At 64.9% G+C, this 57671-nt stretch carries 48 protein-coding genes and 1 pseudogene (1 of these 49 running past the window's edge); 19 read left to right on the top strand and 30 right to left on the bottom strand.

Annotated elements, in window-relative coordinates; all coding sequences use genetic code 11:
• Positions 1–1126: the 3' portion of an L-arabinonate dehydratase gene (gene araD / locus AC0L3J_RS33130; RefSeq protein WP_473349860.1), read on the top strand. Its footprint begins 614 nt before the window's first position; only the last 1126 of its 1740 coding nucleotides appear in the window; its start codon lies off the left edge, out of view; its stop codon occupies positions 1124–1126.
• A 10-nt stretch (positions 1127–1136) separates the two neighbouring features.
• Positions 1137–1856: a ribonuclease activity regulator RraA gene (locus tag AC0L3J_RS33125; protein ID WP_473349859.1), complete on the top strand. Its 720-nt coding sequence runs from the start codon at positions 1137–1139 to the stop codon at positions 1854–1856.
• 179 nt (positions 1857–2035) lie between these two features.
• Here AC0L3J_RS33125 and AC0L3J_RS33120 read toward each other — a convergent pair whose 3' ends face one another.
• The gene (locus tag AC0L3J_RS33120) at positions 2036–4141 is read right to left on the bottom strand and encodes a S9 family peptidase (RefSeq protein WP_473349858.1); all 2106 of its coding nucleotides are present in this window, start codon (positions 4139–4141) and stop codon (positions 2036–2038) included.
• Positions 4142–4466: 325 nt separating this feature from the next.
• On the opposite strand from AC0L3J_RS33120, the gene AC0L3J_RS33115 reads away from it, so the two are divergent.
• Positions 4467–5903, top strand: coding sequence for an MBOAT family O-acyltransferase (locus AC0L3J_RS33115; RefSeq protein ID WP_473349857.1), 1437 nt, complete (start codon positions 4467–4469; stop codon positions 5901–5903).
• A complete protein-coding gene (locus AC0L3J_RS33110) occupies positions 5903–7015 on the top strand; it encodes a hypothetical protein (RefSeq protein WP_473349856.1) in 1113 nt (370 codons plus the stop codon). Before AC0L3J_RS33115 ends, AC0L3J_RS33110 begins: the two co-directional genes overlap by 1 nt.
• A 108-nt stretch (positions 7016–7123) precedes the next feature.
• Here AC0L3J_RS33110 and AC0L3J_RS33105 read toward each other — a convergent pair whose 3' ends face one another.
• From AC0L3J_RS33105 to AC0L3J_RS33095, 3 genes are all read right to left on the bottom strand, one after another.
• Positions 7124–8311 (bottom strand): pyridoxal-phosphate-dependent aminotransferase family protein, encoded by a 1188-nt coding sequence (locus AC0L3J_RS33105; RefSeq protein ID WP_473349855.1) that lies wholly within the window; start codon positions 8309–8311, stop codon positions 7124–7126.
• Positions 8312–8418: 107 nt separating this feature from the next.
• Entirely contained in the window at positions 8419–9159 is a 741-nt protein-coding gene (locus tag AC0L3J_RS33100) for a thermonuclease family protein (protein WP_473349854.1), read from the bottom strand.
• A 193-nt stretch (positions 9160–9352) separates the two neighbouring features.
• The gene (locus AC0L3J_RS33095; protein WP_473349853.1) at positions 9353–11080 is read right to left on the bottom strand and encodes a hypothetical protein; all 1728 of its coding nucleotides are present in this window, start codon (positions 11078–11080) and stop codon (positions 9353–9355) included.
• A gap of 424 nt (positions 11081–11504) precedes the next feature.
• Between AC0L3J_RS33095 and AC0L3J_RS33090 the strand changes: the two genes are divergently transcribed.
• Entirely contained in the window at positions 11505–12353 is an 849-nt protein-coding gene (locus AC0L3J_RS33090) for a caspase family protein (RefSeq protein ID WP_027515065.1), read from the top strand.
• Between the two features lie 193 nt (positions 12354–12546).
• Here AC0L3J_RS33090 and AC0L3J_RS33085 read toward each other — a convergent pair whose 3' ends face one another.
• The 3 genes from AC0L3J_RS33085 to AC0L3J_RS33075 all read right to left on the bottom strand — a co-directional run bounded on the left by AC0L3J_RS33085 (position 12547) and on the right by AC0L3J_RS33075 (position 15142).
• Complete coding sequence (locus AC0L3J_RS33085) at positions 12547–13434, bottom strand: efflux RND transporter periplasmic adaptor subunit (protein ID WP_473349852.1); 888 nt, start codon at positions 13432–13434, stop codon at positions 12547–12549.
• 330 nt (positions 13435–13764) lie between these two features.
• Entirely contained in the window at positions 13765–14889 is a 1125-nt protein-coding gene (locus AC0L3J_RS33080) for a lactonase family protein (protein WP_473349851.1), read from the bottom strand.
• Between the two features lie 121 nt (positions 14890–15010).
• Positions 15011–15142: a hypothetical protein gene (locus tag AC0L3J_RS33075; protein ID WP_256375641.1), complete on the bottom strand. Its 132-nt coding sequence runs from the start codon at positions 15140–15142 to the stop codon at positions 15011–15013.
• Positions 15143–15280: 138 nt separating this feature from the next.
• Here AC0L3J_RS33075 and AC0L3J_RS33070 point away from each other — a divergent pair, with 138 nt between their 5' ends.
• Together AC0L3J_RS33070 and AC0L3J_RS33065 are read left to right on the top strand one after the other, a co-directional pair.
• Complete coding sequence (locus AC0L3J_RS33070; protein ID WP_155809827.1) at positions 15281–15457, top strand: hypothetical protein; 177 nt, start codon at positions 15281–15283, stop codon at positions 15455–15457.
• 96 nt (positions 15458–15553) lie between these two features.
• Positions 15554–15676 (top strand): hypothetical protein, encoded by a 123-nt coding sequence (locus AC0L3J_RS33065; RefSeq protein WP_256379023.1) that lies wholly within the window; start codon positions 15554–15556, stop codon positions 15674–15676.
• A 70-nt stretch (positions 15677–15746) separates the two neighbouring features.
• Here AC0L3J_RS33065 and AC0L3J_RS33060 read toward each other — a convergent pair whose 3' ends face one another.
• The 5 genes from AC0L3J_RS33060 to AC0L3J_RS33040 form a co-directional block, all read right to left on the bottom strand.
• Positions 15747–16106 (bottom strand): hypothetical protein, encoded by a 360-nt coding sequence (locus AC0L3J_RS33060; protein WP_473349850.1) that lies wholly within the window; start codon positions 16104–16106, stop codon positions 15747–15749.
• 202 nt (positions 16107–16308) lie between these two features.
• Positions 16309–17226, bottom strand: a complete 918-nt coding sequence (locus AC0L3J_RS33055; protein ID WP_473349849.1) for an MBL fold metallo-hydrolase — start codon at positions 17224–17226, stop codon at positions 16309–16311.
• Between the two features lie 93 nt (positions 17227–17319).
• Positions 17320–18525 (bottom strand): NAD(P)/FAD-dependent oxidoreductase, encoded by a 1206-nt coding sequence (locus AC0L3J_RS33050; protein WP_473349848.1) that lies wholly within the window; start codon positions 18523–18525, stop codon positions 17320–17322.
• 101 nt (positions 18526–18626) lie between these two features.
• Entirely contained in the window at positions 18627–18917 is a 291-nt protein-coding gene (locus AC0L3J_RS33045) for a hypothetical protein (protein ID WP_473349847.1), read from the bottom strand.
• A 98-nt stretch (positions 18918–19015) separates the two neighbouring features.
• The gene (locus AC0L3J_RS33040) at positions 19016–19975 is read right to left on the bottom strand and encodes a helix-turn-helix domain-containing protein (RefSeq protein ID WP_473349846.1); all 960 of its coding nucleotides are present in this window, start codon (positions 19973–19975) and stop codon (positions 19016–19018) included.
• On the opposite strand from AC0L3J_RS33040, the gene AC0L3J_RS33035 reads away from it, so the two are divergent.
• On the top strand, positions 19953–20297 hold the full coding sequence (locus tag AC0L3J_RS33035) for a hypothetical protein (RefSeq protein ID WP_473349845.1): 345 nt from the start codon (positions 19953–19955) through the stop codon (positions 20295–20297). The genes AC0L3J_RS33040 and AC0L3J_RS33035 overlap by 23 nt on opposite strands.
• Positions 20298–20308: 11 nt before the next feature.
• Here the strand turns inward: AC0L3J_RS33035 and AC0L3J_RS33030 are convergent.
• Both AC0L3J_RS33030 and AC0L3J_RS33025 read right to left on the bottom strand, forming a co-directional pair.
• Positions 20309–22970: pseudogene (locus tag AC0L3J_RS33030) on the bottom strand (bifunctional diguanylate cyclase/phosphodiesterase).
• 140 nt (positions 22971–23110) lie between these two features.
• Entirely contained in the window at positions 23111–23812 is a 702-nt protein-coding gene (locus AC0L3J_RS33025; RefSeq protein WP_473349844.1) for a hypothetical protein, read from the bottom strand.
• A gap of 183 nt (positions 23813–23995) precedes the next feature.
• Here AC0L3J_RS33025 and AC0L3J_RS33020 point away from each other — a divergent pair, with 183 nt between their 5' ends.
• Both AC0L3J_RS33020 and AC0L3J_RS33015 read left to right on the top strand, forming a co-directional pair.
• Positions 23996–25003: a LysM peptidoglycan-binding domain-containing protein gene (locus AC0L3J_RS33020; RefSeq protein ID WP_473349843.1), complete on the top strand. Its 1008-nt coding sequence runs from the start codon at positions 23996–23998 to the stop codon at positions 25001–25003.
• Positions 25004–25264: 261 nt separating this feature from the next.
• Positions 25265–26554 carry a Spy/CpxP family protein refolding chaperone gene (locus tag AC0L3J_RS33015; RefSeq protein WP_473349842.1) on the top strand — a complete coding sequence of 430 codons (1290 nt, stop codon included), beginning with the start codon at positions 25265–25267 and terminating at the stop codon, positions 26552–26554.
• Here AC0L3J_RS33015 and AC0L3J_RS33010 read toward each other — a convergent pair whose 3' ends face one another.
• The 3 genes from AC0L3J_RS33010 to AC0L3J_RS33000 form a co-directional block, all read right to left on the bottom strand.
• Positions 26555–27382: a hypothetical protein gene (locus tag AC0L3J_RS33010; RefSeq protein WP_473349841.1), complete on the bottom strand. Its 828-nt coding sequence runs from the start codon at positions 27380–27382 to the stop codon at positions 26555–26557. It lies immediately after the preceding gene.
• A 248-nt stretch (positions 27383–27630) separates the two neighbouring features.
• Complete coding sequence (locus AC0L3J_RS33005; RefSeq protein WP_473349840.1) at positions 27631–30078, bottom strand: adenylate/guanylate cyclase domain-containing protein; 2448 nt, start codon at positions 30076–30078, stop codon at positions 27631–27633.
• A gap of 273 nt (positions 30079–30351) precedes the next feature.
• Positions 30352–32430: an AsmA family protein gene (locus tag AC0L3J_RS33000; protein ID WP_473349839.1), complete on the bottom strand. Its 2079-nt coding sequence runs from the start codon at positions 32428–32430 to the stop codon at positions 30352–30354.
• 235 nt (positions 32431–32665) lie between these two features.
• On the opposite strand from AC0L3J_RS33000, the gene AC0L3J_RS32995 reads away from it, so the two are divergent.
• Positions 32666–33340: a Crp/Fnr family transcriptional regulator gene (locus tag AC0L3J_RS32995; RefSeq protein ID WP_007599026.1), complete on the top strand. Its 675-nt coding sequence runs from the start codon at positions 32666–32668 to the stop codon at positions 33338–33340.
• A 3-nt stretch (positions 33341–33343) separates the two neighbouring features.
• Here the strand turns inward: AC0L3J_RS32995 and AC0L3J_RS32990 are convergent, their stop codons facing one another.
• From AC0L3J_RS32990 to AC0L3J_RS32965, 6 genes are all read right to left on the bottom strand, one after another.
• Entirely contained in the window at positions 33344–33709 is a 366-nt protein-coding gene (locus AC0L3J_RS32990) for a DUF5615 family PIN-like protein (protein WP_473349838.1), read from the bottom strand.
• Positions 33706–33945 (bottom strand): DUF433 domain-containing protein, encoded by a 240-nt coding sequence (locus AC0L3J_RS32985; protein WP_456766717.1) that lies wholly within the window; start codon positions 33943–33945, stop codon positions 33706–33708. Before AC0L3J_RS32985 ends, AC0L3J_RS32990 begins: the two co-directional genes overlap by 4 nt.
• A gap of 63 nt (positions 33946–34008) precedes the next feature.
• A complete protein-coding gene (locus AC0L3J_RS32980) occupies positions 34009–37158 on the bottom strand; it encodes an efflux RND transporter permease subunit (protein ID WP_473349837.1) in 3150 nt (1049 codons plus the stop codon).
• Positions 37158–38087, bottom strand: coding sequence for an efflux RND transporter periplasmic adaptor subunit (locus AC0L3J_RS32975; RefSeq protein WP_456766715.1), 930 nt, complete (start codon positions 38085–38087; stop codon positions 37158–37160). The genes AC0L3J_RS32980 and AC0L3J_RS32975 overlap by 1 nt, the downstream gene beginning before the upstream one ends.
• Before the next feature lie 158 nt (positions 38088–38245).
• Positions 38246–38917, bottom strand: a complete 672-nt coding sequence (locus tag AC0L3J_RS32970) for an OmpA family protein (protein WP_473349836.1) — start codon at positions 38915–38917, stop codon at positions 38246–38248.
• Between the two features lie 146 nt (positions 38918–39063).
• Positions 39064–40572: a caspase family protein gene (locus AC0L3J_RS32965; protein WP_473294974.1), complete on the bottom strand. Its 1509-nt coding sequence runs from the start codon at positions 40570–40572 to the stop codon at positions 39064–39066.
• Between the two features lie 372 nt (positions 40573–40944).
• Between AC0L3J_RS32965 and AC0L3J_RS32960 the strand changes: the two genes are divergently transcribed.
• Complete coding sequence (locus tag AC0L3J_RS32960; protein ID WP_473349835.1) at positions 40945–41751, top strand: N-acyl homoserine lactonase family protein; 807 nt, start codon at positions 40945–40947, stop codon at positions 41749–41751.
• Here AC0L3J_RS32960 and AC0L3J_RS32955 read toward each other — a convergent pair whose 3' ends face one another.
• Entirely contained in the window at positions 41752–42294 is a 543-nt protein-coding gene (locus tag AC0L3J_RS32955; protein WP_473349834.1) for a MarR family winged helix-turn-helix transcriptional regulator, read from the bottom strand. It lies immediately after the preceding gene.
• A gap of 110 nt (positions 42295–42404) precedes the next feature.
• Here AC0L3J_RS32955 and AC0L3J_RS32950 point away from each other — a divergent pair, with 110 nt between their 5' ends.
• The 5 genes from AC0L3J_RS32950 (at position 42405) to fahA (ending at position 48054) form a co-directional block, all read left to right on the top strand.
• A complete protein-coding gene (locus AC0L3J_RS32950) occupies positions 42405–44033 on the top strand; it encodes an FAD-dependent oxidoreductase (RefSeq protein WP_473349833.1) in 1629 nt (542 codons plus the stop codon).
• Positions 44034–44046: 13 nt separating this feature from the next.
• Entirely contained in the window at positions 44047–44274 is a 228-nt protein-coding gene (locus AC0L3J_RS32945) for a DUF2783 domain-containing protein (protein ID WP_247396352.1), read from the top strand.
• A 25-nt stretch (positions 44275–44299) separates the two neighbouring features.
• Positions 44300–45259, top strand: coding sequence for an MBL fold metallo-hydrolase (locus AC0L3J_RS32940; RefSeq protein ID WP_473349832.1), 960 nt, complete (start codon positions 44300–44302; stop codon positions 45257–45259).
• Entirely contained in the window at positions 45259–46605 is a 1347-nt protein-coding gene (gene hmgA / locus AC0L3J_RS32935) for a homogentisate 1,2-dioxygenase (RefSeq protein WP_473294986.1), read from the top strand. Before AC0L3J_RS32940 ends, hmgA begins: the two co-directional genes overlap by 1 nt.
• Positions 46606–46782: 177 nt before the next feature.
• Complete coding sequence (gene fahA / locus AC0L3J_RS32930; protein WP_473349831.1) at positions 46783–48054, top strand: fumarylacetoacetase; 1272 nt, start codon at positions 46783–46785, stop codon at positions 48052–48054.
• A gap of 122 nt (positions 48055–48176) precedes the next feature.
• Here the strand turns inward: fahA and AC0L3J_RS32925 are convergent, their stop codons facing one another.
• Entirely contained in the window at positions 48177–48488 is a 312-nt protein-coding gene (locus tag AC0L3J_RS32925; protein ID WP_473349830.1) for a DUF1272 domain-containing protein, read from the bottom strand.
• A gap of 74 nt (positions 48489–48562) precedes the next feature.
• Positions 48563–49042, bottom strand: a complete 480-nt coding sequence (locus AC0L3J_RS32920) for an Lrp/AsnC family transcriptional regulator (protein ID WP_473349829.1) — start codon at positions 49040–49042, stop codon at positions 48563–48565.
• 121 nt (positions 49043–49163) lie between these two features.
• Here AC0L3J_RS32920 and hppD point away from each other — a divergent pair, with 121 nt between their 5' ends.
• Entirely contained in the window at positions 49164–50279 is a 1116-nt protein-coding gene (hppD, locus tag AC0L3J_RS32915) for a 4-hydroxyphenylpyruvate dioxygenase (RefSeq protein WP_473349828.1), read from the top strand.
• Between the two features lie 199 nt (positions 50280–50478).
• Here the strand turns inward: hppD and AC0L3J_RS32910 are convergent, their stop codons facing one another.
• The 4 genes from AC0L3J_RS32910 to AC0L3J_RS32895 form a co-directional block, all read right to left on the bottom strand.
• On the bottom strand, positions 50479–51591 hold the full coding sequence (locus AC0L3J_RS32910; protein ID WP_473349827.1) for a CaiB/BaiF CoA transferase family protein: 1113 nt from the start codon (positions 51589–51591) through the stop codon (positions 50479–50481).
• A 208-nt stretch (positions 51592–51799) separates the two neighbouring features.
• The gene (locus AC0L3J_RS32905; protein WP_473349826.1) at positions 51800–52600 is read right to left on the bottom strand and encodes an FAD binding domain-containing protein; all 801 of its coding nucleotides are present in this window, start codon (positions 52598–52600) and stop codon (positions 51800–51802) included.
• A gap of 13 nt (positions 52601–52613) precedes the next feature.
• Entirely contained in the window at positions 52614–54956 is a 2343-nt protein-coding gene (locus AC0L3J_RS32900; RefSeq protein WP_473349825.1) for a xanthine dehydrogenase family protein molybdopterin-binding subunit, read from the bottom strand.
• Between the two features lie 83 nt (positions 54957–55039).
• Positions 55040–55525 carry a (2Fe-2S)-binding protein gene (locus AC0L3J_RS32895; RefSeq protein ID WP_027515099.1) on the bottom strand — a complete coding sequence of 162 codons (486 nt, stop codon included), beginning with the start codon at positions 55523–55525 and terminating at the stop codon, positions 55040–55042.
• 341 nt (positions 55526–55866) lie between these two features.
• Here AC0L3J_RS32895 and AC0L3J_RS32890 point away from each other — a divergent pair.
• A partial coding sequence (locus AC0L3J_RS32890) for a methyl-accepting chemotaxis protein (protein ID WP_473349824.1) occupies positions 55867–57671 on the top strand: 1805 nt, incomplete at its 3' end.

Genomic DNA, 57671 nt, shown 5'->3' with positions numbered 1-57671 from the left:
GGCTTCCACCATGACCGCGATCGCGGAGGCGATCGGCATGACGCTGCCGGGCGCCTCCTCGATTCCCGCCGCCGATGCCAATCATATCCGCATGGCCTCCGAATGCGGCCGCCGCATCGTCGAGATGGTCTGGGAAGATCTGACGCCGAAGACGATCCAGACCCGCAAGGCGTTCGAGAACGCGATCGCCGTGGCGATGGCGATGGGCTGTTCGACCAATGCGATCATCCATCTGATCGCGCAGGCTCGCCGCGCCGGTCTCGACATCGGCCTCGACGATTTCGAGATTGCGAGCCGCAAGGTGCCGGTCATCGCCAATGTGCGGCCGAGCGGCGATGCCTACCTGATGGAGGACTTCTTCTATGCCGGCGGCTTGCCGGCATTGATGGGCCAGATCAAGCCGCATCTGCATCTCGACTGCATCACCGTCACCGGCAAGACCGTGGGCGAGAACATCGATGGCGCCGAGGTTCACAACGACGACGTGATCCGCTCGATCGACAATCCCATCTACAAGGAAGGCGCGCTCGCCGTGCTCAAGGGCAATCTCGCGCCCGACGGCTGCGTCATAAAACCCTCCGCCTGTGCGCCGCGCTTCCTCAAGCATACCGGGCCTGCGCTGGTGTTCGACGACTATCCGTCGATGAAGAAGGCGGTCGACGATCCGGATCTCGACGTCACCGAAGACCACATTCTCATCTTGCGCAATGCGGGGCCGCAGGGCGGACCGGGCATGCCGGAATGGGGCATGCTGCCGATCCCGACCAAGCTCGTGAAGCAGGGCGTCCGCGACATGGTGCGGATCTCCGATGCGCGCATGAGCGGCACCAGCTACGGCGCCTGCATTCTGCACGTCGCTCCTGAGTCTTATGTCGGCGGACCGCTGGCGCTGGTGCGGAACGGCGACCGCATCACACTCGACGTCGCCGCGCGTACCATCAATCTTGATGTGTCGGACACCGAGCTCGACAAGCGCCGCGCCGCCTGGAAGCAGCCCGAGCGCCGCTTCGAACGCGGCTATGGCTGGATGTTCACCAAGCACATCAAGCAGGCCAATGACGGCTGCGACTTCGACTTCCTCGAGACCGATTTCGGCGCACCGATCGGCGAGCCGTCGATTTACTAGAGAGCGTGACATGACCAAACTTACCGAAGCCACCCGCAACAAGCTCAAATCCGTTTCCACCGCCACCGTCGCCACCGCGTTGTTCAAGCGCGGCCTGCGCATCCAGATGATCCAGGATGTGCACCCGCTCAGTGCCGGTCAGCCGACCATGGTCGGGGAAGCCTTCACGCTGCGCTATATGCCGGCGCGCGAGGATCTCAACACCATCGAGGTCTTCAAGGACCGTTCCCATCCGCAGCGCAAGGCGGTCGAGGATTGCCCGCCAGGCAGCGTGCTGGTGATGGACAGCCGCAAGGACGCGCGAGCAGCTTCAGCCGGCGCGATCCTGGTCACGCGCTTGATGAAGCGCGGTGTCGCCGGTGTCGTCACTGACGGCGGTTTTCGCGACTCGGCCGAGATCGCCAAGCTGGGTATCCCCGCCTACCACCACCGCCCGAGCGCACCGACCAATCTGACGCTGCATCACGCCATCGAGATCAACGTTCCCATTGGCTGCGGCGACGCGCCGGTGTTTCCAGGCGACGTCATTCTCGGCGACAGCGACGGCGTGATCGTGATCCCCGCGCATCTCGCCGAGGAGATCGCCAACGAGACCTTCGAGATGACCGCGTTCGAGGACTTCGTCACCGAGGAAGTCAACAAGGGCCGCGGCATTTTCGGTCTCTATCCGGCGACCGATCCGCAGACGCTGACCGATTTCGCCGCATGGCGGAAGGCGAACGGAAGGTAAAGGGCGACAACTCGTCCCATAACCTCCGCCGTCGTCCCGGCGAATGCCAGGACCCATTACCCCAGGGAGTAGTTTCGCGAAGACCCGCAGTCGTCGTGCTTTCGCGCGGTAGTGACACCGAGCTTCGTCGGATAGATCACGCGGTATGGGTCCCGGCCTTCGCCGGGACGACGCTGGGCCTACACCCCCGCCTCCGCCATCCCTGCCGCCCACAGCGCGAACGCATACACGATCGCGACTTCATCGAGCCGGTTGAAGCGTCCCGAGGCGCCGCCGTGGCCGGCGCCCATGTTGGTGCGGAGCAGGACCGGGCCGCCGCCACTCATGGTCGCGCGCAGGCGCGCGATCCATTTGGCGGGCTCCCAGTAGGTGACGCGCGGATCGGTCAGGCCGCCCATCGCCAGGATCGCCGGATAGTCCTTTGCCGCGACGTTGTCGTAGGGCGAATACGACAGGATCGTGCGGAAATCCTTTTCGCTCTCGATCGGGTTGCCCCATTCCGGCCATTCCGGCGGCGTCAGCGGCAGCGCGTCGTCGAGCATGGTGTTGAGCACGTCGACGAACGGAACTTCGGCGACGATGCCGGCGAACAATTCGCCCGCGCGGTTCGCCACCGCGCCCATCAGCATGCCGCCGGCCGAGCCGCCGTGGCCGACGATGCGCTTTGCGCTGGTGTAGTTCGTATCGATCAGTGCGCGGGCGCTGGCAGAGAAGTCGTCGAACGAATTGGTCTTCTTCTCGCGCTTGCCGTCGAGGTACCAGCCCCAGCCCTTGTCGGCGCCGCCGCGGATATGGGCGATGGCATAGACGAAGCCGCGATCGACCAGCGACAGCCGGTTGGCGCTGAACGAGGCCGGCATCGCCATGCCGTATGAGCCGTAGCCGTAGAGCAGCAGCGGCGCCGCGCCGTCGAGCGTGAGCCCGCGGCGATGGAGGATCGAGACCGGCACCTCGGCGCCGTCCTGCGCCTTTGCCATGATGCGCGTCGTGACGTAGTCGGCCGCATTGTGGCCAGACGGAATCTCCTGCCGCTTGCGCAGGGTGCGCGTGCGCTTGACCATGTCGTAATCGTAGACTTCCGACGGCGTCGTCATCGACGAATAGGCGAAGCGTAAATTCGTCGTCTCGAATTCGTAGGAGTCCATCGTGTCCAGCGAATAGGCCGCCTCATCGAAGGCGATGGCGTGCTCTTCCTTGCTCGTGAGGTCGCGGATCACGATGGACGGCAGCGCATTGGCGCGCTCCAGCCGCACCATGTGGCCGGCATAAAGATCGAGATCGATGATGTAGATGCCCGGGCGATACGGGATCAGATCGCGCCAGTTCTTGCGCTCGGGTGAGCTGAGAGGCGCGGTGACGATCTTGAAGTCGATGGCATCGTCGGCGTTGGTCAGGATGAAGAGTTCGTCGCCACGGTCGGCGAGCGAATATTGCACGCCCTCTTCGCGTGCCGCGACGAGGCGCGGCGGCGCGTCGGGATGGGCGAGGTCGATCAGCCGCTGCTCGGAAGTCTCGTGGTCGCCGCCCGCGATCACGCAGAAGCGGCCGCTGGTGCTCTCCTGCAGATGGGTGAACCAGCCGGAATCCTGCTCTTCGTAGACCAGCGTGTCGTCGACCTGCCGAGTGCCGAGTTTATGCCGCCACACCTGCATCGGGCGGTGATTGTCGTCGAGCTTCACGTAGAAGAACGACGTTGCGTCTTTGCTCCAGACCACGCCGCCGTCGGTCTCCTCGACGACGTCGTCAAGGTCCTTTCCGGTCGACCAGTCGCGCACGCGGATGGAGAAATACTCCGAGCCCTTGGTGTCGGCGCTCCAGGCCTGCAGCCTGTGGTCGTTCGAGTGCCGGCTGCCGCCGAATTTGAAGTATTCATGGCCTTTGGCCAGCGCATCGCCGTCGAGCACGATGTGGCCCTCGCCGCCATCGCGCGGCATACGGCCGAACAGCTCGTGCTGACCGCCTTCGCGGAATTTTCGGAAATAGGCGAAGGGACCATCCGGCGACGGCACGCTGGAATCGTCCTCCTTGATCCGTCCGCGCATCTCGCGCACCAGCGTCTTTTGAAGCGATGAGGTGTGCCCGAGCAGGCTCTCGGTGTAGCCATTTTCTGCGTCGAGATATTTGCGGATGTCGGGATCGAGCACTGCGGGGTCGCGCAGCACCTCCTGCCACTTCTCGTCCTTCAGCCAGGCATAGTCGTCGGTCACGGTGATCCCGTGCCGAGTGAAGGAATGCGGCCGGCGCGGGGCGACGGGGGGCTGGGAAGGTGTTTTGGCTTGTGTCACTCGATCCTCATCATGTCACGTTCGCGCGCGGCTTCTTCTTCACCTCGCCCCGCTTGCGGAGAGAGGTCGGATTGCATCGAAGATGCAATCCGGGTGAGGGGGGCTCTCCGCGAGTCTCGCTGTCACCGTCCTCGTGGAGACTCCCCCTCACCCCAACCCTCTCCCCGCAGGCGGGGAGAGGGAGAAGATGGAGGCGCCGTGTCCCACCTTATATCGTCCCGATTCCACGAATTGCCAGCATCGCTGCGGGCCCGTCGCCGGGTTGTTGACCGGCCGCTTGTATGCTTTAGGGGCCGGGTCTTAGTCCCGTCGCCGGTCCAGCCTGATGCTGTTCAATTCCTACCCGTTCATCCTGCTGTTCCTGCCGGCCGCGCTGGCGGGCTATTTCTGGCTCGGGCGGCGCAGCAATCTGGCCCCGGTGATCTGGCTGGCGGCGGCCTCGCTCGCCTTCTATGCCATCGGCAATTGGCAGTTCGTCGCCCTGTTGCTGATATCGATCGCCTTCAACTACGGCATAGGCCATCTCCTCATCGTGGCGAAGCTTGCTCCGTCGCAACGAAAGGCGGCACTTGCCCTCGGCGTCGCCGGCGATCTCTTCGTGCTCGGCGTCTTCAAATATGCCGGCTTCGTCGCCGAAAACGTCAATGCACTGGCTGGCACGCATTTTGCGGTCCACATCCTGCTGCCGGTCGGCATCTCGTTCTACACCTTCACCCAGATCGCGTTCCTGGTTGACGCTTGGCGCGGGCAGGTCGCGGCCTACGCGCTGCCGCATTACGCGCTGTTCGTGACATATTTTCCGCATCTGATCGCGGGGCCAATCCTCCACCACAAGGACATGATCCCGCAATTCGAACGGGAAGAAACCAAGCATCCGCACGGGCATCTGATCCTGTGCGGAATCATCATCTTTGCGGTCGGCCTGTTCAAGAAGACGTGCCTCGCCGACGGCATCCAGCCGCTGGTCGCACTCTCCTTCGATGCGCGCGCGCCGAGTTTTGATCAGGCCTGGCTTGGCGCGCTTGCCTACACGTTCCAGCTCTATTTCGATTTCTCCGGCTATTCCGACATGGCGATCGGGATATCGCTGATGTTCGGCATTTTCCTGCCGGTCAATTTCAATTCGCCCTACAAGGCCACCAGCATCGTCGAGTTCTGGCGGCGCTGGCACATGACGCTGTCGCACTTCCTGCGCGATTATCTCTACATCCCGCTCGGCGGTAACAGGCGTGGCCGCGTGCTCCGCTACGTCAACTTGCTGCTCACGATGTTGCTCGGAGGGCTCTGGCATGGCGCGGCCTGGACGTTCGTCGTCTGGGGCGCGCTGCATGGTGCCTATCTCTGTATCAATCACGCTTTCAACGCGCTGGTGCCGAATGTTCCAAAGTTGCTCGCGCGCCCGACGCGCGTCGCCGGGGCCGTGCTGACGTTCCTCGCCGTCGTTGTCGCCTGGGTATTCTTCCGTGCCGAACGGGTCGATTGGGCCATGCGGGTTCTTCACGCGATGGCCGATCCCTCGAACATCGCGTTCGGCCGCGAAGAGATTGCGGCGTCGGTGATGGTTGCAATTTATGCCGCGCTGGTGTGGCTGGCGCCGAACACGCAAGGAATCATGGGGTACGACCACGCCAATCGCAGGGTCGGCGACGGCCTGATGGCCGGACGGATGCGGCCGCTGGTCCTCTACGCGGCGTCGCTGGTGCTTGCGTTCGGGATTTTGGGCATCCAGAGCCACAGCGAATTCATCTATTTCCGGTTCTGATGCGGGGCGCGTTCACATATCCAGGGCGTCTTCTCCTCGCGAGCATCGCGTGCGTGATGGGCGCGGCTGCGCTCACCTATGTCATCGATCCCCTGCAGCTGTTTCGGCCCTCGCGTCTCGTCGCGCCGTTCTATTCCGATGACACGCGCGTGCAGAATGCCGGGCTGATCCGCAGCCAGTCGTTCGACACCGCCTTCATGGGCACCTCGCTCGCGATCCATTTCCGCCAGAGCGACATCGACCATGCGCTCGGCGTGCACTCGCTCAAGCTGGCGATGACCGGCTCCAATTCGCGCCAGCAGGGCTTTGTGCTCGAGCAGGCCATCGACCGCGGCGCAAAGCGCGTGATCTGGGCGATGGACGATTTTATCTTTGTCGATGCGGCCGACATCGAGACCGATCCTTATCTCTCTGCCGATCTCTATCGTGGGACAGCAAAGGGGATCGCGTCCTACCTGTTCAGCGCCGCAATGGCGAAGGAATCCCTGTTCGCATTGTTGCGATCGGTTCCGCCGCTGCGGGAGCCGCTGACCCGGGCGGCGCCTTTTCTGCCCGTCAAGTTTGCGCTTGAAGATGTCGACGACATCTATGCGCTGCCGCGGGATGTCGACGTCGCGCGTGCCTATAATGCGAAAAGGACGCTCACGGCCTTCGCCTATATCACCGATCCCGTACGCAGCCGCTTTCTCGGCGAAGGCTATCGTTACGACGCCATGGTGCGGCATTTCGAGCATGATGCGGTCGGCCTGATCGCGCGCCATCCGGACGTGACCTTCGACATCTACTTCCCGCCCTATTCGATCCTGCAATTCGTCGCGATGCGCGATGCTTCGCCTGCGACGCTGAAGATCGTCACCGATCTCACGGCCGTCATTGCGCAGCGCCTGACGCAGCTTCCCAATGTGCGCCTGTATGATTTCCGGGCGATCAAGGACGTGACGCACAACCTCGACAATTACGGCGACGTCATCCACCATTCGCCGGTCGTCGATGCGAAGGTGCTGTCGTGGTTGGCGCGTGGGGAATATCGGGTCGACCCGAAGGCGCCGCTTGCGTCGCTGAATGAGCTGAAGGCGCAGGTCGAGGGATATCGGATCCCGCCGCTGCCGTAGCCCGCATGAGCGAAGCGACATGCGGGGCCTCACGCAAGAATCCCGGGTGTCGCTTCGCTCACCCGGGCTACAAGATAGCTCCCGCAAGGGGAGAAGGAAAAAAGAGGTTTACGCCGCCACCTCTTCGCCGAGATACGCAACCGCTGCCTCGAGCCCGCCTTTGCCGTGCGGGATCTTCAGCGCGTTCAGCCCGACCTCGATCACGCCCAACGTGCCGAGCAGCATCGGGGCGTTGACGTGGCCCATATGGGCGATGCGGAAGGCTTGTCCCGAGAGATCGCCGATGCCGGTGCCGAGCACGACGCCGCACTTCTCCTTGCAATAGCGTTGCAGGATTGCCGGATCATGGCCGTTGCTCATCGTCACCGTGGTCACGGTGTTGGAGCGTTCGCTGGCTTCCGCGACGTTGAAGCCGAGCACCTGGCCTTCCGACCACGCGCCGACGGCGCGGCGCGCGGCCTCGCCGAGCAGGCTGTGGCGGCGGAAGGCGTTCTCCAGTCCCTCCTCGTGCAGCAGGTCGATCGCTTGGCGCAGCGCGAACAGTAGATGCACCGGCGCGGTGCCGGCATATTTGCGATAATGCTCGCTGCCTTCGCGCTCGCTCCAGCTCCAATAGGGCGTGCTCATGTTGGCGGTCTTCTGGACCTCGAGCGCGCGCGAATTGGCCGCGACGAAGCCGAGGCCGGGCGGCGTCATCAGGCCCTTTTGCGAGCCCGACATCGCAACGTCGATGCCCCATTTGTCCATCTCGAACGGCATGCAGCCGAGCGAGGCGACAGTGTCGACCATGTACAGCGCCGGATGGCCGCTCGCCTTGATCGCCTTGCCGATCGCCTCGATGTCGTTCTGCACGCCTGAGGCCGTGTCGACCTGGACGACGACGACGGCCTTGATGGTGTGCTCCTTGTCGCGGCGCAGGCGCTCCTCGACCTCGTGCGGCCGCACCGCGCGGCGCCAGTCGCCCTTGAGCACCTCGACCTCGGCACCCATCAGCGCTGCGGCATGGCCCCAGCCGATTGCGAACCGTCCGCTTTCGAGCACCAGCACCTTGTCGCCGCGCGACAGCACGTTGCTCAATGCTGCTTCCCAGGCGCCGTGACCGTTGGCGATGTAGATGTAGGACTTGCCCTTGGTCGCAAACAGTTTCGAGATGTCGCTGAGCAGGCTCTCGGTCAGATCGGTCATCTGTTTGGAGTAGATGTCGATCGCCGGACGATGCATCGCCCGCAGCACCTCGTCGGGCATATTGGTGGGCCCGGGGATGGCCAGAAATTCCCGGCCCGCGCGAACGGTCATTGCTGTTGGTCCTTGTTGCCTGAGAACAGGATGGTGGGTCGCTGATTCACACTTTTACGCGGCGCTGCGGTGCAAGAAAAGGCCGGAAAACGCAGGTCTGACGTGGGTTATCTCTTAGTCTCGCGGCAGCCCGCATCTTCGGCTTCCTCCACCGAGCAGAACCAGCGCGTGCCCTTGCTGATCTTCATCTTGATCTGCGCATACCAGCGGCTGGTCGGCCGGTGATAGATGCACTCGCCGGCGGAGTTGACGTTGCCCTTGATGGTGCAGTCCGGCGAGGGCGCGACCGGACCCGAGGCCGAAGCGAGCAGGATCGCATGCGCGCCGTCGGGCGGCTTGGTGGCGCCGAGGATGGTGGTCTTCTTGTTGCGCTCGCGCCAGTCCCAGGGCGCGATGAAGGCGCCCTGCCACATGCCGGCCTTGGCCTCCCGCGCGGCCTTCTCGTCCGCCTCATAGTCGTGCGACATGCGGGTGTAGGCCAGCGCCCAGCCTGTGCGCACCAGCCATTTCTGGATGTCCTCGCCGCCGACATCGCAGCGCGCCACGGTGCGGCCGCGCCGGTCGATCGACCTCGCATGGCAGACCCAGTTCTTGCCGTCGGCGTATTTGGCGAGCTCGTCGCGGGCCGCGATGCCGCAGGTCCAGCGCTCGCCCTTGTTGTTGAGGCAGAGCTGGTCCACGGCGGGCGCGTCGATGCCGCCGAGCCTGATCCGCGTGTTGCCGATCATCACGGCGTCGCCGGCGCGAACCTTTGCGGTGCCGGTGATGTCGGCGGCCTCAGCCGGCGACGGCAAGCCGGGCAAGGACAAGCCAAGCAATGACAGCGCAATCAGGAATTTTCGCAACATGCCGGTCCGCGTATGATGAAAATTGCGATAGACCTCGCAATTGTGGTCGGCTTTTGTCCGCCCGGCCAGCATATGCTTGGCAGTTGGGCTTTCAACTTACTGTCATCTTTCGTCTCCACGGCGGCAGAAGTGGTGGGTTACGCCGAGCGGACTGCGCTTCGCGCAGCCGCAGGGCTTACCCACCCTACGAAACCTATCCCCGCGCCATCGCCCGCTTGGCCACCACCAGCCCCATCAGCACGAACGCCGACGTGACCTCCGGACCGCCGACCAAAATCCGCGTCGGCGTCTTCATCTTGTTCCATTCATAGGCGCGGAACGGGCCGCGGCGGCCGCCTTCGCCGAGGCTCGCGACGATCACGTTCAGCGCCGGCGCAAAGGCGCGCGGGTCGGCGCCGAGATGGCCGAGCGCGATCAGGGCGAGCGCTGCGTCGAACACGTTCATCTCGGCGGCCATCAGCTCCCCCTTGACGTAGGAGAGCACGCGGTGGCGGATGAAATCGAAATCGCCGTCGGGATCGATGATCGCCTGCGCCGCCAGCGGCAGCGCCAGGAAGGCGGCGTAGCAGCGGCCGAAATAGGCGCTGTAGAGCTCCGGCAAATAATAGATGTGCGAGCGCGGATTGGCGAAGGCGCCGCTCGCCGCCAGCCGCTTCTGGAAGCCGATGATGCGATGAACGGTGGCAAGCCGCGCCGGCGTCTCCAATACTTTCCAGCGCGCGAGGTTGCGGAAGCTGACCTCGAGAATGTCGAGATTGAGCGTCGGATCGAGATCGTTGCCATAGGGCCGCTCGCCCTTGAGATTGTCGATCCAGGTCGCAACCCCGCCCTCGTAATCGATGTTGTCGTTGAGCGGCACGGTCACGCGCGGCTCGTTGACGCCGGCGCGCACCTGATAGCTGGCATAGAAATCCAGCAGCGGCTGGTCGAGGATCGGATCGGTGCAGCCGGCTTGCGTCGCCGCGGAGATCGAGCACGCCGTGGTGTCGCAATCCGGCACGTAGACGCCAAAACCAAGGTCTTGCTTGATCTGGGCGAAGTAGCGCGAGAAGCGCGGATGCGGCGCCGGCGCGAGCGCGGTGATGACGTTGAACCGCGCGCCGTCGACGCCCTCGACCTCTTCGCGGCTGATGTTGACGCAGAAATCGACCATGTCCGCGACCGCGCGCTCCGCCGCGATCTTGTCGGCCAGCGAGGCCAGCCCGGTCTCGACGTAACTCAACAGCGCCTCGATGAAGAACGCGTCGTAATAGGCCGAGCGGTGGCGGATCTGCACCGGCTCCCACATCGGTTCGGCAACCCCTCGCCAGGGCGGATTGACGACGGCGCGCGCCGGCGATCGCGCGATGAAGACGCGGGCGAGGTTGAACAGCAGCGATGAGTTCTTGTAGCCACGCGCGTTGAGGCCCGTGAGCGCCATGGTCAGCTCGCGTCCGCGGAAATCGGGATCGCCGATCAGGTTGAACGCGGCGTAGGTCGGCAGAAAGCCATTCTTGCGGTACGAGCCCAGCAGATGCTGCGCGCAGTCGCGGATCACGCCGTCGATCTGCGATTGTTGCGGCATGGCGCCGGTGAACATGGCCGGCGGCGGCTTGGGATGATCCAGCGCGATGCTGTCGACGAGATCAGCGACGGGCTGGCCGACCGCCGCCCAATCGGGCTCGGCCTCGTCGCGCGCGCGCACCAGCGCCTGGCGCAGCCGGGCCAGCTTGCCTTCGTCGCGCAGCTCGGGCAGTCCGGCCCGGCGGAGCAGCACCCGCAATGCGGGATTGCCGAGCGCGGTCTTGTAGAACTTGGCCAGATGCGGATCGCCGCTGGCCGCAACAGACAGTACGGGATCGCAGACGTCGTAAAGCGAGGGGCCATCCTTCCGCGCCGTCAGCGCCCGGCAGGCGGCGCCGGCAAAATATTGAAAGCTCATGAAATAACCTGGTCGCGGGAATTGGCCGGGGGGCCGGCCGGCACGCTCCCAGCCGCGTGCCACCCCTGCAAGTCGTTGAAAAAGCTACCCGGATTCGCAGGAAATACAAATGTGATGAAAGTCACAGAAAAAGCCGGCACGAAGCCTGCATAATCAGGCTCCGGAAGGCTACGGGGACGCAAAAAAATCACACTTTTGGCGGTGCAAATTAGCTCGTACTTCCAGTGACTTAGCTCAAATTTTCGGCGATCTATTGCGGGGGAGGCGATATCCGGTTAAGGCTTTGTTTGGTGCGGCGCCGCAAATTGCGCGCAATTCGGGGGCACACCCCCGGCCAATCCCTCAAACCCAAAGACGCTATCGCGCTACTCAAACAGTGTGCGCGTGCTTGGCTGGTCTTTGGCACTGACAGGAATGACGCGAGATGAATGTAACGCAGCTCGACATTTCCCGACGCACGATCGCGGTGGCCGCAGCCCTCATCGGCACGGTCTCGCTCGTGATCGGCGCCCATGCTGCCCTCAACATGCGGGCGCTCGATGCCGCCAAGGCCGTTTCGACCGACCAGGTCACCGGCTCGATCGGCCAGGCCTCGCGTCTCGCCCTCGTCATCGGCAATGGACACTACCCCGACGCCAGCGCGCCGCTGACGCAGTCGATCAACGACGCCCGCGCACTGTCCTCGTCGCTGCGCAAGAACGGTTTTGACGTCGACATGGTGGAAGACGCGACCAAGGACGACATGGTTCGCGCCGTCAATCGCCTGAAGTCCCGGATCAAGCGCGACACCGTCGTCATGCTGTTCTTCGGCGGCTACGGCGTGCAGGCCGGCCGCGAGAGCTACATGCTGCCGGTCGATGCCGTGATCTGGAAGGAAAGCGATGTCCGCCGTCACGGCGTCTCCATCGAGGGCGTGCTCGATATGATGAAGGAGCAGGGCGCCAAGGCCAAGCTCGTCGTGGTCGACGCCTCCCGCCGCAATCCCTATGAGCGCCGCTTCCGCTCCTACAGCCACGGCCTCGCGCCGATCAGCGCGACCGACAATGCGCTGATCCTCTCCTCGGCTTCGCCCGGCAAGGTCGTCGACGACGGCAAGGGCGAGCACAGCGTGCTGGTCAGCGAGTTCCTCAACAACCTCAATGCGCAGGGCAGCGCCGAAAGCGTCTTCAACAAGACCCGCCTTGCCATCTCCCGCGCCAGCGAAGGCGACCAGGTCCCGACCGTCTCCTCCTCGCTGCTCGAGGACGTCCATTTCGGCGAAGCCGGCGGCTAGTTTTTCTTAGCGCTGGTAGGGTGGATTAGCGAAGCGTAATCCACCACTTCTCTCGTCAGCATGGAAAGCAAAGAGGTGGATTACGCCTTCGGCTAATCCACCCTACGATTGACGTGCTCAGCGCACATCTGTCTCTCCACCGTCATTCTGGATTGCTTCGTCGCTTTGCTTCTCGCAATGACGATCGTGGCGACTACTTCGCCGCTTCCGTGGCCATCACGGTCCGCACCGGATCGCCTTCGCGTAGCAGCGCGCCGGCGCGGGCGACGACGATATCGCCTTCGTTGAGGCCGTCGCGGATCTCGATATTGCCGCCCGACATCAGTCCGACCTCGACGCGCTTGGTCTCGACGCGGTTGCGGCGGATCACCTGCACGACGGTGCCGGCGGAGGAATACTGCACCGAAGTCAGCGGCACCGCGACGTTGCAGCTCTGGCCCGACTTGATCAGCGCACGGCCGCTCGCATTGAGCAACAGCCGCTTCTGCGCGGAGATGCCGATATAGACCATGCCCTGCTGGATGTTCGGCTCGACCGTCGGGCCGATGCGGCGCACCTTGCCGTCGATGTCGCCGGCGCCGGCGATGCGCACCGTCGCCACCTGATTGACTGCGAGCTTGCGCATATCGCTGGTCGCGACCAGGGCGACGAGATCGTACTCGCTGCGCGCCACGATCGTGAACAGCGCCTCGCCCTTGGCGGAGGCGAGGTTGCCGATCTGCGCGGTCGACGTCGCGATCACGCCTGCGACGGGCGCGGTGACCTGAAGCGTGCCGCCCTCGGGCAGTGCGAGCCGCGCCAGCACCTGGCCTGCGGTGGTGGTGTCGCCGGCTTCCGCCAGCACCTCCGTCACCTTCAGGCCGGGCCGCTCCGGCCGCACCGAGCTTGCCTCGCGCGCGATGATGGTGCCGGTGCCCTCGACGATGTCGGAGAAACAGGATTTTGCGACCTTCAGCACCGTGACCGCCGGCCCCTTGGGCGCGTCGTCATCGGCGGCGGCACCGGGCTGGGCCGACAGCAACAGCAGTCCGGCGAGCGCAACGAGATGTCTGGAAACAGGACGCGCAGGCAATGAACGCATGGGTCATTCCGGTTGGGGCCTTGACGGCCTCATCGTTAGCAGAAGCGATCGCTGCGAGCCAAGGGCACATCAGGGCCGGCCGGATGAGAATGCCGCCGCAGCACGGGCGGCGCGATGCCGCCCGTTGAATTAGTCTTCGGGGCCGGCGCCAAGGTTCGGTGTCTTCCTCCGTCCCGGCGGCCATTCGAGACGCCCGCCTGCGGCGGGCCCTCAGGATGAGGACATGTTTCGGGACGAGATGTCAGACCCTCATGGTGAGGAGCCCGCCAACGGCGGGCGTCTCGAACCATGCAGGGCGAACTCATCCCGCAGTCTCCAAAGGGAGCCCCCTCACGGCAGGCTCAAGAACTCTACCCAGTTCGGTTTCTTGCCGGTGGCGTAGGATTTCAGCTTGGTGAGCGCGCCGCTGCTCTGGTCGATGGCATAGACGGTCATGCTGTCGGAGAGCTCGCCCACTGCGGCAAGGTAGCGTCCGCCGGGATCGATATGGAAGCCGCGTGGCTGCTTCTCGGTCGGCACGCTGCCGATCGTGGTCAGCTTGCCATTTGTCGCATCGACCTTGTAGGCGGTGAGCGTGCTGGTGGTGCGCTCGGAGGCGTAGAGGAAACGGCCGTCGGGGGTGATTTGGATGTCGGCAGCCCAGGGCTTTCCGGTAAATCCTTCGGGCAGCGCGCTGGTGCGCTGGATCTCGTCCCATGCGCCGCCCTTGGCCTCATAGGCGAACGCCGCGACGTCGCCGTTCAGCTCGTGGAGGAGATAGACCAACTTGCCGTTGGGGTGGAACACGAAATGCCGCGGCCCCGATTTCTCCGGCACCTTGTGGGCCGGCGGATCGCTCGGCGTGAGCGTGCCGGTCGTGGCATCGAACGCGAAGGCCAGGATCTGGTCGGAGCCGAGATTGGTCGCGAACGCGAAGCGGTTGTCGGGCGAGGGCAGGAAGGCGTGTGCGTTCAGCCCTGTTGGGATCACCTGCTTCGGCTCGCCCACGACGCCGTTGGCGAGCAGCGGATTCAGCGCGACCTTGTTGCCGCCATAGGAGGCGCTGAACAGGAATTTGCCGCTACGGTCGATGGCGATATTGGCCATGCTGTCGGCGAGCGGGCCGTTGCCGAGATGGCTGAGCTGGCCCGTCTTCGGATCGATCGCAAAGCTCACCGCGAGGAACGGCTGCGAGCGCACACCGGCGATCAGCACGTGATGATCGGGCGTGATCGCGAGCGGCGTCGAGGATCCCGGCTTTTCGACGCCGGTGAAGGCGGCCGTCTGCACGGGCGTCATCTCGCCGTTCTCGGCCATCTTGAACACGCTGATGTCGTTGCTGTCGGCGTTGCCGACATAGGCGAAGGTCTCGGCCATGCCGGCGGGGACTCCAGAAATGAGAGTGAGGAAAGCAAGCGTGGTGGCGATCGCGGCGCGGGGTACGCCGGATCTGATGCGTCGGGTCGGTCTCAGCATGGGGTCCTCCTGGATGCCGGTGCGGCATTTGTCGTTTTGCCGGCGAGGATAGCGGCAGCCGCCCCGCCGCGCCAAACTCCAATTGGGATCGATCGATGCCGAAATGGTATCGGTGGGAGGTCTACCGTATCGCCGCTGTGCGGGAGGGCAGATGGGGCCCGGGCGGGGTGTGGGGCGGCCCGAGCACGGTCCACACGGTGACCGCGAGCAGCGCGCAGGTCAGGATCGTCCAGGCGACGAGTGGCTTCCGCATCAGGCCGTATCCGTCAGTCATATGAATGAGAATGCTCCCGGGGGCGGGCCTGGCGATCGTGCACTGCAAATCGCGGCGATCCTATGAACTCGTTCACAGCCGGAACGAACCAATGCCGCGCGAGCGCATTGAACCGGCATGCCCCGTGAAAACGATCTCGAAGGTAAGCCCGACATGGGCGGCAAGCATGGCGGTCAGGCCGGCCAGCCCAAGCTGCCGCCGCGCCCGCGTCAGGGCGAGCGCGACGAGGATGTCGTGGCAAAGCGCCACACCGGCCAAACCGATCCCAACTCCGCGCCGACCAAACCAAAATAGCACCTCGCCCGCGCCGCCCGCGCAGTGGGAACGGCAGCCTCGCGTTGCCGTTACCCTGATCCCGCGGGCGGAGCAGATCGAAACGGAGGCTGGCACGTGTTTTGGATTTATTGGGACACCGCCTGGTCGCTTATCATCAGCGGCATCATGTTCGCGACCATCGTCGCCCATCCCGATGCCGAGTTCGTCGAGATCCACGCGGCCAAGCAGGTCAAGTGAGCCCGCGCCGGCCGGTTCAACGGCGCATCATCGTATGCCGGGCCGAGCCGAGACATCAGAATACAGAACCTTAAGTCATGCTGCCCGGCATGAAGCAGCGGATCTTGGCGCGGCCGTTGACGTAATACGGCCAGACCATGGTGCGGCCGGCGCGGTTCGGCTCGGTGATGACGGTGTCGTCGGGCACCTCGATCCAGTCGCCCAGGAGTCGCACGCGATAATGTCCGTTGCTCGTGTCCCAGTCGACATCGTCCAGCGCGGTGCCGTCGGCGTCGGCGCAGCAGGGACCGCCGCCCTTGCTGTGCAGGCCCTCGAACCAGCCCTTGAGGGGAGAGTTCGCGTAGCGACCGTCGTCGCGGGCCTGCACGGATGGGCCGATCATGGCAGCAACCGCTACGAGAGTGACCATCCTGAATGCCGCGATCGCCATATCGCCTCGCTCGATCTCGCGCGCGCACGAGCGCAGACGAGGAGCCGCCTGCGCGGCACGTGACGCAATGCTGGCTGGCGCCGCCGACCGGTTCCAGCCGTCTCAGCGGGGCGATAACCGCGAGGGTCGATGTTTGATCCTATTTTGGAGGGCGCGGACCTATCGAGTCCGCGCCCTGCTTCAGCTCTAACCCGGCAAGCGGTCAGTAGTCCCAGAACACCGGCACCCAACGGAAGGCGTCGCCGTCGGCTGCCACCCGGCCCACGGACGGGAACGGCAGGTGCGTCGCCACCAGCATCTCGCCGGTCTCGGCAAGCTGTCGCAACAGGCGGATGCGAACGCGCGCGGCCTCCTCGGGGTCGTGCTCGAAACCGTTAAACCATTCGGGTTGCTCGAACCCGACGGCAAACACGGCATCGCCGGCGAATGTCAGCGCGTCATCGCCGGATGCCATGCGAACCACGCTGTGTCCGGGGGTGTGACCGCCGGTGCGACGGGCGACGACGCCAGGCGCAATCTCTTGCTCGTCATCGAACAGCCGCAGCTGAGGGCCGTACTCCTTCAGGAACTGCTTGGCGGTCGATCGAAGCGCGTCCGGAAACCCCTCCGGCATGGCGGTGCGGGAGAAATCAGGCGCTTCCCAGAACTTGACCTCGGCGGCCGCGACGTGGATCCGCAGGTCCTTGCGCAGCTGCTGCTTCACGCCGTCGACCAGCAGCCCGCCAATGTGGTCCATGTGCAGATGGGTCAGCACCAGATCGGTTACCACCGAAAGATCGATGCCGGCGGCTGCCAGTCGCCTGATCAACTGGCCGGCGCGCGGCAAGTTCAGGTTCGGGTCCGAGCCCAGTCCGGCGTCGATGAGGATGGTCTTGCCGCCGCTGCGGACCATGACGGCGTTCAGCGCCCAGTCGAAAGCATCCTGCGGCAGGAACATGTCCTGCAGCCAGGTCGCCCGCACCGCCGGGTCGGCGTTGTGCGCGAGCATCTTGGTCGGCAGCGGCAGCACGCCGTCGCTGACCACCAGCACGTCGATCTCGCCGATCTTCAGCGCGTAGCGCGACGGAACGAGCTCTTCGGGTCCCGATGACACGGGATACGAGGTGTTGTGCAGATTCATGTTGGTCTCCTGTTTCAAAGATAGAGGCTTCCGGCTGGTGGTTGAGCAGGCCGCGCCGCCGGGGGAGAGCGCAGCCCGTGATCGCTTGCTGCGCTAGACGTCGGTCACCTGTTCCGGATCGGCCGACGCGAGCGCCAGGGCGCGCTCCGCCTTCGGCGGATAGATCCAGACGGTGTTGATCTCACGCTTGGTCTTCTTGGCGACGTCGCCGACCAGCTCGACCTTGCGCTCCCATCCGCGTGTGAACAGCGCGCCGGCTTCGCCGAGGTCGAGGCAGGTGACGTAGGCCTTCTGGTGGTAGGGCCTGGTCGGAACGCCGAGCAATTCGGCCGCGGCATTGTTGCCGGCAAAGGCACCCATTCGCGTGGCGTGCTGGCACGACATCAATGCGTAATTGCCCTCGGCGTCGCAGGCGGCGCGTGCCGCGTCGCCGGCCGCGAAGACACCCTGAACGCCTGGCACCTGCAAGCAGCGGTCGACCAGCAACCGGCCGAAATTGTCGCGCTCGGCGGGAATCTGCCCGGTCAACGGCGCCGCACGCATGCCCGCCGCCCAGATCACCGTCTCGGTTTCGATGTGCTCACCGCTGGACAAGGTGACGCCGGTCTCGTCGAGCGCGGCGACGCCGGCACCGAGCCGTGTCTCGACGCCAATCTTGCGCAAGGCTTCCTCGATGACGGGGCGGGCGCCTGCACCCATGTCGGGTGCGATCGCAGTGTTGCGATCGACGATGACGACGCGCGTCCTGGCATTGGGACCCAGGATTTCGCGCAGCCGCGTCGGCATTTCGGTGGCCGCTTCGATCCCGGTGAAGCCGCCGCCGGCGACGACGACGGTGTCGCGTCCGTTCACGGCGGGCCGCTTCGTGAGGCCATGCAGATGCTTGTCGAGCGCTACGGCATCGTCGAGCGAATCGACGCTGAAGCCGTGCTCGGCGAGGCCCGGAATGTTCGGACGGAACAGCCGGCTGCCGGTGGTCACGACGAGGCGGTCGTAGGACAGCGTCTTTCGCGCGCCCTTCGCGGGCGTGATCTGCACCGTTCGGGCCTCGGTGTTGATCGTCTCGGCGCTGCCCTGGATGTAGTCGACGTCGATCGCCTCGAGGACCTCGAGCAGCGGGGCCGTCAGGGTTTCCGGCTTCGGCTCGTAGAGCCGCGGACGGACCACCAGCGTCGGCTCCGGCGAGACGAGCGCGATCTGCAGATCTTGCGGAGAGACGCCCCGGATGTCGCGCAGTCGCGCTGCAGAAAGGGCGGCGTACATGCCGGCGAAGCCGGCGCCGATGATGACGAGTCGCATGGATTTTCTCCTTGGTTGCTGTTCGAAAGACCGCGCGCGACCGCGCTGCTGCGTTCAGGGCAGCGTCCGGCGTCGGCGCGTGGGTGGGTTGGATCGCTGGCTTAGGGCCCGATGCAGCGTGCCATCACCGATCTCGGCGGCTGGCCGTAGCCTAAGACGACGGGCTGAAGCTCACTTCGACTCCAGTCCTGATAGGGAAGGCCGGCGCCATTTCGGATCATGATGGAAACGGGCGGCTGTGCCGGGTGCATGTTGTAAGCCGGAATTTCCACTTCCTCGCCCGTCGCCGACGTGAAGCGAACGGCCAGCGAGAGTCCGTACAAGGTCGCGGTTGCGAGGCTCCGGCGGCGTGATGAGATCAACCGTCGGCTGACGAAGTTTTTCCAGGTCATCTTTGGTCTCCCTCGATTGGTCTGGACATGGAGACGATGTAGCTGACCCGATTTGCCGTTGCCCCAGCGCGATTGCCGTCGCTGTCGAGAGATTGCTGCTAACGCACGCGCCTGCGCCAATCGCTCGGCGTCTCGCCCGTCAGCTTCTTGAATGCCGCGGCGAAGGCGGTCTGGGAGGAATAACCAAGCGCCGCGGCGACCGAGACGATCGATTCGTCGCTCTCCCGCAGCATGTTCATGGCCTGCTCGAGCCGGTGCTGGCGCAGCCAGGCATGCGGCGACAGCCCGGTGCTCTCCTTGAAGGACCGGCAGAAATGGAAGCGCGACAGACCGGCATCGGATGCCAGCGCATCGAGCGAGACGTCCGCTTCGCTGTCGGAGCGCAATCGTTCGATCGCACGGAGCAGGACCTTCGGCGCCAGCCCGCCCATGGTCGGCTGGAACGTGGTCGGCGATCCCGCGTGCGCAGCCAAAAGGCGCGTGGCCAGAAGATCCGTGAGCTGATGCCGGAACAGCGTATCAAGGACGCCATGGCTCTCCAGCGAATCCGCCGCGCTCAGGAGCAGTCGGGACGTGATCGTGTCGGGATGCGCCGTTCGCTCAATCAATTCGGCGGGCCCGGCGGTCCCGGCCTCGCCGGCGATGCGCTGCAGCGTTGCGTCGGGAAGGTAAAGCTGCACGACGTCGACGGGCTTCGGAATGTCCCATCGGGAGCTCGACCCTTCCGGAACGATGTTCACGACCCCCGGACGAAATGTGCCGATCGCGATCGATTTTCCCGAGCGCCGCTCCATGCGCTGCATCACGCCTTTGTGCGCCATGATCACGTGGTGGCGCATGGGTTCGACGACGTCGTGCAGCGGATCATGCTTCCAGTGCGCGATACCGGCACCGGAGGAGTCCAGCGCCATGCGAAACGGCTGGGTTCTGAGCACGCGCGCCATCTCCCCGTCGGCGGCGCGCCGCTCGGACGTCGAGCGGTCGTCAGGCTGTGCGTCGGGTGCGGGCGGCAAGCCCTTGTGCGAGGGATTGCGCATGAGTGCAGTGTTCCCGGTCATGATGTGGCTCCTGCTGATCAACTCGGGCTTTCGATCAGTCGTCCGCATTTGTACGGAACGGCGCGTGTTCTATGCGCCGCGGTTGCGGTGCGTATTTCCTGAACCCGCCATGCTTTGTCCGATCCTGCTCCAAGCCGGCCCGCGCTTTCGCGAACGCACGGTGAGCGGGCGGGGAGGAGAAGTACTTGTGAGAAAAGGGCGCAGGCCGCCACACCGCCGCCACATCGATGTCGCGATCGGGCACGCTCGTGGCGTGGAACGGTTGGATTTCAAGGCGGACAAGCCTCGTCCGGAAATCCTCCAAAAGGAGGGGGCCGGATGACCCGGGCGCTGCTAGGCCGCGGCCGCCTGTGCCGACAACAGCTGCTTCAGTTTCGCCGCCGGCACGGCCGGGCTGAACAGCCAGCCCTGCATCTGGCTGCATCCGAGCTGGAGCAGCACTTTCCGCTGGGCTTCGGTCTCGACGCCTTCCGCGGTCGTCACCATGTGGCGGGCGGCGGCCATGTGCACCACCGCCTGCACGATCGGCGAGGAATCCTCGGGTTCGCCGATGTCGCAGATGAAGCTGCGGTCGATCTTGATCTTGTCGAACGGGAAGCGATGCAAATAGCTCAGCGACGAATAGCCGGTGCCGAAATCGTCGAGCGCGATGCGCACGCCGAGCTCGCGCAGCTGCTGCAGGATCGTCAGCGCCTCCTGGTCGTCGCGGATCAGGACAGTCTCGGTGATCTCGAGCTCGAGCCGTCCGGGGGCGAGACCCGATTCGGCGAGGGCGGCGGCGACCTTCAGCGCCAATGTCCGCGAGCGGAACTGTACCGGTGAGACGTTGACCGCGATGTGGATATCGCCGGGCCAGGAGGCGGCCTCGGTGCAGGCCTGCCTCAGCACCCATTCGCCGATCTCGCCGATCAATCCGGTCTCTTCCGCAACCGGGATGAAGTCGGCGGGCGAGACCATGCCGCGCTCCGGATGGTGCCAGCGCAGCAGCGCTTCGCAGCCGGTGACGACGTTGGCCGCGAGATCGACCAGCGGCTGGTAGTGCACCTCGAATTCGCCGCGGGCCAGCGCCTGGCGCAGATCGAACTCGAGCTGGCGGCGCAGCCGCGCCTTGGCGTCGTATTCGGGCGCGAAGACACGGAAGGTGCGGCGGCCCTCGGATTTCGCCGCATACATCGCGAGGTCCGCGCGCTTGAGCAGATCGTCGGGATTGTCGCCGTGGTCGGGCGCGATCGCGATGCCGATGCTGGCATCGGTCGGGATGTCCTGGCCGTTGCAGTCCACGGGCGCGCGCAGCGCCGTCAGGATCTGCTCGGCCAGCGCCGTCAGCTCGGCCTCGTCGCTTGTGCCGGCCTTGACGATGGCGAATTCGTCGCCGCCCAACCGTGCGACCATGTCGTTGCCGCTGACGCAGGCGCGCAGGCGGTTCGCGACCTGGCGCAGCAGCTCGTCGCCGACCTCGTGTCCGAGCGAATCGTTGACGCCCTTGAACTCGTCGACGTCGATATAGAGGATCGCGAACGGCTTGCCCTGGGCAAGCTCCGCGACTCGCCGCTCCAGATGGCCGCGCATCAGCACGCGGTTGGGCAGGTCGGTCAGCGCGTCGTAATGCGCCATGTGGGCGATGCGCTCGTCGGCGCGGATGCGCTCGGTGACGTCGTCATGGGTCGCGAGCCAGCCGCCGGCGGCACCGGGCTGGTTCTTGATCTCGATCAGGCGGCCATCCGAGGTCTCGACGATCGTGCTCTGCGTCTGCCCGGCATTGCCCAAAATGTCGTCGCAATAGGCATCGACGTCGCCATGGAACGAACCGGTGTCGTGGCGATGCTGGATCACCTCGCGGAAATACGCGCCGGGCTTCACCACGTCCGCCGACAGTCCGTACATCTCGATGTAGCGCCGGTTGCAGACGATCAGCCGCTCGTCCTGGTCGAACATCAGGAGACCCTGCGTCATCGTGTTCATCGCGGTGTCGAGCTGGTGCTTCTCCACGGCGAGCCGACGGGTCATCTGGCGGAAGATGAGATAGAGCGTGAGGACGAGCAGGCCGATCGACATCACGGCGACGGCCACGAAGAATTTCGTTTGCGTGTGCCATGTCGCGAGCGTCGCATCCAGCGACTTGGTGGCAACCACCACCAGCGGCTCGCCGGTCAGGAGGCGTGCGGCGACGATGCGATCCTTGCCGTCGATCGGGCTTGCGAGCTGGGTCGTGACGAAGGTGCGCTCGAACACGGCCATCTGCTCGGGCGTGCCGTTGCGGAAATTCTGACCGATCATCGTGTCCACATGCGGAACGCGCGCGAGCAACTGGCCGTTCTGGTGGTGCATCGCGATCGAGGATTCCTCGCCGAGCCCGCTCGAGGCGAAGAAGGATTCGAGCTGGTCCGGCGCGATCGCGCGCGAGACCATTCCAAGGAATTCGCCGTGAGGACCGGAGACGCGGCGGGCGAACACGATCGCCGGTCCGCTGCCCAACCGTCCGGGCACCACCTCGACCTCCTCCTGCGAGGCCGGATCGTTCTTGAGGCGATCGAAATAGCCGCGGTCGGCGACCGAAACATCGGCGACCGGCCAGCGCCGCGACGAGTTGATCAGCACGCCCTTGGCATCGAACAAATTGGCGCCGGCAACGTCCGACCAGCCGCTGGCCTTGGCGCGTAGCACTTCGTGCACGGCGAGCGTGCCCATCTCGCTGCGGAAGACATCGGCGGAGTCGATGCCGTGGCTTTCGAGCTCGGCGATGATGCTCTTCTGCAGCACCGCGAAGTCCTCGAACTCGCGGTCGAAATGGCGGGCGAGCAAGCGGACCGCTTTCCAGGCTGTCGCGGCCGCTTTCGATCGCATTCTGCCGGAAGCGGTCGACGGTGAGCGCGGTGCCGATCGCCATTGCGACCATCAGCACGAAGCCGCCTACGATCAGCCATGTCAGCGGCGCGCCGCGCCAACGGCGCAGCAACGCGCGCATGCGCGCGCTCCATCGGATCGATGTGCCCATGCAGCCCTCCCGTGGGATGCAAGATGCGGCAAAACCGACAAGACCGCGTTACCAGTAAGGGTTAGGAAAACATGAATCGGAGCGTAATCAGAGGGTTGGTTCCATCGCTTGTCTGAAGTCGCGGTGGGCCCATGGTTCCCTCAGCGTCGGATCTCCCACCTCAACGCTTCCGCATTGGTCCTGGCGAACATCGCCGGCACGTCGAAGGTCCCGGTCTTGAGATCATAGCGGCAGCGCCAGTCGGCCAACCCCTTCACGGCGACGTTCTTCGGATGCTTGTCCATTTCGCCCGACAGCGAGATCACGAGGTAACGGTTGTCCGGCCAGTGCACGCCGAGGCCGCGATAGGCCTCTTCGGTGCCTTTCACGAGATTGGCCGAGATGTGGTAGTCGAGCTTCATCTTCCCTGTGTCCGGGCGGCTGTGGAAATAGGACCAGGCCAAGTCGCTGAACGACGTCTTCGTCGCGCTGACGAAGACGCCCTTCTCGACATGATAGAGATAGAGGTCCTGCTCGCCGGAGCCGATCTTCTGCATCCGCACCAGCCATTGCGAGTCGGGTGTGAAGCGGAAGCCGGCGCCGTAACCCTGCTCGGGCTTCAGCTCCGTCATCTGTTCGCCACGCCTCGCCCAGGCCTGCCATTTGACGTCGAAATCCCCGCTGTCCTTCGTGTACTGCTCGATCCCCGTGGCGCCGTCGGGCGAGGTGAAGGCGAGATCGGCATTGTCGGTGAGGATGTAATCCGGCGGCGGGCCGGACGCGGCGAGCCCCGGAGTTGCGGCCATTGTCAGGGCAAGCACCAGCCCAACAAGCAATTGTGCGGGACGGCAAAATGCGTTCACGGGACAATTCCTCGAGAAAAATGCCGCGATGCGGCCTTGAGCATTTGACACCGGCGGGGGTGCGTCGGTTCATCTCCGTGCCGGCTCATCATCCTATCGACCGTCTTGCTGCCGTGGCCAAAACGGCGCACCTTGCCGGCTCGATTGATTTGCAAGGTTCTTCCTGATCAAGGTTCGTTTCCGATGGTGACCGCATCCAAGGCCTTCATTGCATTCTGTCTGCTCGCGGTGGGCGGCACCGTGCTGGTGATCGGCCCCACCGAGCTGCGTCGCCTGCTGCCGATGGGGGCGAAGACCGACATCGCCGCCAGGCCGGAACCCAAGGTCGAGGCCAAGGTCGAACCCAAACCGGAAGAGCCCAAGCTCGCCGCGGTCGCGCCGCCGGCACCAGCTGCATCTCCGGCGCCGGCCCCCGAGCCGAAGGCGGGTGCATTGGCTGAAACCCAGAAGCAGGTCACGGCCGCGCTTGCCGATCTTGCACCGGTCAAGCCGCCGCCGGCGGTTGCCGATAGCGGCCCCCGTTTCGACGTCGCGCGCGTCGACGATCACGGCGAGGCGGCGGTGATCGCGGGCCAGGCGACGCCGGGCGCCAAGGTCGAGCTGCTGCGCGACGGCAAGCCGCTCGACAGTGTGGTGGCGGATGCGTCGGGCCAATTCGTGATGACGCCGCCGCAGCTTCCTGCCGGCTCCTATGAGCTGACCTTGCGGGCGAAATCGCCTGACGGCACTGTCACGCAATCCGGCCGCAGCATGCCGGTGGTGATCGCCGAAGCCGCGCCACCGCCCGCGCGCCCTGCACCGGCCGCGCGGCAAGAGACCAAACAAGAGGCGAAGGCCGAGAAGCCCGACGACAAGTCGGATGTCGTGGCATCGGTCTCGGACAGGCCCGCGGCCCGGCCGAGATTGATGGGCGCACCGAAACCAAAGAGCGGGTCGGGGGTCATGGCGCGGGCGCCCGCGGCCACGACCGTCGCATCGGCCTCGCCGGCGGACGCCATCAGCGGTGCACCGGCGGAAACTGGCGGCAGCCGGGTGATCTCCCGCGGCGACAGCCTGTGGGCGCTCAGCCGGCTCGCTTACGGCGACGGCGCCCGCTTTGCGGTGATCTACAACGCCAACCGCGCCAAGATCCACAATCCCAATTTGATCTATCCCGGCCAGACTTTCGTACTGCCGCAGAAGGCGGAGTGAGGACAGCGCTTCGCCGCTGCGCCTGCATTCTTGTGCATTCTTGCAGCCAAGACCGCTGTTCTTCTCCCTCGCCCCGTCCTTACGGGGAGAGGGCGGGGTGAGGGGCTCTCTCCGCGAAGACGCACCCAGTTGGCACTGCCGCAGTCCGCGACGCTTTGCCCTGTACGCTTCCGGAACATTTGGTTCCCTCGCGCGTCTTTGTGATGCGACGCGATGCGCGCTTGGCGCCGGAGGAGGGCCAAGGTGGACAGGTCAGTGGTCATGTCGAGATCACGCTTGGGGCTCAGGCCAAGGCTGGGCTTGGCGCTCACAGGCGCAACCCTCGTGATTCTAACGGCGCTGTTGCCAAGTCGCGCCGAGGCGCAATTCGGCTTCCGCGGCGGCCCGCTCGGTGTCGCGCGCTTCGCCGTCGGCCACATGATCGGCATGTCGCGCTTGCGCCATGCCCGCATGGCGGTGCGGGGCGGCCGATACCGCTCCGCAGCGTTGAGGTCGCAAGATCCTCGCGGCGCAGAGCGAGGCCAGCCTGCCAATCCTTACGTCCTCCGTGCGGCGATGACGGCGCAGGCCGCGCTGTCGGGCTGGCACGGCGGCCGCCGTCCGCAGGGCTGGTGGCGTCACCCCGACGGCAGCTACGGCTGGGTCGGCCCGGTGTTCTGGCCGTTCGCGCATGACGATCTCACCACCGCAATCATCCTCGGCGATACGACCAGCCTCTCGCTCTACGGCTATGGCGACATCTATGCCGCGATCTTCGCGCCCTATGCGGCCACGGAGCTTGCCGCCTACACCGCGCCGCAGGGCCGGCGCGGACGGCGAGTCCCGACCGCGGAGACGGTCTGCGATGCCAGCGACACTGGCGGACTGCCGATCGATCGCATTGCCGCTATCGTGCAGCCGAATGAATTGCAGCGCACAGCGCTCGACGAGCTTGCGACCGCGTGGGCATCCGCGCGCGACACCATCCGTGCCGCCTGTCCCACGCAGGTTCCCGCGACGGCCATCGAGCGCCTCGGCCTGATGCGCGAGCGCATCGAGGCCATGATCAAGGCAACGGACGCCGTCGCACCGTCGCTGGCAAAATTCGTCGATCTCCTCGACAACGACCAGAGAGCCAAGCTCGACGGCTTGGCCAAGGACCGCCGCGTCGCGCTCGCGGCGATCCAGCAAAAGAATCCCCAGGCGGCATCGGCCTGCCAGGCGGACAGCGATCCCCGCTACGACGAGAAGCTGCAGCGCCAATACGAGCAGCTCGTGCAGCAGCAATGGCCCGCGGCCGAGATCGCCTCCACGCTCAAGCTCGACGACACCGCCCGCGCGCGTCTCGACGTGCTCCAGGACACCACGTTGCGCACCATGGAGACGCTGAGCGCCTGTCCGTCACAGGCCGCACCGACACCACAGGCCCGCCTCACTGCGGTGAAGGCGCGGCTGGAGACGATGCTGCAAGCGGTGAACGGCGTCAGCGACGCGCTCGACGATTTCGAGGCCGACTTAAGCGACGAGCAGAAGGCGGGGTTCGAGACGATGGGGCCGAAGCGCGGGGCGTGATCACCCGCACGCCCACTCGAACTTCATGTCCTTGAAGTCGAGCTGCGCGTTGCCGCTGCCGAAATTGTAGCCGCCGAAATATTCCTCGAACTCGATGTAGAACGGGCTCATCTCCGGCACGGCCTGGCAGGGCCGCATGGTGCCGCCGAGGTGGTTGTGAGCGTGGTCCTTGCCCCAGTCGTGCGAGCGGAAATTCTCGGTGCTCGGGACGCCGTCGACAAAGTAGTAGTAGGACTGATAGTCGCTCGGCGGGTTGCGCGGGAAGTGCGGGTCCTGCGGAGCCTTGCCGGCATTGGGATCGGTCGCGCGCGGCATCAAGGCGATCGCGAGATTCTCCGCCAGATCGCCCCGCGGAGGGCCGGCGAACATCTTCTGCGCGAAGGGCGGGGCGGATTCGAAGAAAGCGCTGGCGCCGCCGACATCGAGCCAGCGCGGCCGCTCCGTCGTCGCAAGCGCAAGCGGTGCCGGCGGCATAGCGAACGGGCCCTCGTACTCGCTCTTCGTCAACAGCAGCGCGGCATATTCGTAATCAAGGATGTCGGTCATACGCGAGAGCCGCGGATGCGAGGGGCGCGCCAGCACCGCGTCGCGCATCTCGGGATCGTCAGGCGCCCCGCCGTCGTTGTGATCGGGCGCCGTGGCAAAGAACGACACCGCGACGATGTCCTCGCCATGCACGCGATAATCCTCCGGCAGCAGAAGTGTAAAACCATGCATCAGCGGAAACCCGGTGACGGGATCAAGCGGCCATTGTTCGCTGCTGATGCCCGGCGGCAGGCCGTAGACCCAGCCATGATCACGCGCGCGATCAGCGGGCCGATCCAGCATCTGCAAATCATACGCACGCGAAGGCAAGGCAAGCGCCACAGGTCAGCTCCATCCGAACTTTCGCCTCGACGCGGAGGCGATCGTTAGTCGCGAGGACGAGAGATGTGGTTCGTGGGGATGCTATCATCCTGCCGGTGTTTTGCCCGACGAGTCAAATCGCGTCCAGGCAATTCCGTGCCCGCGTAAGTCATTGATCTTGCAGGCCCCGGCTACTGTGCATGGGGTTGTTTTTGCAGTTTTTGTTTGGACTACCCGCGCCGCCTCGCCGCGGCGGCATCCACCACGTTGTCCACCTCCTCGCGCCACGACAGAATCTCCATCGCGAGCACGGGGTGGTTGAAGCCCTTGAGCACGAGATCGTCGAGTGCGCGGGCTTCGACCCAGGGCTCGACCATGCCGTAGACGCGGCGGCTGACGACGACCTGGCCGGCCTTGGCTTCGTCGCAGAGGCGGGAGGAGAGATTGGTGACGCTGCCGATCGCGGCATATTCGAGCCGCTGCTCGAAGCCGATCTGGCCGAGCGTGGCGTAGCCCATGGCGACGCCGACGCCGAAGCCGAGCGAGTGACCACGGTTCTTCCACTTCTCGGTCAATTGGCCAATCACGTCGCGCATCTCGACCGCCATCTTCACCGCGCGCTTGGTGTGGTCGGCAAATTGAATCGGCGCGTTGAACAGGATCATCACGCCATCGCCGGCAAAGCGGTCGAGCGTGCCTTCATAGCGGTGGATCAGCTCGCCGAGCGCGGCGTGATATTCGCGCAGCACGTTCATCGCCTCTTCCGGCTCGGTCGCCTCCGTGAACGAGGTGAAGCCGCGCAAATCGCAGAACACGACGGTGACCTCGCGGCGGTGGCTGTCGAGCAGCGCGTCGTGGCCATCGGACGAGGCGATCAGCTGCGCGACCTGCGGGGCGAGGAAACGCTCGAGCCGCTTGATGCGGCCGATCTCGCCGAGTTGTTTCTCGACGCGCTCTTCCAGCGAGCGATTCCAGTTGCGCAGTTGCTCGGTCTGCTCCTGGAGCTTGGCGGCCTGCTGCTGCACGGTTTCGTGCGCAGCCGCGAGCTCGCGGCCCTTGTGGTCGACCTCGGTGAACAGCCGCGCATTGCGCATCGCCAGCACGGCCTGGTTCGCAAAGGTACGCATCAGGCCGATGATGCTGGCGGCGAACTCGCCGCTGGCGCGGCGCAGCACTACCAGCGAGCCGAGCGTGCCCTGCTGGTCCACCAGCGGCACCACCAGCACCGAATGGAAGCCGGCCGCGATCGCGACATCGCGCAGCGGCTGCTCGGAGGCCTGTTCGAGATCGGCGATCGCGATCGGTTCGCCGCTCCCGGCCGCATCGCTCAGGATATCCTGGCCTTCGTCGATCGTGACATGGGCGCCGTCGGCGGATTTGTCGATGCCGTTGGCCTCGACCAGATTGAAGCGGCGCGCCTCGGCGTCATAGCCGTAGATCAGCACGGCGTCGGCATGGGTGATCTCGATCGCGCGCGCGGCGATCGTCGGCAGCACGGCGTTGAGATCGAGCGAGGCGGCGACCGCGCGGCCGACCTCTTCCAGCACCTTGAGCTCGTTGATCGACTGCGCGAGATCGCGGGTGCGCTCCTCGACCTTGGTCTCCAGATCCGAATAGGTCTCCTGGATCTGGCTGGCCATGCGGTTGAACTGCCCGGCGAGATCTTCCAGCTCGTCCGCGGTGTGCACCTCGATGCGATGGCTGAAATCGCCCTCGCCGAGCTTGTGCGCGCCGTCGCGTAGCGCCGTGATCGGGATGATCATGCGGCGCGCCAGAAGCGTGCCGGCGAGGATCGCGACCAGCAGGCCCATGCCGATCAGCAGCGCAATGCGCACCAGCTGGTCGCGGATCGGCATCAAGGCCTGCGTGGTCGGCTGCTCGAACATCACGCTCCAGCCGAGCTTCGGCACGGTGCTCGCCGCGCTCATCACCGCATGGCCGTTGAAGTCGGTGCCCGAACTGTCGGGCGCGTGGCCCGGTGCAACCGCAGCCGCGACCTGCGGCAGCTTCGACAGGTCCTTGCCGATCTCGGGGCCCTTCGACGACGTCGCCAGCACGCGGCCGCGCGGATCGACCACATAGGCGAAGGCGGCCTTGCCGACCTGGGCGTCGGAGAGGTACTCGGAGAGAAAGCTGAGATCGAGCTCGGCCACGGTGACGCCGGCGTTGAAACCGGAATGCGCCACCGAGATCGACATGAACGGCTTCCGGTCGGAGAACCAGGCCGGCGCGTAGCTGACGCCGCGCGCGACGGTGTCGGTGAAGCGCATGTCGCGGGAGAGATCGGCATTGCTGCCGGTCGTGGTCGACTGGCGCGAGACGCGCAGCACCTCGCGGCCGTCGCCGTTGAGCTGGAACAGCTGAGTGACGACCGAGACCTGCTGCAAGAGCTGGGCGTAGTCGGCGCGACGCTTCTCGAGCGTGTCCCGGCTGGCCGTCGTCACCCAGCTGATCTGGCGCTCGAGCTCGGAGATCGACTGCTCGATCCGCCGCGCGGCGGCCTGCGCCTTGTCCTCGAGACCGTCGGTCAGCTGTGTCTTGGTGGCGCGGTAGGAGATCCAGCTCTCCATCGCGCCGTTGACGGCGAGCACGAACACGACGAGGCCGACGAGAGAGACGACGTATTTGGCGAACAGGCCCTCGCGTAGAAACCGTGTCTTGTCGTTCGCTCCTGCCATCCCGATCCTCTCGCGCCGCCATCGGCGCCGGCGCTACGGGCCGCACGGACCCTGCGAGCCTTCTAGCACAATTTGGTCCAACGGACTGTGAAGGGACTGGTCGGGGCCGCCTGACCGGCCGGTGTGGTTACCCGCCGTGGGCGTCGGGGCAGGCGGAAGCATGGTGAATTGTCGCAGTCTCATCCGTTTGGGGGAAGCCGCCGCCGGGCCAGCCGATGTAAGTGGGTGTCCTTGGCAAGGGAGGGCTGGGAGTCCAGCGCTTTGGTCCTGCAATCATCGATTAAAGAGCTGCCGCAGCACGTCGTTCATCGGCTGGCTGTCCTGCTGCGCCGCCGGCGGGTCCTCCAGGCCGGGGGACGCTGGCGAAGCTTGCGGCATCAGTGTGGATGGCGCTGCAGGCAGGCTGCGGCTGCGGCCGGTGGCAGTGCCTGTGCCGGTGGGAGTCCCAGTGCCGTTTCCCGCGCCATCGGAAAGTCCCTGCTGGATCAGATTGCCGAGCGCCTCGCCCAGGGGGCCGCCGAGCAAATTGTTCTGTCCGGGCTGCTGGGTTTGCGGATTGGCATTGCCGGCCGCATTGCCGCCACCCGGCGCGGTGGCTCCCCCGAGGCCAAGGCTTCCCAGAATATTGCCGAGCCCGGCCCCATCAGCGCCGAACAACCCCTTGCCCATCTCACGCAGCTTGGCATAGGCGGCGTCCGGATTGTCCAGCATGCCGGCCATGTCGGGATAGATTCGCGGCTGCGACCATGTGCCCTGGATCATCACGGGGATGCCGAAGCCGACCGGCTCGGCGGCGCGGCCCTGGCCTTCGGTCGTCATCACCAGCTTCGGCTCGACGCGAAAGCCCATCATCTTGGTGTCGAGCGCGATCGTGCCGGCGCCGGTCACGCGGACCAGCGGTCCGGTCAGGTTGAGATCGGTGGTCACCGCCTGGCCCTTGTCGATCCGGAACGACGCCGAGAGCTGCGACAGATCCGTGCTCTGCTCCCGACCGTTGTCCTGGTTTGCCTGCCAGCCGGACAACGTGCCCGAGGTCAGCGAGCGGATCATCTGCGCGACGTTGATGCCGCGAATGGCGCCATCCTGGAAATTGACGAAGGCCGTGCCTTGCATGTTCGCCATCAGCGCGCGCTGGCTGGTGCCGGCGCTGCGCAGCGCGAGCTTGGCCTGCAGCTTGCCGTCGATCCGGTCGAATTCGGCGAGGCCCTGCAGCAGCGGCAGCGCGCGCACGCCGGCGAGGTCGGAATGCATGGCAAAGCTCGGCGCGCCGCTGGTCGCATCCAGGATCAATTCGCCCGAGACCTGGCCGCCATAGGCGCCGAGATTGGCGGTGCCGGCCTTCAGCACGCCGCCGGCGAGTTTTGCATCGACCGCCAGCGGTGCGAGACGTGCCTCGCCGATCACCGCCTCATGCGCGGAGATCCTGATTTGCCCATCGACATAGTTGAGCCCGGAGACGTCGATCGGCGCATCGCTCCAGGGTTGCCCGGACGCGCCTTCCGGCGATTTCGCCAGCGGGATCGCGAGCCGCTGGAAGTCGAGATCGACCTTGACCAGAGGCTTGCTCGCGATATCGACCGAGGCCCAGCCGTTGAACGCGCCATCGCCGAGCGTGCCGCTTACGCCGTTGATCATCACGACATCGCCGCTCAGCCGCATCTCGGCATGACCCGCGAGCCGGGACTTCAGCACGTCCGGCATGTCGATGGCGAAATCCACCGGAATGGTCGGTCGGTCGGCCGGCGGCGCCGGCGTGGTCGCCTTGATGTCGAACTTGGTCGGATGCTCGCCGACCCGTGCGGTGCCGGTGATGCTGATCTTGCGGTCGCGGCCGACGATCGCATCGGCATTGACCGCGCTGATGCGGCTCTCGACGCGATCGCGCACGCGCGCGAATGCGATCTCGCCATCGGTGACCTTGATGCGGTCGATGGCGGCGCCGTCGGTATCGAGCGCGCCCGGCTTCCACGTGCCGCCGGCATTCGGCAGGCGCTCACGCAGCAGCGGCTGGTAGAGCACGGGATGGGTGACGACGAGCTCGCTGATTTTCGGGCGGCCCGACCAGACGCTCGAGAGCAACATGTCGGCCTGCACGCTGTCGATGGTCAGGCGGGTGATGCCGCTGCGGTCCTTGGGGTCGGCAAGCGTGAGGTCGTTCAGCGTCACGTTCAGCGTCGGCCACAGGCTGATTCTGATGGTGCCGTCGATCGACAGGCGATAGCCGGTCGCGCTCTCGACCCGCGAGGCAATCGTCGACGTCAGGAAGCCCGAGGGGACCCCGACCACCAGCAGGAGTGCGATCACGATGACGATCGCGGCCACCGCCGCGCCGGCGAATTTCACGGCTCTCATGTCGATTTTCCAGCGGCGAGCGATCGGCGTCGAATCCGGCACATGACCGTCATTTCCACCCGTCCTTTGCGCCTGAGTTTATCCCGGGACGGGAAGCGGCTCCAAGCACGTAAAAATAGTCTGGGGGTGCTGCAAAGTTATGTGACTTATGGCACACTTCCCCGGCGCGGTTTTACGCGATCCTGATGTTGATGGTTCCAAGCGATTTGCCAACGAAATTCACAAGGACATTGAAATGAGCAAGCAGGCCGAATTTGCGGTCATCCTCAAGATGAATGCGATGTTCGCCGATCTCGGAGCAGACGAGCTCCAGCGGCTGGCGAATCTCTGCCACACCCAGCATCTGGGGAATGGCGAGGTGCTGTTCCAGAAGGGCGACGCGGGCGATGCGCTGTTCGGCGTGCGGCGAGGGCAGGTCCGTATCGAGACCGGCGCCTCCGACGGCAGCCGCCTGACGCTGAACTTCATGGGGCCGGGCGACCTGTTCGGCGAGGTTGCGGTGCTGGACGGCCAGAGCCGCACCGCGGACGCGACCGCGGGCGAAGCCAGCGAGCTGTTCGTGCTGCGGCGCGAAGACTTTCTCGCTTTCCTCGAACGCGAGCCGAAGGTCGGGATCAAGATCATCGCGCTGCTGTGCCAGCGCATCCGCTGGCAGAGCGAGCGCATGGAAGAGTCCATGCTCCAGCCGCTGCCGGTTCGCCTCGCGCGGCGCCTCTGCGCGCTCGCCGCCGATTTCGGCTCGGAGGTGCATATCTCGCAGGAGCAACTCGGTGTCTTCGTCGGCGCCGCCCGCGAGAGCGTCAACCGCCAGCTTCAGGCCTGGCGCAAGGAAGCGATCCTCGATCTCCAGCGCGGCCGCATCCTGCTGCGGAACATGACCAAGCTGACGGCGATCGCGCGGAACGAGTAGGAGTTAAGTGATCGGGAGTCTGCGCCGGCGGACGCGATCCCGGTCGATGGTAATGATGCTGCCCTGTATCTCATCCTCGGTCAGGGCGGATAAAACCTCTGCCAGTCGTGTTCGGACGCCCGCCTCTGTCCAGTCGCCGCCTCGGAACAGAATGAGGCTGGGGCTATCGTTGCCCGCGGTTGCAATGAGGCGAGGATAGTCGAGGTCTGCCGTGACGACCGTGCGCACCTCCCTCCTGGCGCGATCGATGATCTCGACATCGCTCGCGGCATGAAGGCCTATCTCAGAGGCGTGGACTGCATCATGCCCCCTCTCTGTCAGCCAGTGCGACAACACTGGCGAGAGCGGCATATCGACGAGGAATTTCACTTCGCCGCGACGGCGGGGTGCAGCTCGACGGCTTCGTCCTCTGCGAGGAAGGCCGCGTAGCGCAATGCCTCATCGATATCTTCGCGTTCGAGATAGGGGTAGTCGTTCAAAACGGATTCGCGAGTTTCACCGGCTGCCAGCAGGCCGAGTAACCGTGCGACCGGAAACCGCAACCCGCGAATGCAGGGCTTGCCGGTGCAAACCGTTGGGTCGATCGTGATACGTGCCAAAGCCATCAGAGCAACATAGCGCCTGCCGACGACCTTCGCCAGTGCGCCCTCAGCCGGCTCGCCCGGAACCTACTCCGCTGCAGGGTGCACGATGTTCTTCGGTCCCGGCATCGCTTCGGCCGGCGCAGCTCCGTGATGACCGGCGCCCTCCGCATCTTCGCTGTGCACGACCAGTCGCTTGGCGAAGCGCCAGATCAGGGCGCCGAGATCGTCCATCACCATGAACATCGCGGGCACGAACACCAGTGACAGGATGGTCGAGAAGATCAGGCCGCCGATCACCGCGAGCGCCATCGGCGAGCGGAACTCGCCGCCGGCACCGACCGCGAGCGCGCTTGGCATCATGCCCGCGGCCATCGCGATCGTGGTCATCACGATCGGGCGTGCGCGTTTCATGCCCGCGTCGATCATGGCTTCTTCGCGCGGTGTGCCGGCGTGAATGGACTCGATGGCGAATTCTACCAGCATGATCGCGTTCTTGGTGACGATGCCCATCAGCATCAGGATGCCGATCCACACCGGCGTCGTGAGCTGCTTGCCGGTGACCAGCAGGGCCGCGATTGCGCCGCCGATCGAGAGCGGCAGCGAGAACAGGATGGTGATCGGCTGCAGGAAGGTGCCGAACAGCAGCACCAGCACGGCGTAGACCATCATCAGGCCCGCCGTGATCGCGGTGGCAAAGCCTTCGGACAGTTCGTTCAGGCTTTCGGCATCGCCGGAGGGTGAGACCTTCACGCCCTTCGGCCGGCTCTTCATGACCGGGAGGTCGTAGATCTTCTTGGTGGCGTCGCCGAGTGCGGCCGAGCCGACGAGATCGGCCGCGACGGTCGCCTGTCGTTCGCGATCGTAACGGTTGATGCTGGTCGGACCCTGGTCGAGCTTGACGTCGGCGATGACGGAGAGCGGCACGCCGCCCTTCTCGCCGTGCTCGCCGAGCGGCACGCGCAACTGTTCGAGTGTCTTCAGATTGCCGCGCGCGGCATCCTCGAGCTGCACGCGGATCGGCACCAGACGGTCGCCGACGTCGAACTTGGCGAGCGCGGGGCCGACGTCACCGATGGTGGCGACGCGGATGGTCTGCGACAGGCTTTCGGTCGACACGCCGAGCCGTGCGGCGAGATCGGCGCGCGGTTCGACGCGCAGCTCGGGCCGCTCCAGCGTGGTTTCCGAGATCACGTTGGAGATGGTGGGAATCCGCTTCATCTGCGTCGCGAGTTCGCTGGCGACGTTGTTGACGATGTTGGCGTCTGCGCCGGTCACGACCAGCGAGATCGCGCGCAGGCCGTTCTCGTCGAGGAACCAGAAGCGGATGTCTGGAATGTTCTCCAGCTCCTGGCTGATCGAGAATTCGAGCTCGCGCTGGGTGATGTCGCGGCTGTCCTTGGGCGTGTAGTTGATGATCAAGGCGGCGCGTCGGACCTCCTGGGTCCCCGGTGGAACGCGGCCGCCGTCGACGAAGATGCTCTTCACCTCTGGCCGCTTGCGCAGGCGCGCCACGATGTCCTCGGTGACCTTTTCGGTGTAGGCGAGCTGGGTGCCCGGCGGCAGCTCGAGGGCAACCAGCGAGCGCGAGCTGTCCTGCGCCGGCAGGAAACCCTGCGGCAGCAGCGTGATGCTCCAGATCGAGGCGGCGAAGACGCCGAAGCCGGCCAGCACCGTGATGAAATAGTGCTTCACCGACCAGGCCACGAGCCTGTGATAGGACCGCAGCACGCGGCCGGGCGGCGGCTCTTGGTGATTGCCATGTTTGAGGAAGTAGGCGGCGAGCACCGGCGTGACGAAGCGCGCCGCGAGCAGCGAGAAGAACACCTGCACCGAGACGGTGATGCCGAACTGCTTGAAGAACTGTCCGGCGATGCCCGACATGAAGCTCGCGGGTGCGAAGATCGCGATGATCGTCAGCGAGATCGCGATCACCGCGAGGCCGATCTCGTCGGCGGCTTCCAGGGCGGCACGATAGGGCGACTTGCCCATGTTCATGTGCCTGACGATGTTCTCGATCTCGACGATGGCGTCGTCGACCAGAATACCCGTCGACAGCGTGATGGCGAGGAAGCTGACGAGGTTGAGCGAGAAGCCGAGCAGGTCCATCGCCCAGAATGCCGGGAAGATCGACAGCGGCAGCGAGATCGCGGCGATGATGGTGGCGCGCAGGTCGCGCAGGAACAACAGCACGATCACGACGGCGAGGATAGCGCCTTCGAACAGGGTCGAGATAGCCGCGTGGTAATTGCCGTTGGTATATTCGACCGAGGTGTCGATCACCTTCAGGTCGACGTCGGGATAGGTGGCCTTGAGCGTGTCGATGCGCTTCTGCACGGCCTCGGCGACCTTCACGTCGCTGGCACCCTTGGAGCGCTTGATGCCGAGCGCGACGATCGGCTCGCCGTTGAAGCGGGCGAAGGTGCGGCGGTCCGCGATGGTGTCGGTCACGGTGCCGAGATCGTCGAGCCGGACCTCGCCGCCGCCGAACAGCGGAATCATGGTGCCGGCAAGATCGCTCAACGTCTTGGCGCCGGCGAGGGTGCGGATCGCCTGGTCGTTCTTGCCGATCTCGGCGCGGCCGCCGGCGACGTCGACATTGGTGCCGCGCAGGCTCTGGCTGACGTTAACGGCCGTCAGCCCCATCGACTGCAGGCGGTCGGGATCGAGCGAGACCAGGATCTCGCGCTCCACACCGCCGATGCGCTCGACCTGCGCGACGCCGCGCACGCCCTGCAGCGCGCGCTTGACCACGTCGTCGACGAAATAGGAGAGCTGCTCCGGCGTCTTGCCGGGCGAGATTGCGGCGTAGGTGACGATCGGCAGGCCGATGACGTCGACGCGCTGGATCAGCGGCTCGGTGACGTTCTGCGGCAGGTTGGAGCGCACGCGCGTCACCGCGTCCTTGACGTCGTTGAGCGCGCGGTCGGTGTTGGTTTCCAGGGCGAACTGGATGGTCGTCACCGATAGGCCGTCGGTGATCTGCGAGGTGATGTGCCTGACGCCTTCGACGCCGGAGACGGCGTCTTCAACCGTCTTGGTGACCTGGGATTCGAGCTCGGCGGGTGCCGCGCCGAACTGCGATACCGCGACCGAGATCACGGGAATGTCGGCCGAGGGCAGCCGCGTCACCGCGAGCTTGGTGAACGACACCCAGCCGAGGATCAGGAGGATGATGGAAAAGACCACCGACGGCAGCGGATTGCGGATCGACCATGCCGAGATATTGAGAGCCATCAGCGTACCCGCGTGCGATCGAGTTCATCGGCGAACATAGTCTTGATCTGGTCGCCGTCATGCAGCGAAGAGCCGGCATCGGCGACGACGATTTCGCCGACGTTGAGGCCTTCCAGGATTTCCGTCGCGCTGTCCGACGACAGCCCGACCCGTACCTTGCGCGTCTCGACAATGTTGCCTTTGACGACCTGCACGGTGAGATGGTCGATCGCGGTCTTCGGAACCGCGACGCCGCAGCTTCGCTTGGCGTCGATCGAGGCGCGGGCGAACACGCCGACTTTCAGCGAGGGATTGTTGGTGACGCTGATGCGCACGCGGCCGAGCTGGGTGGCGCGATCGATTTCGGGCGCGACCAGCCTGACCCGCCCGATCAGATCGGGCGCGTCGTCGCGGCTGATGCGCACCGTCGCGCCGGAGCTGAGCTTGGCCATGTGCACCGCCGGGACCTGCGCATCCAGCTCGATCTCGTTGTTGACGGCGATACGGAACATCGGGCCGGCCTGCGGCGAGGCCGGTGCGCCGACGATGGTGCGCACCTCGGTGACGAGGCCGGGCGCAGAGGCCTTCAGCGAGACCGGACCTTGCGGGCCGGGCCGCGGCGGCTGGCCCGGAATCTGGGGCGGTGCGGTCAGACGCGCCAGCTCCTGATTGTCGGTGACGAGGGTGCCCTCGGTGACGAAGAGGTCGGTGACCCTGGATCCCTCCTGGTCGGCGACGACCACGGCTTCGCGGCGCGGCACGAAGAAGCCGGTCACCCGGACCAGGTCGGAGAAGCAGGCATTGGTCGACTTGGTCACGATGACCAGCGCCTCGCTCGGCGTTTCCTTGGGCTCGGCGCGGTGCCGGTGCTCGAACAGATAATAGCCGACGCCGAGCGCGACGACGAAGACCACTGTTCCGGCTGGCTTGAGATATTGGGAGAGGTTCATCGCCGGATCGTCCTGGCCTGGCTCACGGCCATCCGCGCGCGGCCCGTGGAGAGCGTTTCCCTGAAATGAAGCAGCGTCCCGCAAGCCTGCGGGACGCGCGCTGGAAGCGAGACTTTACACCACATCACGACTTGTCACTTCAAAGGATTACGTCGTGCTCACTTCGATGCGGTGGTCTTGTTTTCCATGTTGACGACCTGCACGCGACGATTGACCTCCGCCATCGGCTGGGCCGGGTCCTTCAGCTTGCTCTTGCCGTAGCCGACGGTGACGAGGTCGGTCGCGGAGATGCTGTACTTGTCGACCAAATAGCGCTTGATCGAATCCGCGCGGCGCTCCGACAGATCCTGGTTGTAGCTCTCGCCACCGGCGGCGTCAGTGTGGCCGGCGACCACGAAGGTCGAGCCCTTCAGGTCGGGGCTGGTCAGCGCGCGGCCGAGCGCCTGGACCGAGGCAAGCGATTTTGCGCTGATATTGGCCGAGTTGTAGTCGAACGTGATTTCCAGATCGATGTTCGGCTTGTCCTTGGCCGCCGAGGCGATTTCTTCACGCTCGACCGACGAAAGGGAGCGCGTCGAGCGGCCGCGCACAGACTGGATCAGCTTGGACTCAGCCGCACTCGGTGCGGGATCGGCCTGCGGAGCGACCGAGAGGCCGCGCGTCAACGGCTTCTTCGGCGGCGGCGCCAGCGCGCGGAGGATCTCGTCTTCGGTGACGTTCTTGCTGTTGCCGTCGTCGCCGGCGAATGCCAGCGGGATCGTCAGCGACAGCGCGGCGCCAACGGTGATGATGGACAGGATTGCGGTAAGTCCCTTTGCAGCCAATCTCATAGCCAGTCCCTCCTGCGCAGCCAGCTGGCGCGGTTCGAAAATCCTGCAGTAAGCCGCCCCGAAAAGGCGGGCGGCGGCATCCGATCAATTAGTCTTCGCCAGGCCGTCGCGGGTTCGAGGCACATCGGCCCCGATTCAAAAAAATATCAACGCACTCCGTAGCTTGCGAATTCCTGAACAATGTTCGGGTCCATCGCCTTGGCATTGGCGATGTCGAGCGCACCTTCCTGCGCCGAGCCGTTGCGCTGCTTGGCGATCCCGCGTCCGAACAGCGAGGAGGTCAGGCGCGGATTGATCCTCAGGGCGGCCTCGAAATCGGCGATGGCGTTCTTCACCGCTCCCGATTTCAGATTGACGAGCCCCCGGCTGTCCAGCGCGTCGACGAAGTTCGGCCGCAGCCGCAGGGCCTCGTTGCAATCCTTCAGCGCGCCCTGGAGGTCGCCGACGACGGTGCGGGTCCAGCAGCGGTTGTTCAGCGCCTCGACGTCCTTCGGGTTGATCCGGAGCGTCTCGTCAAAATCCTTGATGGCCAGGCTGTAGGCGCCCTTGCTGGCATAGACCTGACCGCGCCGGTAAAGCGCGTTCACGTCATCCGGATTGGCCGCGATCTTGGCGGTCAGCCCCTTGATGGTGGGGTCCTCGGCCAGGACGGCGGCACTCGGCCCGCTTTCCATGCTCGGAGCGGTGACGGGATCGGCCGGTAGCACAGGCGGTGGTGGCGGCGGCGGTGCCGGTGGCAAGGCAGCCTCGACCTGCGGCTTCGGTGACGGAGCGGGCGCGGCCACTGTGTCGGCCGGTTTCGGCAGCACAGGTGGCGGTGGCGCGGGCGGGGCCGGCGGCGGGTTGTTGGCGACGACCGGCGGCGGCGCGGGAGGCGGAGCCGTTGTTGGGCGCGACCCGCCGGCCCCTGGAATGAACGAGAAATCCTCGGCCAGCGACGAGGAGATCCACGGCACCTGCTCGCCCCGGGAGGCACGGGTGACGCCCATCTTGGTGCGGTTCAGCGTCTCCTCGGCCATCAGGTCGGGGACGCGGATTTCCTTGAGGAGTTCCTGGACGAACAGGCTGTGCTCGCCGCCGGCGTCCGAGACCACCGAGGCCAGCGCCGCCGAATACATCACCAGCGTGCCGTTCGGCGCGATGACGGGGGTCAGGCCGGCCGAGAAGCTGCGGAACCGGCGCTCGAACGGATTGCGCCTGGAGGCGTCGACCAGCGCGATCTTGACGCCGGCGCCGCGGGTGTTGAGCTCGCCGAGCACGGTTTCGAGGCTGATGCCGTCGCGCCGCACGTCGGATTCGGTCCAGATCTGCGCATCGATCGGCAGCAAATAGCTCTGCCGCGCGGACTGGATGCCGAAGCCGCTGAAGAACACCAGTGCCACCGACCCCGGCTTGATCTTGCCGTAGAGCTTGTCGAAAGCACGGCGCATGCCGTCACCGGTCAGGTTCTCACCGGTCTCGACGGAAAAGCCGTCGCGCTTGAGCTCGTCGGCGACGTCGCGCGCGTCGTTGAGCGGTTCCTTCAGGGGCGCGTCGGCGTCCGGGTATTTGGCGTTGCCGATGACCAGCGCAAAGCGATCGCCGGCCGCAAGTGACGGAGCGGTCGGGATGAGCGACACGAGCAAGGACAGAACGAAAAACAAGCGAATTTTCATAATTAGCGCGATCCAGCCAAAAAGGCGCCGTTTCCAGCTTGCGCCGCGGCGACCTTAACTTACGCAATGTGCATTATCAAACCGGGGAAGGAGGGCGTCAACCGCTTGCGGATTCGGCGCTATCGCGACAATTGACCGCGACGCATGGGCATGTTGCGGGGGGAATAAACGGGCGGTCACGATTGCACGCGATGCATTCTGGTTGTCATTGCGGCTGCACCTTAGGGCAGCCATGGCGACAACAATGTGATTGGTCTCACATTGCGGACGGGCCTCCTTCGCAAGCTCAGGTGTTTGACCTTTGCGGTGGACGATGGCTTGTTGCGATCAATCGCTCCTGAAGGTGCATCCACAAAAGAGCAAGATCTAATCATGGGAAACGCCTACGAAATCTACGCCCTGCGCTATGCGACGATGTCGCCGCGCACGCCCCACATGAACTTCCTCGCGCCCGACCCGCATGACAGCGCGGCGCAGGACCTCGACTATTTCGTCTGGCTGATCCGCGGCAACGGCCGCGACATCCTGGTCGATACCGGCTTCAATGCCGAGGAAGCGTCCACGCGGGCCCGCAAGCTGACACTCAACCCGGTCGACGCGCTGGAGCGCTTTGGTATCGCGGCGTCGAGCATTCGCGACATCATCGTGACGCATCTGCATTACGACCATGCCGGCAATCTGGACCGCTTCCCAAACGCGCGCTTCCATATCCAGGAGCGCGAGATGGCCTACGCGACGGGGCGCTGCATGTGCAACGGACTGCTGCGACATCCGTTCTCGGTCGAGCACGTCACCCAGATGGTCCGCCATGTCTATGGCGAGCGCGTCAATTTCTATTCCGGCGACGGCGAGGTCGCGCCCGGCGTCACCGTGCACCGCGTCGGCGGCCATTCGGACGGCCTGCAGGTGGTGAAGGTCGAGACTGCGCGCGGGCCCGTGGTGCTGGCGTCCGATGCCGCGCATTATTACGCCAATCTCCAGCGCCGGAGCCCGTTCCCGATCGTCTACAATGTCGGCGACATGGCGGTTGGCTGGGAGACGATCGAGCGTCTCGCCGGCCATCCTGACCGGTTCATTCCTGGCCACGATCCGATCGTGACCGAAATCTATCCGCGCGCCAGCGACGAGGGCGATGTCTGGGCGCTGCATCTGCCGCCGTCGCGGTCGTTTGCAAAGTGATCAATACGCCTGCTTGGCGTCGGCCTCCTCGCTGGTCTGAATCAAATCGAGGCTCTGTTCGATCTTGCCGAGCAGTGTCGACAGCTGTTTGCGCTCCTGCGCGGAGAGGCAGGCGAGAATCTCGTCTTCCCGCCGCAGCAATTGCGGAAACAGCTCCTCGTAGAGCGTGCGGCCTTTCCTTGTCAGCCGCAGGCGGAATTCGCGGCGATCGGCTTCGTTCTCGACGCGCTCGATCAAACCCTCTTGCAGCAACATGGTCACCGCGCGACTGATGGTGGATTTGTGCGTGCGGGTGCATTGCGCGACGTACTGCGCGCTGCAGGCATCGTTGCGGAAGCCGAGCGTCGCGATCACGCGCCAGGCCGGGATGTCGAGGCCGTGACGCTCCTGATATTCGACCGCGAGCGCGGAACTCACCTCCGCGGCGAGCCGGTTGAGGCGGAACGGCACGAACCTGAACAGGTCGAGCCGTTTTTTTGGTCGACGTGAAGCCTCATCGGCCTCGCGTGTCTTCAGCGCGATGTCGCTGGATGTCCTCGCCAAGGAGAGCGCTCCGAATTCCAGTTGACGGCCGGCCGGCTCCGGTCCAAAATAGTTGCACGTGAGACTATCTAGCAGATCAGTCCTCTTCTGACCAGAGCCGAGGTTAGCGCATGGCGCAGGCCAATACGCATCAGGCCAAAACCCAGTTCGGCTATCGCCGCCACCCCGATCAGGATCGTCCCGGCCAGAGCGCGGCCGAGCATCCCGTGGTGATCGTCGGCGCGGGCCCGGTCGGGCTGTCGCTGGCGATCGACCTTGCCCAGCGCGGCCAGCGCGTCGTCCTTCTGGATGATGCAGACCGCATTGGCGAGGGCTCTCGCGCGATCTGCTTCTCGAAACGTTCGCTGGAATATTGGGACCGGCTCGGCGTCGGCGACCGCATGGTCGACAAGGGCGTGGTCTGGAGCGTCGGCCGCATCTTCCACGGCGAGCAGCAGCTCTACCAGTTCAATCTGCTGCCGGACGACGGTCACAAGCGGCCGGCCTTCATCAATCTCCAGCAATATTACGCCGAAGCCTATCTGGTCGACCGCATCAGCGAGCTGCCCGAGATCAATCTGCGCTGGCGCAACAAGGTGACAGCGCTGGAGCGCCGCAACGATTCCGTCGCGCTGACGATCGAGACGCCGGAGGGCGCCTATCGCCTGCACGCGCAATATGTCGTCGCCTGCGACGGCGCGCGCTCCTCGCTGCGGCAGATGGTGGGCGCCGACTTCGCGGGACAGGTGTTCGAGGACCAGTTCCTGATCGCCGACGTCAAAATGACCGCGGAATTCCCGACCGAGCGCTGGTTCTGGTTCGATCCGCCGTTTCATGCCGGGCGGTCGGCGTTGCTGCACAGGCAGCCTGACGATGTCTGGCGCATCGACCTCCAGCTCAATCGCTATGCCGACCCCATCGTCGAGAAGAAGCCCGAGAATGTGCGGCCGCGGATTGCGCGCATGCTCGGCCACGACAAGTTCGAGTTCGAGTGGATCTCGCTCTACAAATTCCAGTGCCGGCGGATGGACCGCTTCGTCCATGGCCGCGTGATCTTTGCAGGCGATTCCGCGCACCAGGTCTCGCCGTTCGGCGCGCGCGGCGCCAATTCGGGACTCGAGGACGCCGAAAACCTGTCCTGGAAACTCGACCGCGTGCTGTGCGGCGCCTCACCCGCGAGCCTGCTCGAGAGTTATCATGTTGAGCGCAGCCTGGCGGCCGACGAGAACATCCGCGAATCCACCCGCTCGACCGATTTCATGGCGCCGAACTCGCATCAGGAAGCGCGGCTGCGCAAGGCGGTGCTGTCGCTGGCCAAGGAAACGGAGTTCGGCAAGCGCATGGTCAATGGCGGGCGGCTGTCGGTGCCGTGCAGCTATGACTCGCCGCTGTCATCGCCCGATGCGGATGCTTGGAGCGCTGGCCCGCTGCCGGGTTGCTCGATGCTCGATGCTCCCGTTACGACCCGCGCGGGCGAGCAAGCCTATTTGACGGATGCGTTCCGCAAGGGTGGAACGGACTTCACCTTGCTGTCGTTCAGCAATGGCGCGGCGATCGAGGCGCCTGTTGGTGTGAAGGACATCTGCATCGGCGGTGAGGACGGGCTCGCAGATCCGGCGGGGCTCACCGCAAAGCGCTATGACGCGGAGCCCGGCTCAGCCTACTTACTCAGGCCGGACGGCTATGTCGCGGCGCGCTTCCGCCACCCCACGCGCGCTGGCGTCGCGGCAGCGCTGTCACGCGCGCAGGGCTTGAATTGAATTGAGGATTCGCATGCCGCTCTCCACCAGCTCCAACTTCGCGCGGCCCGACGACGCCTTTCGCGCCATCGTGGAGGCGCATCGTGGCTTCACCGACGAGCAAAGCGCGGACTTCGACGCGGCGCTGGTGCTGATCCTTGCCAACCATATCGGCGATATCGACGTGCTGCGGGAGGCGATCCTGCTCGCCAAGCGGCGCATGATCGACGGCCAGCAGCAGCAACAACAGCAACAACAATAACCACAAAGTCTTGAAGGATGAATTGATGGCGAAGAACTTCGCATCCACCGGCGATCTTTCCGAGAAGAAGATCACCTTCTCCGAGATCGGCACCGATCTCTACGCCTTCACGGCGGAGGGCGATCCGAACACCGCGATCATCGTCGGCGACGACGGCTGCCTGGTGTTCGACGCGCAGTCAACGCCGGCGATGGCCAATAAGGTGATCGAGCGCGTCCGTACCGTCACCGACAAGCCGATCAAATATGTCGTGCTGTCGCATTATCACGCCGTGCGCGTGCTCGGTGCATCCGCCTACAAGGCGCAGGGCATCGTCGCCTCGCAGGAGACCTATCGTCTGATCGAGGAGCGTGGCCAGCAGGATTGGGATTCCGAATATGGCCGCTTTCCGCGCCTGTTTCAGGACGCATCGAGCATTCCCGGCCTGACCTGGCCGACTCTGACCTTCGAAGGCGAGATGTCGATCTATCTCGGCAAGCGCGAGGTGCGCCTGATGCAGCTTGGCGCCGGCCACACCTCCGGCGACATCGTCGCCTGGGTGCCCGATGCCGAGGTGATGTTCTCCGGTGACCTGATCGAATACCACTCGGCCTGCTATTGCGGCGACGCGCATTTGCGCGAATGGCCGCTGACGCTGAACGAGATCCGCAACCTCAATCCCAAGGCGATCGCGCCGGGCCGCGGGGATGCGTTGAAGGGTGTCGCCACCGTGCGCGAAGCCATTGCGATGACGCGCGACTTCGTCACCTCGCTCTATGGCGCCGCTGAAATCTCGGTCGCCAAGGGCCGCACGCTGAAGCAATCGATGGCAGCGACGCGCGAGGTCATGGATCCGAAATTTTCGAGCTTCGCCATCTACGAGCACTGTCTGCCGTTCAACGTGTCGCGTGCCTTCGACGAGGCGTCGGGAATCGACGATCCCGTGATCTGGACCGACAAGCGCGACCAGGAGATGTGGGCGGCCCTGCAAGGAGGAGGATCATGATGAACATCAATACCTCGCCCGATCAGATCATTCGCAGCACGGCCCAGGTCACGCCGGGCTACATGTCCGGCTTCGGCAACAGTTTTGAAACCGAAGCGCTGCCCGGCGCGCTGCCGATCGGGCGTAACTCGCCGCAGCGCTGTGCCTACGGCCTCTATGCCGAGCAGCTTTCCGGCTCGCCCTTCACTGCGCCGCGCGGCAGCAACGAGCGCTCCTGGCTCTATCGTATTCGCCCGTCAGTGAAACATTCGGGTCGCTTCGAGAAGGCCGACGGCGGCTTGTGGCGCTCGGCACCGTGCCATGAAAACGATCTGCCGATCGCGCAATTGCGTTGGGACCCGGCGCCGATCCCGAAGGAGGACATGACGTTCCTTCAGGGCGTGCAGACCATGACCACCGCGGGTGACGTCAACACCCAGGCCGGCATGGCCGCGCATGTCTATCTCATCACCAAGTCGATGGTGGACCAGCACTTCTACAATGCCGACGGCGAGCTGATGTTCGTGCTGCAGCAGGGCAATCTTCGCATCGTCACCGAGTTCGGCCGCATCGACGCCGAGCCCGGCGAGATCGTGGTGATCCCGCGTGGCGTCAAGTTCCGGGTGGAGATTGCGAACGGACCCGCGCGCGGCTATCTCTGCGAAAACTACGGCGGCGCCTTCACGCTGCCGGAGCGCGGGCCGATCGGCGCCAACTGTCTCGCCAATGCCCGCGACTTCCTGACACCGGTCGCGCACTACGAGGACAAGGACACGCCGACCGAGTTGTTCGTGAAATGGGGCGGATCGCTGTTCAAGACGCAGTTGCCCCACTCGCCGATCGACGTCGTCGCCTGGCACGGTAATTACGCGCCGTACAAATATGATCTGCGTAGCTTCTCGCCGGTCGGCGCGATCGGCTTCGATCATCCCGATCCCTCGATCTTCACCGTGCTGACCTCGCCGTCGGAGACCGCGGGCACGGCGAATATCGATTTCGTGATCTTCCCCGAGCGTTGGATGGTCGCCGACAACACCTTCCGCCCGCCTTGGTATCACATGAACATCATGAGCGAGTTCATGGGGCTGATCTACGGCGTCTACGACGCCAAGCCGCAAGGTTTCGTGCCGGGCGGCATGAGCCTGCACAATTGCATGCTGCCGCACGGCCCCGATCGCGATGCCTTCGAGCACGCCAGCAACGGCGAGCTGAAGCCGGTCAAGCTGACCGGCACCATGGCCTTCATGTTCGAGACCCGCTACGCGCAACGCGTCACCGCGCACGCCGCGAATTCCGCGACGTTGCAGGACGACTACGCGGATTGCTGGAAGGGCCTGGAAAAGCGGTTCGATCCGAGCAAGCCGTAACGTTCTTCCCCTCTCCCCTTGTGGGAGAGGGTGGCTCGCCGCGCAGCGGCGAGACGGGTGAGGGGTTCTATCCGCGCGTGAACCTCTCTCCTTTGGACTCGCGGACAGATACCCCTCATCCGGCGCTTCGCGCCACCTTCTCCCACAAGGGGAGAAGGGAAAAGACCGAGCCAAGTAATGTCCCATCCCAACGATCCCAGCCTCCACTCCTTCATCGACGTCGATCCCGCCTCCGACTTTCCGATCCAGAACCTGCCTTACGGCGTGTTCTCGACCGCGGCCAATCCGACGCCGCGCGTCGGCGTGGCGATCGGCGACTATGTGCTCGATCTCTGGGAGCTCGAGCAGGATTCGCGGCTCGACGTCGGCCCGCTTGGCGTGTTCTCGACGCCGTCGCTCAATGCTTTCATGGCGTTGGGGCCAAAGGTCTGGGCGAAGACGCGGGCGCGGATCAGCGAGCTGCTGCGCCATGATCATCCGGAACTGCGCGACAACGAGGAGCTGCGCAAGCAGGCGCTGGTGCTGATGCGCGATGCGAAATTGCATCTGCCATTCGCGGTCTCCGGCTACACCGATTTCTATTCGTCGAAAGAACACGCCACCAATGTCGGCGTGATGTTCCGTGGCAAGGACAATGCGCTGCAGCCGAACTGGCTCCATATGCCGATCGCCTACAACGGCCGTGCCTCGACCGTCGTGGTCTCCGGCACCAAGGTGAAGCGCCCGCGCGGGCAGCTCAAGCCGCCCAATGTGGAGGCACCGAGCTTCGGACCGTGCAAGCGGCTCGATTTCGAGCTGGAGATGGGTGTCGTGATCGGCCAGCCCTCAGCCATGGGCGGCATGCTCACGGAGCAGCAAGCCGAGGAGATGATCTTCGGCTTCGTGCTGCTCAATGATTGGAGCGCGCGCGATATTCAGCAATGGGAATATGTGCCGCTCGGCCCGTTCCTGGCCAAGGCGTTCGCGACCTCGATCAGCCCGTGGGTGGTGACGCGCGAGGCGCTGGAGCCGTTTCGCCTGAGCGGGCCGGAGCAGGAGCCGGTGCCGCTCGACCACCTCAAGCAGGGCAAGCCGCAGAACTACGAGCTTGAGCTCGAGGTCTCCTTGCGCGCCGCCGGAGCCAACGCGCCCGCCGGCATCAGCCGCACCAATTTCAAGTACATGTACTGGTCCTCGGTGCAGCAACTGATGCACCACGCCTCCTCCGGCTGCGCCATGAATGTCGGAGATCTCCTGGGCAGCGGCACCATTTCCGGCCCGGAGAAGAACCAGCGCGGCAGCCTGCTGGAGATCAGCTGGAACGGCACCGAGCCGGTCGAATTGCCCGGCGGCATCAAACGGTCATTCCTGGAAGACGGCGACAGCCTCGTCATGCGCGGCTGGTGTCAGGGCGAGGGCTATCGCGTCGGTTTTGGTGAGGTCGAAGGGACGATTCTGGCGGCGGAGTAGGGCGCCGCCGCTCCCACAAACTCCGTCGTTGCGAGCGTAGCGAAGCAATCCAGAATCTTTCCGCAGCGGCAGCCTGGATTGCTTCGTCGCAAGGGCTCCTCGCAATGACGTGGGGAGAGAGCCTACCGCTTCTCCGGCGGGACCTCGCGTATCCGAGCGCAATGCGCCGCGACGTCCTCCGGGCTGTACTTCAGATGCACCCGCTTGTCCGACGGCGCCTGGTTGGTCGTGCACACGCCCGGTCGCCATTGCTGCGTTGGCCTGACCGGGCGCGGCGCAAAACCGCCGCCGCAGTTCGGGCAGACGTTGGAGAGTTTCGTCTCCACGCAGTCCGCACAGAAGGTGCATTCATAGGAGCAGATCCGCGCATCGGTTGCGTTCGGCGGCAGGTCGCGGTCGCAATATTCGCAGTTCGGTCGAAGCTGAAGGGCCATGGCTCAGTCTCCGCAGATTGGCCGGGATCATCGCAGATCGCACACGCAGCGCGAATGCCGGATTTCCCTCGATTTCAGCCTGGTTTGATTTCTTTCAGCGGTAGACGCGTGCTTTCCTTCAGCCGGTCGAGCACGATCGACGAGCGCACATGCGCCACGCTCTGGTGCGGCATCAGCACGTCGTTGACGAGATTGGAGAGACCCTTCAGGTCGCGCAGCACGGCTTTCAGCACATAATCGGCGTCGCCGGTGAGCGAATAGGCCTCCTGGATCTCGTCGATTCGATTGACCAGCGCTCGGAAGCGTTTCGAATTGTCCGGCGAGTGCGTCGCCAGCGTCACCTGGATGAAGGCAACCACGCCGAAGCCCAGCGCCTCGCTGGAGAGATCGGCATGGTAGCCCGATATCACCTTCTCCTCTTCCAGCCGCATCCGTCGCCGCGAGCATTGCGAGGCCGAGAGTCCCGCGAGGTCGGCGAGTTCCTGATTGGTGAGGCGGCCGTCGTCCTGCAGCGCGCCCAGGATCTTGAGGTCGAAGGCATCCACAAAAGTCATGCGCAATTGTCCGGTTTTATGCACAGATCGTGCGCAAGATAGCCAAACAGCGTCCCATTTGCACGCTCATTGCAGGCGCCATGAAGGATAGTTCCTGGCAGCAGCAATTTGGGAGAGCACCATGGGTCCGTTTCCGCACGATGCACCGCCGGCCACGATCAGTGCCGACAATCCGATGGGCACCGACGGGTTCGAATTCGTCGAATATGCGCATCCCGATCCGGAACAGCTGCACGCGCTGTTCAAGCTGATGGGCTATGCGCCCGTGGCGCGCCACAGAACGAAGAAGATCACGGTCTATCGCCAGGGTGACATCAACTATCTCGTCAACGAGGAGCCCGGCACCCAGGGTCACGATTTCGTCGCCGCGCACGGCCCCTGTGCGCCGTCGATGGCGTTTCGCGTCGTCGATGCCAAGAAGACGTATGACCGTGCGTTATCGCTCGGTGCCGAACCTGCGGATGTGTCCTCCGCTCAGAAGACGCTCGACGTCCCCGCCATCAAGGGCATCGGCGGCAGCCTGCTCTATTTCGTCGATCGTTACGGCGCCAAGGGTTCGGCCTATGACAGTGAGTTCGAATGGCTCGGCGCGCGCGATCCACGTCCCGCCGGTGCCGGCCTGTTCTATCTCGATCACCTCACCCACAACGTCCATCGCGGCCGCATGGACGTGTGGACCGGCTTCTACGAGAAACTCTTCAACTTCCGCCAGATCCGCTTCTTCGACATCGAGGGCCGCGCCTCCGGCCTGTTCTCGCGCGCATTGACCAGCCCCGACGGCAAGATCCGGATTCCGATCAACGAGGACGCCGGCGATTCCGGCCAGATCGAGGAATATCTCAATATCTATCGCGGCGAGGGCATCCAGCACATCGCCTGCGGCTGCCGCGATATCTACCGCACCATCGAGGACTTGCGCGAAGCCGGCCTGCCCTTCATGCCGGCGCCGCCAAACACCTATTTTGAGCGGATCGACGCGCGGTTGCCGAAGCATGGCGAGGACCTCGCGCGCCTGCAGAAGAACGGCATCCTGATCGACGGCGAGGGTGTCGTCGACGGCGGCCAGACCAAGGTGCTGCTGCAGATCTTCTCGGCCAACGCGATCGGCCCCATCTTCTTCGAGTTCATCCAGCGCAAGGGCGACGACGGTTTTGGCGAGGGCAATTTCAAGGCGCTGTTCGAGTCGATTGAGGAGGATCAGATCCGGCGTGGGGTGCTGAAGGTGGATGCGGCGTAGGCCGCGCTACCTTAAGGCACGCCGCGACGTCAAAAGCAGCCGTCGTCCTGGCGAAAGCCAGGACCCATTACCCCAGGGAGCGGTTGTTGGGCGGACTGGTAACTCCGGGTCTTCGTCAAACCACGTTCGGTGGCTATGGGTCCTGGCTTTCGCCAGGACGACCCGGAGTGTGGTGCGGCAGCGGAGAATCTTGCAGCCCCTAACGCCCGGCTTGCCAAGCCTTCGTCACTTCGCCGATCTCCGCCCCTTCCGGCTCGCGCACCGCCGACGGCGTGCGCAAAAAGCGCGGCGCCGGCGCGGGCTGCTTCACGCCATGGCGTTCGATAAAGACGTTGCGGGCGACCATATGCGGATGCTCGGTCGCTTCCGACATGGTCAGCACCGGCGCAAAGCAGATGTCGGTGCCTTCCATGATCTTGCACCAGTCCTCGCGCGTCTTGCTCTTGAACACCGTCTTCAGTTTTTCCTTCAGCGCGGGCCAGGCCTTGCGGTCCATCTGCGCATCGAAATCGGCGTCGGTCAGGCCGGCGTGCTCGCGCAGCAGCGCGTAGAACTGCGGCTCGATCGAGCCGATCGAGACGAAATGGCCGCAGGCGCATTCGTAGACGCCGTAGAAATGCGCGCCGCCGTCGAGGAAGTTCTCGTTGCGGCCTTCGGTCCAGCGGCCGAGCGTGGTCATGTCGAAGAAGAACGACATCAGCGATGCCGCGCCGTCGCACATCGCGGCATCGACGACCTGACCCTTGCCCGACCGCGAGGCCTCCAGCAGTGCGGCAAGCACGCCGACGACGAGGTAGAGCGCGCCGCCGCCGAAATCACCGACCAAATTGAGCGGCGGCACCGGCGTCTCCTTGGTGCCGATCGCGGCGAGCGCGCCGGTGATGGAGATGTAGTTGATGTCGTGGCCGGCGGCATTGGCGAGCGGGCCTTGCTGGCCCCAGCCGGTCATGCGGCCGTAGACCAGCTTCGGATTGCGTGCGAGCACCACGTCAGGCCCGAGGCCGAGCCGCTCCATCACACCGGGACGAAAACCCTCGACCAGCGCGTCGGCATTCGCAAGCAGATCGAGCACCTCCGCGATCGCCGTCTTGTCCTTGAGGTCGAGTTCGACCACCTTGCGGCCGCGGCCCGCGACCGACTTCATGCTCTTCCTGGCGCCGACACGATCGAGCGTGACGATTTCGGCACCCATGTCGGCCAGCATCATGCAGGCGAACGGGCCGGGTCCAATGCCAGCAAATTCGACGATGCGGAAACCTGCGAGCGGGCCGGAGGTGCGAACGGAGGAGGTGGGGGCTGATTTGTCGAGCACGTCGTTGTTTCCTCGGGTCGCGGGCGGATGCCGATTGTTCGGCAATCGCCTCGGACATTCCTCTGTGGGCGAGTTAATTGGCTGATTAACTTTTCTCGCCTTCACGCCAGCGAGGCAAGCGCTTTTCGTGCCGCACGGCCAAAATAAAACGGCGCGCACCGAAGTGCGCGCCGCGGAAGATTTGCGTCGAGGCGCTAAGGCGCGATGATCAGCGAGCGGCAGCCACCGCGCGCTGCGCCATCACCTTGATGAGGTTGGCGCGGTACTCCGCCGTGCCGTGGATGTCGGCCAGCAGATTGCTCGCCGAGATGCTCACGCCGTCGATCGCCGACGGCGACCAATTCGCCTTCAGTGCCGTTTCGATGGCCGGGACGCGCATCACGCCGCTTTGCGAGGCGCCGGTGGCGGCTACCCGAATCTCGCCCGACTTCGTCTGCGCGACGAACACGCCGGTCAGCGCGAAGCGAGACGCAGGGTGGCGCATCTTTTCGTAGCCTGCCTTCGCCGGAACCGGGAACGATACGGCGGTGATGAGCTCGCCGTCCTCCAGCGCCGTCGTGAACATGCCCTGGAAGAAGTCATCCGCCGTGATCGACCGCTTGTTGGTCTTCACGGTGGCGCCGAGCGCGAGCAGCGCGGCGGGAAAATCCGCCGCGGGATCGTTGTTGGCGATCGAGCCGCCGATCGTGCCGCGATAGCGCACGGCGGGGTCGCCGAGCACCGAGGTGAGATAGGCGATTGCGGGGATCGCCTTTTTCACATCGGCATTCTGCATGATGTCGAAATAGATCGTGCCGGCCTTGATGGTCAGCACGTCGCCCGAGAGCTCGACGCCCTGCAGCTCCTTGATCTTGCCGAGGTCGATGACGTCGGACGGACTGGCGAGGCGTTGCTTCATCACCGGCAGCAGCGTCTGGCCGCCGGCGAGGAACTTTGCTTCGCTGCTCTTGGAGAACAGGGCGACGGCTTCGTCAACCGAGGACGCGCGATGATAAACGGTCTGGTACATCTTCGTTCCTCCCTTAAGCCGCGTGGATCGTGCGCCACACCCTGTCAGGGGTTGCGGGCATTTCCAGATTGTTCTTGCCGATCGCATCCGTGATCGCATTGATCACGGCCGCAGAGGCGCCGATCGCGCCGGCCTCACCGCAACCCTTGATGCCGAGCGGATTGCCCGGGCACAGCGTCGTGGTGTGGGAGAGCTTGAACGAGGGAACGTCGTCGGCGCGCGGCATGGCGTAGTCCATGAACGAGGCCGTGACCGGCTGCCCGTTGGCGTCGTAGATCGCGTGCTCGAGCAACGCTTGTCCGATGCCTTGCACCAGGCCGCCATGGACCTGGCCCTCGACGATCATCGGGTTGATCAGCCGGCCGAAATCGTCGGCCGCGACGAAGTTGACGAAAGATGTCTTGCCGGTGCCGGGATCGACCTCGAGCTCGCAGATATAGGTGCCGGCCGGGAAGGTGAAGTTGGTCGGGTCATAGAAGGCACTCTCCTTCAGGCCCGGCTCCATCCCGTCAGGCAGATTATGCGCGGTGTAGGCCGCGAGCGCGACCATCGGGAAGGCGATCGCCTTGTCGGTCCCGGCCACCTTGAACTCGCCGTTCTCGATGACGATGTCGCCTTCCGAGGCTTCCAGCGCGTGCGCGGCGATCTTCTTGGCTTTGGATTCCATCTTCTCCATCGCCTTCAGGATCGCGGTGAGGCCGACGGCCGCGGAGCGCGAGCCGTAGGTGCCCATGCCGAACTGCACCTTGTCGGTGTCGCCATGGACGATCGAGACCTGGCTGATGGGAACGCCGAGGCGCTCCGCAACGAGCTGGCAGAACGTGGTCTCGTGACCCTGGCCGTGGCTGTGTGATCCCGTCAGGACCTCGATGGTGCCGACCGGGTTGACGCGGACTTCGGCGGATTCCCAAAGACCGACGCCGGCGCCCAGGCTGCCGACCGCCTTCGACGGCGCGATGCCGCAGGCCTCGATGTAGCAGGACACACCGATGCCGCGCAGCTTGCCGTCGGCCTTCGCCTTGGCCTTGCGCCCGGCAAAGCCGGCATAGTCGATCGCCTTCATCGCGGCATCGAGCGAGGCATTAAAGTCGCCGGTGTCATAAGCCATGATCACCGGCGTCTGGTGCGGGAACTGGGTGATGAAGTTGGTCCGGCGCAGGGCGGCCGGATCGACCTTCAACTGCCGCGCCGCCGTCTCCATCAGACGTTCGATCAGATAGCTCGCCTCGGGGCGGCCGGCGCCGCGATAGGCGTCGACCGGCGTGGTGTTGGTGTAGACCCCGACCACCTCGGCATGGATCGCCGGGATGTTGTACTGGCCCGACAGCAGCGTCGCGTAGAGATAGGTCGGCACCGAGGACGAGAACAGCGACATGTAGGCGCCGAAATTGGCGTAGGTCTTCACCTTCAATCCGGTGATCTTGTTGTTGGCGTCGAACGCCATCTCGGCATGGGTGACGTGGTCGCGGCCATGCGCATCGGTGAGAAAGGCTTCGGTGCGGTCGCCGGTCCATTTCACGGGACGGCCGACCTTCTTCGAGGCCCACAGCGCCACCATTTCTTCGGGGTAGATGAAGATCTTCGAGCCGAAGCCGCCGCCGACGTCGGGCGCGATCACGCGCAGTTTATGCTCGGGTGCGATGTTGTAGAACGCCGACAGCACCAAGCGGGCGACGTGCGGATTCTGCGACGTCGTGTAGAGCGTGAAGTGCTCTTCCGCCGAATCGTAATCGGCGATCGCGGCGCGCGGCTCCATTGCGTTCGGCGCGAGGCGGTTGTTGGTGACGTCGAGCTTCACCACGTTGGCGGCCTTGGCGAAGGCAGCATCCGTGGCGCCCTCGTCGCCGATCACCCAGTCATAGACCTGGTTGCCGGGAGCTTCGGGATGCAGCTGCGGCGCACCGGACTTGATCGCGGCGTGGACGTCGGCGACCGCGGGCAGCTCTTCGTAATTCACGACCACGGCTTCGGCCGCGTCGCGTGCGAGATTTTTGGTCTCGGCGATCACGACTGCGACGGCCTGACCGACGAAGCGCACCGTCTCCGGCGCCATTGCCGGCCATGCGCCCATCTTCATCGGGCTGCCGTCCTTGGAGGTGATGGCCCAGCCGCAGATGAGGTTGCCGACCTTGTCGTCGACGATCTCCTGTCCCGTCAGCACCGCGACCACGCCCGGCATCTTCAGCGCGGCGGAGGAATCGATTCCCTTCACCTTGGCATGCGCGTGCGGGCTGCGGATGAAATGGGCATGGGTCATGCCCTGCAATTTGATGTCGTCGACGTAGCGGCCCTTGCCGGTAATGAAACGCTTGTCTTCCTTGCGCACGACGCTCGCGCCAATGCCTTCAACACCCATGTCTGGTCCTCCCGACCGGAATTTATCTTGACCGCGCTTTCCCTCGAAAGCGGCGGCGATCGTTCTTGTTCGAGGCGGGCCGCTTACTCGGCCGCCTGCGAGACCTTCATGCGGCCTGCCGCGTCCAGCACGGCTTTGACGATGTTGTGGTAGCCGGTGCAGCGGCAGATATTGCCTTCGAGCTCGTGGCGGACGGTGGCCTCGTCGAGCTGGCCACCATGGCGGTGCACGATGTCGATGGCCGACATGATCATGCCCGGCGTGCAATAGCCGCACTGCAGGCCGTGATTGTCGCGGAAGGCCGCCTGCATCGGGTGCAGCTCGTCGCCCTTGGCGATGCCTTCGATCGTGGTGATGCTGGCGCCATCGGCCTGGCCCGCCAGCATGGTGCAGGATTTGACCGCCTTGCCGTCCATATGGACGACGCAGGCGCCGCACTGGCTGGTGTCGCAGCCGACATGGGTTCCGGTGAGGTTGAGGTGATCGCGCAGCAGCTGAACAAGCAGCGTGCGGTCCTCGACGTCAACGGCAACAGCCTTGCCGTTCACCGTCAGTTTGACTGTAGACACGGTTGAAGTCCTCCCGGGGTAGATTTTGATTGTTTCTAATTAGAGACAGCGACCCGGAACTTTGCAACTACGATTTTGGTCGCCCGCGTCATGGAAAAGTCATTGATCCGGAATGGTCAGCACTGATTGAGGAGGCCGAGGCGACCGGATCGGGCGCGGCGGCGGGCCGCGGCTGGGATGCCAGCCTCTATATGTCTAAGGGGTCCGCCTTGGCCGATAGAGCTGAAACTCTGCGGGCGCACCGAATTTACCGCCCCTTATCGATTCTGCCTTAGTTTTGCGCAGCCAGGTCAGGGGGCGGGGCGCCACCGGATCTCGGCTGAATGAAAATGGGGGTGGGAATGTCCGGGCGTATCGCGTCGTCGTCGAAGCGCACAATAATGCCGACCCTCAGGTTCCGCGCCAAGATCATTCTGGGCTTTGCCGCGGTGCTGGTGATCTCCGCCGGCAGCATGGCTTTCTCCTATTTTGGCTTCGAGCGGGTCTCGTCCGGGGTCGGGTCCTACCGCAGCAGCGTCACCGAGGCCGATCTCGCCCGTAATATCGACCGGGAGCTGCTCGCCTATCGCTCGGCCGTCAAATATTTCGTCGTCACCGGCAAGGAGGACGACGCCAAGACGGCGCTGGACGCGGAGACCGGCTTGAAGGGCGCCATCGACCAGGCGGTCAAAAGCGCCAAGAAGCCGGCGCGCCAGGAGAGCCTGGGCAAGCTCGCCAAGGAGTTCTCCAACTTCTCCGCGACCTTCGCAAAAGTCCTCCAGGCCAAGCGTGACAGCGCGCTGCTGGTGCAGAACCAGCTCCTGCGCAACGCCAACCTCCTGAAATACAAGCTCGACGACATCGGTAACAATGCTTCCGATTCCGAGGCGCAGGCGATCGAGTTCGGGACCAAGCAGGTCAACGCCCAGTTCCAGACCGCGAACGCGGCAGCGACCAATTTCGTGCTGACATCCGACCAGGCGATCGCGACCAGCGCGCTGGCGCGGCTGAAATTCGTCGAGAACTCGCTCAACGCGGTCTATTCCATGGACGACAAGATCGTCGCCGGCCTGAAGGACGCCAAGGATTTGCTCGGTGCCTATCGGACATCGCTGGAGAAGCTTATCGCCAATGCCAAAATGATCGACGATCTCGTCACCGAGATGAGCGGCTCGGCCGGCGCGATCCTTCAGGGCGCCACCGCCATGAAGGCGGACCTCGTTGCCGAACAGCAGCGGCTGGAGTCCGAATCGGAAGCGACCATCGGGAAGACCGAGCAACTGGTGCTGATGCTGGCCGTCGGCGGCACGCTGCTCGGCGCGATCCTCGCTTTCCTGCTCGGCACCGGCATTTCGCGTCCGATGATCGCGATGTGCAAGGCGATGCGCGAGCTTGCCTCGGGCAATTTCGAGGTCGTGCTGCCAGGCCTGGGCCGCAAGGACGAGATCGGCGAGATGGCCGGCGCGGTAGAAGAATTCAAAGTGCAGGCCGTGGCTCTGGCCGAGCGCGACGCCGCCGCCAACGAAGCTCAGAACAAGGAAGCGAGCGCTGCTCGCCGTTCCGAGCTGATCCGCTTCGCCGACGATTTCGAGAGCGCGGTCGGTGCCATCGTCTCCAACGTCTCGGCCTCCGCCGTGCAGCTGGAATCGGCGGCCTCGACCCTGACCCGCACCGCCGAGACCACCCAGAGCCTGTCGAGCCAGGTCGCCGACGTCTCCGAGCAGGCCTCCAGCAACATGCAGTCGGTCGCGACCGCGACGGAAGAGCTCTCGGCCTCGGTCGAGGAGATCGGCCGCCAGGTCCGCGATTCCAGCCGCATTGCCGAGGCTGCCGTGGTGCAGGCAAAGGAGACCGATAACCGCATCGGCAAGCTCTCGCATGCCGCCCAGCAGATCGGCGAAGTGGTCAAGCTCATCACGGCGATCGCCGAGCAGACCAATCTTCTGGCGCTCAACGCGACCATCGAGGCGGCACGCGCCGGCGAAGCCGGCCGCGGCTTTGCAGTGGTCGCCAGCGAAGTGAAGTCGCTGGCGAGCCAGACCGCAAAGGCCACCGACGAGATCTCCTCGCACATCACGGGCATGCAAGGCGCCACCGCCGAGTCGGTTGCGGCGATCAAGGAGATCGGCGCGACCATCGGCCAGATCTCGTCGATCTCGACGTCGAT

The sequence above is a fragment of the Bradyrhizobium sp. Kon37 genome (assembly GCF_055807535.1).
The sequence above is the reverse complement of the archived record's forward strand: the minus strand, read 5'-3'. Positions and strand labels throughout refer to the sequence as shown.

Coding starts and splice junctions, on each gene's coding strand:
- AC0L3J_RS32970 (WP_473349836.1), bottom strand. CDS start 38,917: ATGAGATTGGCTGCAAAGGGACTTACCGCAATCCTGTCCATCATCACC.
- AC0L3J_RS33075 (WP_256375641.1), bottom strand. CDS start 15,142: ATGCGGAAGCCACTCGTCGCCTGGACGATCCTGACCTGCGCGCTGCTC.
- AC0L3J_RS33010 (WP_473349841.1), bottom strand. CDS start 27,382: ATGCTGGATCGGCCCGCTGATCGCGCGCGTGATCATGGCTGGGTCTAC.
- AC0L3J_RS33020 (WP_473349843.1), top strand. CDS start 23,996: ATGGTGACCGCATCCAAGGCCTTCATTGCATTCTGTCTGCTCGCGGTG.
- AC0L3J_RS33015 (WP_473349842.1), top strand. CDS start 25,265: ATGTCGAGATCACGCTTGGGGCTCAGGCCAAGGCTGGGCTTGGCGCTC.
- AC0L3J_RS32980 (WP_473349837.1), bottom strand. CDS start 37,158: ATGGCTCTCAATATCTCGGCATGGTCGATCCGCAATCCGCTGCCGTCG.
- AC0L3J_RS33110 (WP_473349856.1), top strand. CDS start 5,903: ATGCGGGGCGCGTTCACATATCCAGGGCGTCTTCTCCTCGCGAGCATC.
- AC0L3J_RS33045 (WP_473349847.1), bottom strand. CDS start 18,917: ATGACCTGGAAAAACTTCGTCAGCCGACGGTTGATCTCATCACGCCGC.
- AC0L3J_RS33090 (WP_027515065.1), top strand. CDS start 11,505: ATGAATGTAACGCAGCTCGACATTTCCCGACGCACGATCGCGGTGGCC.
- AC0L3J_RS33040 (WP_473349846.1), bottom strand. CDS start 19,975: ATGACCGGGAACACTGCACTCATGCGCAATCCCTCGCACAAGGGCTTG.
- AC0L3J_RS32925 (WP_473349830.1), bottom strand. CDS start 48,488: ATGGCCCTTCAGCTTCGACCGAACTGCGAATATTGCGACCGCGACCTG.
- AC0L3J_RS32960 (WP_473349835.1), top strand. CDS start 40,945: ATGGGAAACGCCTACGAAATCTACGCCCTGCGCTATGCGACGATGTCG.
- AC0L3J_RS33055 (WP_473349849.1), bottom strand. CDS start 17,226: ATGAATCTGCACAACACCTCGTATCCCGTGTCATCGGGACCCGAAGAG.
- hmgA (WP_473294986.1), top strand. CDS start 45,259: ATGAACATCAATACCTCGCCCGATCAGATCATTCGCAGCACGGCCCAG.
- AC0L3J_RS32995 (WP_007599026.1), top strand. CDS start 32,666: ATGAGCAAGCAGGCCGAATTTGCGGTCATCCTCAAGATGAATGCGATG.
- AC0L3J_RS32965 (WP_473294974.1), bottom strand. CDS start 40,572: ATGAAAATTCGCTTGTTTTTCGTTCTGTCCTTGCTCGTGTCGCTCATC.
- AC0L3J_RS32975 (WP_456766715.1), bottom strand. CDS start 38,087: ATGAACCTCTCCCAATATCTCAAGCCAGCCGGAACAGTGGTCTTCGTC.
- AC0L3J_RS33005 (WP_473349840.1), bottom strand. CDS start 30,078: ATGGCAGGAGCGAACGACAAGACACGGTTTCTACGCGAGGGCCTGTTC.
- AC0L3J_RS33070 (WP_155809827.1), top strand. CDS start 15,281: ATGCCCCGTGAAAACGATCTCGAAGGTAAGCCCGACATGGGCGGCAAG.
- AC0L3J_RS33095 (WP_473349853.1), bottom strand. CDS start 11,080: ATGAGCTTTCAATATTTTGCCGGCGCCGCCTGCCGGGCGCTGACGGCG.
- AC0L3J_RS33050 (WP_473349848.1), bottom strand. CDS start 18,525: ATGCGACTCGTCATCATCGGCGCCGGCTTCGCCGGCATGTACGCCGCC.
- AC0L3J_RS33100 (WP_473349854.1), bottom strand. CDS start 9,159: ATGTTGCGAAAATTCCTGATTGCGCTGTCATTGCTTGGCTTGTCCTTG.
- AC0L3J_RS33105 (WP_473349855.1), bottom strand. CDS start 8,311: ATGACCGTTCGCGCGGGCCGGGAATTTCTGGCCATCCCCGGGCCCACC.
- AC0L3J_RS33115 (WP_473349857.1), top strand. CDS start 4,467: ATGCTGTTCAATTCCTACCCGTTCATCCTGCTGTTCCTGCCGGCCGCG.
- fahA (WP_473349831.1), top strand. CDS start 46,783: ATGTCCCATCCCAACGATCCCAGCCTCCACTCCTTCATCGACGTCGAT.
- AC0L3J_RS32920 (WP_473349829.1), bottom strand. CDS start 49,042: ATGACTTTTGTGGATGCCTTCGACCTCAAGATCCTGGGCGCGCTGCAG.
- AC0L3J_RS32940 (WP_473349832.1), top strand. CDS start 44,300: ATGGCGAAGAACTTCGCATCCACCGGCGATCTTTCCGAGAAGAAGATC.
- AC0L3J_RS32945 (WP_247396352.1), top strand. CDS start 44,047: ATGCCGCTCTCCACCAGCTCCAACTTCGCGCGGCCCGACGACGCCTTT.
- AC0L3J_RS33085 (WP_473349852.1), bottom strand. CDS start 13,434: ATGCGTTCATTGCCTGCGCGTCCTGTTTCCAGACATCTCGTTGCGCTC.
- AC0L3J_RS32950 (WP_473349833.1), top strand. CDS start 42,405: ATGGCGCAGGCCAATACGCATCAGGCCAAAACCCAGTTCGGCTATCGC.
- AC0L3J_RS32905 (WP_473349826.1), bottom strand. CDS start 52,600: ATGTACCAGACCGTTTATCATCGCGCGTCCTCGGTTGACGAAGCCGTC.
- hppD (WP_473349828.1), top strand. CDS start 49,164: ATGGGTCCGTTTCCGCACGATGCACCGCCGGCCACGATCAGTGCCGAC.
- AC0L3J_RS32985 (WP_456766717.1), bottom strand. CDS start 33,945: ATGGCTTTGGCACGTATCACGATCGACCCAACGGTTTGCACCGGCAAG.
- AC0L3J_RS33125 (WP_473349859.1), top strand. CDS start 1,137: ATGACCAAACTTACCGAAGCCACCCGCAACAAGCTCAAATCCGTTTCC.
- AC0L3J_RS33080 (WP_473349851.1), bottom strand. CDS start 14,889: ATGCTGAGACCGACCCGACGCATCAGATCCGGCGTACCCCGCGCCGCG.
- AC0L3J_RS33035 (WP_473349845.1), top strand. CDS start 19,953: ATGAGTGCAGTGTTCCCGGTCATGATGTGGCTCCTGCTGATCAACTCG.
- AC0L3J_RS33060 (WP_473349850.1), bottom strand. CDS start 16,106: ATGGCGATCGCGGCATTCAGGATGGTCACTCTCGTAGCGGTTGCTGCC.
- AC0L3J_RS33000 (WP_473349839.1), bottom strand. CDS start 32,430: ATGAGAGCCGTGAAATTCGCCGGCGCGGCGGTGGCCGCGATCGTCATC.
- AC0L3J_RS32900 (WP_473349825.1), bottom strand. CDS start 54,956: ATGGGTGTTGAAGGCATTGGCGCGAGCGTCGTGCGCAAGGAAGACAAG.